General features: G+C 63.8%; 61 protein-coding genes and 1 pseudogene (2 of these 62 cut by a window edge). 27 read left to right on the top strand and 35 right to left on the bottom strand.

Annotated elements, in window-relative coordinates; genetic code table 11:
- The 4 genes from leuS to ACP691_RS00615 form a co-directional block, all read left to right on the top strand.
- Positions 1-1546, top strand: partial view of a leucine--tRNA ligase gene (gene leuS / locus ACP691_RS00630; RefSeq protein WP_426152466.1) — the 3' portion only. The gene continues 1061 nt to the left of window position 1, outside the view; 1546 of the gene's 2607 nt are visible here — the last part of the coding sequence; its start codon lies beyond the left edge, outside the window; its stop codon occupies positions 1544-1546.
- Between the two features lie 65 nt (positions 1547-1611).
- Positions 1612-2217 (top strand): LPS assembly lipoprotein LptE, encoded by a 606-nt coding sequence (gene lptE, locus ACP691_RS00625; protein ID WP_426152464.1) that lies wholly within the window; start codon positions 1612-1614, stop codon positions 2215-2217.
- Between the two features lie 31 nt (positions 2218-2248).
- Entirely contained in the window at positions 2249-3286 is a 1038-nt protein-coding gene (gene holA, locus ACP691_RS00620) for a DNA polymerase III subunit delta (protein WP_426152462.1), read from the top strand.
- A 67-nt stretch (positions 3287-3353) separates the two neighbouring features.
- Entirely contained in the window at positions 3354-4652 is a 1299-nt protein-coding gene (locus ACP691_RS00615) for a lytic murein transglycosylase (RefSeq protein WP_426152460.1), read from the top strand.
- Between the two features lie 78 nt (positions 4653-4730).
- Here the strand turns inward: ACP691_RS00615 and ACP691_RS00610 are convergent, their stop codons facing one another.
- The 13 genes from ACP691_RS00610 to ACP691_RS00550 all read right to left on the bottom strand — a co-directional run bounded on the left by ACP691_RS00610 (position 4731) and on the right by ACP691_RS00550 (position 16910).
- Positions 4731-5657, bottom strand: coding sequence for a S66 peptidase family protein (locus ACP691_RS00610; protein ID WP_426152458.1), 927 nt, complete (start codon positions 5655-5657; stop codon positions 4731-4733).
- On the bottom strand, positions 5654-6664 hold the full coding sequence (gene lipA / locus ACP691_RS00605) for a lipoyl synthase (RefSeq protein WP_426152456.1): 1011 nt from the start codon (positions 6662-6664) through the stop codon (positions 5654-5656). Before lipA ends, ACP691_RS00610 begins: the two co-directional genes overlap by 4 nt.
- Position 6665: 1 nt before the next feature.
- Entirely contained in the window at positions 6666-7316 is a 651-nt protein-coding gene (gene lipB, locus ACP691_RS00600; protein ID WP_426152454.1) for a lipoyl(octanoyl) transferase LipB, read from the bottom strand.
- Positions 7316-7591 carry a DUF493 domain-containing protein gene (locus tag ACP691_RS00595; protein WP_040261588.1) on the bottom strand — a complete coding sequence of 92 codons (276 nt, stop codon included), beginning with the start codon at positions 7589-7591 and terminating at the stop codon, positions 7316-7318. Before ACP691_RS00595 ends, lipB begins: the two co-directional genes overlap by 1 nt.
- 81 nt (positions 7592-7672) lie before the next feature.
- The gene (locus ACP691_RS00590; protein ID WP_426152452.1) at positions 7673-8833 is read right to left on the bottom strand and encodes a D-alanyl-D-alanine carboxypeptidase family protein; all 1161 of its coding nucleotides are present in this window, start codon (positions 8831-8833) and stop codon (positions 7673-7675) included.
- A gap of 129 nt (positions 8834-8962) precedes the next feature.
- Positions 8963-9970 (bottom strand): septal ring lytic transglycosylase RlpA family protein, encoded by a 1008-nt coding sequence (locus ACP691_RS00585; protein ID WP_426152655.1) that lies wholly within the window; start codon positions 9968-9970, stop codon positions 8963-8965.
- The gene (mltB, locus tag ACP691_RS00580) at positions 9970-10992 is read right to left on the bottom strand and encodes a lytic murein transglycosylase B (RefSeq protein WP_426152450.1); all 1023 of its coding nucleotides are present in this window, start codon (positions 10990-10992) and stop codon (positions 9970-9972) included. The genes ACP691_RS00585 and mltB overlap by 1 nt, the downstream gene beginning before the upstream one ends.
- A gap of 5 nt (positions 10993-10997) precedes the next feature.
- The gene (rodA, locus tag ACP691_RS00575) at positions 10998-12101 is read right to left on the bottom strand and encodes a rod shape-determining protein RodA (protein WP_052469438.1); all 1104 of its coding nucleotides are present in this window, start codon (positions 12099-12101) and stop codon (positions 10998-11000) included.
- 31 nt (positions 12102-12132) lie between these two features.
- Complete coding sequence (gene mrdA / locus ACP691_RS00570; RefSeq protein WP_426152448.1) at positions 12133-14028, bottom strand: penicillin-binding protein 2; 1896 nt, start codon at positions 14026-14028, stop codon at positions 12133-12135.
- Positions 14029-14046: 18 nt separating this feature from the next.
- Positions 14047-14514, bottom strand: coding sequence for a 23S rRNA (pseudouridine(1915)-N(3))-methyltransferase RlmH (gene rlmH, locus ACP691_RS00565; protein ID WP_426152446.1), 468 nt, complete (start codon positions 14512-14514; stop codon positions 14047-14049).
- Between the two features lie 8 nt (positions 14515-14522).
- Positions 14523-14912, bottom strand: coding sequence for a ribosome silencing factor (gene rsfS, locus ACP691_RS00560; protein WP_426152444.1), 390 nt, complete (start codon positions 14910-14912; stop codon positions 14523-14525).
- A 52-nt stretch (positions 14913-14964) separates the two neighbouring features.
- Entirely contained in the window at positions 14965-15633 is a 669-nt protein-coding gene (gene nadD, locus ACP691_RS00555) for a nicotinate-nucleotide adenylyltransferase (RefSeq protein ID WP_426152653.1), read from the bottom strand.
- A 2-nt stretch (positions 15634-15635) separates the two neighbouring features.
- The gene (locus ACP691_RS00550; RefSeq protein ID WP_426152442.1) at positions 15636-16910 is read right to left on the bottom strand and encodes a glutamate-5-semialdehyde dehydrogenase; all 1275 of its coding nucleotides are present in this window, start codon (positions 16908-16910) and stop codon (positions 15636-15638) included.
- A gap of 162 nt (positions 16911-17072) precedes the next feature.
- Here ACP691_RS00550 and ACP691_RS00545 point away from each other — a divergent pair, with 162 nt between their 5' ends.
- Positions 17073-17756 (top strand): DNA-3-methyladenine glycosylase, encoded by a 684-nt coding sequence (locus ACP691_RS00545; RefSeq protein WP_426152440.1) that lies wholly within the window; start codon positions 17073-17075, stop codon positions 17754-17756.
- Positions 17753-19072: a bifunctional DedA family/phosphatase PAP2 family protein gene (locus ACP691_RS00540; protein WP_426152438.1), complete on the top strand. Its 1320-nt coding sequence runs from the start codon at positions 17753-17755 to the stop codon at positions 19070-19072. The genes ACP691_RS00545 and ACP691_RS00540 overlap by 4 nt, the downstream gene beginning before the upstream one ends.
- Positions 19073-19090: 18 nt before the next feature.
- Here the strand turns inward: ACP691_RS00540 and ACP691_RS00535 are convergent, their stop codons facing one another.
- The 3 genes from ACP691_RS00535 to ACP691_RS00525 are packed head-to-tail and all read right to left on the bottom strand — an operon-like array spanning position 19091 to position 20776.
- Positions 19091-19681: an LON peptidase substrate-binding domain-containing protein gene (locus ACP691_RS00535; RefSeq protein ID WP_426152436.1), complete on the bottom strand. Its 591-nt coding sequence runs from the start codon at positions 19679-19681 to the stop codon at positions 19091-19093.
- Between the two features lie 10 nt (positions 19682-19691).
- Entirely contained in the window at positions 19692-20408 is a 717-nt protein-coding gene (locus tag ACP691_RS00530) for an LrgB family protein (RefSeq protein WP_426152434.1), read from the bottom strand.
- A complete protein-coding gene (locus tag ACP691_RS00525; protein WP_426152432.1) occupies positions 20405-20776 on the bottom strand; it encodes a CidA/LrgA family protein in 372 nt (123 codons plus the stop codon). The genes ACP691_RS00530 and ACP691_RS00525 overlap by 4 nt, the downstream gene beginning before the upstream one ends.
- Before the next feature lie 146 nt (positions 20777-20922).
- Between ACP691_RS00525 and ACP691_RS00520 the strand changes: the two genes are divergently transcribed.
- The 3 genes from ACP691_RS00520 to ACP691_RS00510 all read left to right on the top strand — a co-directional run bounded on the left by ACP691_RS00520 (position 20923) and on the right by ACP691_RS00510 (position 23846).
- The gene (locus tag ACP691_RS00520) at positions 20923-21378 is read left to right on the top strand and encodes a MaoC family dehydratase (RefSeq protein WP_426152430.1); all 456 of its coding nucleotides are present in this window, start codon (positions 20923-20925) and stop codon (positions 21376-21378) included.
- Positions 21379-21462: 84 nt separating this feature from the next.
- Entirely contained in the window at positions 21463-23187 is a 1725-nt protein-coding gene (locus tag ACP691_RS00515) for a C13 family peptidase (RefSeq protein WP_426152428.1), read from the top strand.
- Between the two features lie 17 nt (positions 23188-23204).
- Entirely contained in the window at positions 23205-23846 is a 642-nt protein-coding gene (locus ACP691_RS00510; RefSeq protein WP_426152426.1) for an oxidoreductase, read from the top strand.
- A 185-nt stretch (positions 23847-24031) separates the two neighbouring features.
- Here ACP691_RS00510 and ACP691_RS00505 read toward each other — a convergent pair whose 3' ends face one another.
- The 3 genes from ACP691_RS00505 to mpl are packed head-to-tail and all read right to left on the bottom strand — an operon-like array spanning position 24032 to position 26287.
- Positions 24032-24319, bottom strand: a complete 288-nt coding sequence (locus tag ACP691_RS00505; protein WP_426152424.1) for a YceK/YidQ family lipoprotein — start codon at positions 24317-24319, stop codon at positions 24032-24034.
- Positions 24312-24941, bottom strand: a complete 630-nt coding sequence (gene ubiX, locus ACP691_RS00500) for a flavin prenyltransferase UbiX (RefSeq protein WP_426152422.1) — start codon at positions 24939-24941, stop codon at positions 24312-24314. Before ubiX ends, ACP691_RS00505 begins: the two co-directional genes overlap by 8 nt.
- Positions 24938-26287: a UDP-N-acetylmuramate:L-alanyl-gamma-D-glutamyl-meso-diaminopimelate ligase gene (mpl, locus tag ACP691_RS00495; RefSeq protein WP_426152420.1), complete on the bottom strand. Its 1350-nt coding sequence runs from the start codon at positions 26285-26287 to the stop codon at positions 24938-24940. Before mpl ends, ubiX begins: the two co-directional genes overlap by 4 nt.
- Positions 26288-26491: 204 nt before the next feature.
- On the opposite strand from mpl, the gene exaC reads away from it, so the two are divergent.
- The 4 genes from exaC (at position 26492) to ppa (ending at position 30279) form a co-directional block, all read left to right on the top strand.
- A complete protein-coding gene (gene exaC, locus ACP691_RS00490; RefSeq protein ID WP_426152418.1) occupies positions 26492-28012 on the top strand; it encodes an acetaldehyde dehydrogenase ExaC in 1521 nt (506 codons plus the stop codon).
- A 123-nt stretch (positions 28013-28135) separates the two neighbouring features.
- A complete protein-coding gene (locus ACP691_RS00485) occupies positions 28136-28792 on the top strand; it encodes a DedA family protein (RefSeq protein WP_426152416.1) in 657 nt (218 codons plus the stop codon).
- Entirely contained in the window at positions 28792-29619 is an 828-nt protein-coding gene (locus tag ACP691_RS00480; RefSeq protein ID WP_426152414.1) for a zinc-dependent peptidase, read from the top strand. Before ACP691_RS00485 ends, ACP691_RS00480 begins: the two co-directional genes overlap by 1 nt.
- Positions 29620-29751: 132 nt before the next feature.
- Positions 29752-30279 (top strand): inorganic diphosphatase, encoded by a 528-nt coding sequence (gene ppa, locus ACP691_RS00475; protein ID WP_040261564.1) that lies wholly within the window; start codon positions 29752-29754, stop codon positions 30277-30279.
- A gap of 313 nt (positions 30280-30592) precedes the next feature.
- Here ppa and ACP691_RS00470 read toward each other — a convergent pair whose 3' ends face one another.
- Positions 30593-31234, bottom strand: a complete 642-nt coding sequence (locus ACP691_RS00470) for an HD domain-containing protein (RefSeq protein ID WP_426152412.1) — start codon at positions 31232-31234, stop codon at positions 30593-30595.
- Between the two features lie 136 nt (positions 31235-31370).
- Here ACP691_RS00470 and ACP691_RS00465 point away from each other — a divergent pair, with 136 nt between their 5' ends.
- Together ACP691_RS00465 and ACP691_RS00460 are read left to right on the top strand one after the other, a co-directional pair.
- A complete protein-coding gene (locus ACP691_RS00465; RefSeq protein ID WP_426152410.1) occupies positions 31371-32342 on the top strand; it encodes a GlxA family transcriptional regulator in 972 nt (323 codons plus the stop codon).
- A gap of 144 nt (positions 32343-32486) precedes the next feature.
- Positions 32487-33161 (top strand): HAD family hydrolase, encoded by a 675-nt coding sequence (locus tag ACP691_RS00460; protein WP_426152408.1) that lies wholly within the window; start codon positions 32487-32489, stop codon positions 33159-33161.
- Between the two features lie 108 nt (positions 33162-33269).
- Here the strand turns inward: ACP691_RS00460 and ACP691_RS00455 are convergent, their stop codons facing one another.
- The 3 genes from ACP691_RS00455 to ACP691_RS00445 form a co-directional block, all read right to left on the bottom strand.
- Positions 33270-33482, bottom strand: coding sequence for a hypothetical protein (locus ACP691_RS00455; protein WP_040261562.1), 213 nt, complete (start codon positions 33480-33482; stop codon positions 33270-33272).
- 336 nt (positions 33483-33818) lie between these two features.
- Positions 33819-34637, bottom strand: coding sequence for an alpha/beta fold hydrolase (locus tag ACP691_RS00450; protein ID WP_426152405.1), 819 nt, complete (start codon positions 34635-34637; stop codon positions 33819-33821).
- A gap of 29 nt (positions 34638-34666) precedes the next feature.
- Positions 34667-35068 (bottom strand): OsmC family protein, encoded by a 402-nt coding sequence (locus ACP691_RS00445; RefSeq protein ID WP_426152403.1) that lies wholly within the window; start codon positions 35066-35068, stop codon positions 34667-34669.
- Between the two features lie 276 nt (positions 35069-35344).
- Here ACP691_RS00445 and ACP691_RS00440 point away from each other — a divergent pair, with 276 nt between their 5' ends.
- From ACP691_RS00440 to ACP691_RS00420, 5 genes are all read left to right on the top strand, one after another.
- Positions 35345-35707, top strand: coding sequence for a response regulator transcription factor (locus tag ACP691_RS00440; RefSeq protein ID WP_426152401.1), 363 nt, complete (start codon positions 35345-35347; stop codon positions 35705-35707).
- Between the two features lie 94 nt (positions 35708-35801).
- Positions 35802-36338 carry a helix-turn-helix transcriptional regulator gene (locus ACP691_RS00435; protein ID WP_426152399.1) on the top strand — a complete coding sequence of 179 codons (537 nt, stop codon included), beginning with the start codon at positions 35802-35804 and terminating at the stop codon, positions 36336-36338.
- A gap of 164 nt (positions 36339-36502) precedes the next feature.
- A complete protein-coding gene (locus ACP691_RS00430; protein WP_426152397.1) occupies positions 36503-38338 on the top strand; it encodes an amidohydrolase in 1836 nt (611 codons plus the stop codon).
- A 26-nt stretch (positions 38339-38364) separates the two neighbouring features.
- Entirely contained in the window at positions 38365-38988 is a 624-nt protein-coding gene (ycaC, locus tag ACP691_RS00425; protein ID WP_426152395.1) for an isochorismate family cysteine hydrolase YcaC, read from the top strand.
- Between the two features lie 111 nt (positions 38989-39099).
- Entirely contained in the window at positions 39100-40302 is a 1203-nt protein-coding gene (locus ACP691_RS00420; RefSeq protein WP_426152393.1) for a YbfB/YjiJ family MFS transporter, read from the top strand.
- A gap of 23 nt (positions 40303-40325) precedes the next feature.
- On the opposite strand, the pseudogene ACP691_RS00415 reads toward ACP691_RS00420, so the two are convergent.
- A pseudogene (locus tag ACP691_RS00415) lies at positions 40326-40469 on the bottom strand (MBL fold metallo-hydrolase); the annotation flags it as partial.
- Between the two features lie 375 nt (positions 40470-40844).
- Here ACP691_RS00415 and ACP691_RS00410 point away from each other — a divergent pair.
- A complete protein-coding gene (locus tag ACP691_RS00410) occupies positions 40845-41738 on the top strand; it encodes a LysR family transcriptional regulator (RefSeq protein ID WP_426152391.1) in 894 nt (297 codons plus the stop codon).
- Here the strand turns inward: ACP691_RS00410 and ACP691_RS00405 are convergent.
- The gene (locus tag ACP691_RS00405; protein WP_040261556.1) at positions 41723-41941 is read right to left on the bottom strand and encodes a PLD nuclease N-terminal domain-containing protein; all 219 of its coding nucleotides are present in this window, start codon (positions 41939-41941) and stop codon (positions 41723-41725) included. The genes ACP691_RS00410 and ACP691_RS00405 overlap by 16 nt on opposite strands.
- A 187-nt stretch (positions 41942-42128) precedes the next feature.
- Here ACP691_RS00405 and ACP691_RS00400 point away from each other — a divergent pair, with 187 nt between their 5' ends.
- The 5 genes from ACP691_RS00400 to dxs all read left to right on the top strand — a co-directional run bounded on the left by ACP691_RS00400 (position 42129) and on the right by dxs (position 46270).
- The gene (locus ACP691_RS00400; RefSeq protein WP_426152388.1) at positions 42129-42635 is read left to right on the top strand and encodes a hypothetical protein; all 507 of its coding nucleotides are present in this window, start codon (positions 42129-42131) and stop codon (positions 42633-42635) included.
- A gap of 12 nt (positions 42636-42647) precedes the next feature.
- On the top strand, positions 42648-43088 hold the full coding sequence (locus ACP691_RS00395; RefSeq protein WP_426152386.1) for a DUF421 domain-containing protein: 441 nt from the start codon (positions 42648-42650) through the stop codon (positions 43086-43088).
- 83 nt (positions 43089-43171) lie between these two features.
- Positions 43172-43414 carry an exodeoxyribonuclease VII small subunit gene (locus tag ACP691_RS00390; RefSeq protein ID WP_040261553.1) on the top strand — a complete coding sequence of 81 codons (243 nt, stop codon included), beginning with the start codon at positions 43172-43174 and terminating at the stop codon, positions 43412-43414.
- Positions 43411-44298, top strand: coding sequence for a (2E,6E)-farnesyl diphosphate synthase (gene ispA, locus ACP691_RS00385; RefSeq protein WP_426152384.1), 888 nt, complete (start codon positions 43411-43413; stop codon positions 44296-44298). The genes ACP691_RS00390 and ispA overlap by 4 nt, the downstream gene beginning before the upstream one ends.
- Positions 44299-44383: 85 nt before the next feature.
- Complete coding sequence (dxs, locus tag ACP691_RS00380; protein ID WP_426152382.1) at positions 44384-46270, top strand: 1-deoxy-D-xylulose-5-phosphate synthase; 1887 nt, start codon at positions 44384-44386, stop codon at positions 46268-46270.
- A gap of 102 nt (positions 46271-46372) precedes the next feature.
- Here dxs and ribA read toward each other — a convergent pair whose 3' ends face one another.
- From ribA to nrdR, 10 genes are all read right to left on the bottom strand, one after another.
- A complete protein-coding gene (ribA, locus tag ACP691_RS00375; protein ID WP_426152380.1) occupies positions 46373-46969 on the bottom strand; it encodes a GTP cyclohydrolase II in 597 nt (198 codons plus the stop codon).
- A gap of 127 nt (positions 46970-47096) precedes the next feature.
- Positions 47097-47897, bottom strand: coding sequence for a substrate-binding periplasmic protein (locus tag ACP691_RS00370; RefSeq protein ID WP_426152378.1), 801 nt, complete (start codon positions 47895-47897; stop codon positions 47097-47099).
- 14 nt (positions 47898-47911) lie between these two features.
- Positions 47912-48415, bottom strand: coding sequence for a phosphatidylglycerophosphatase A family protein (locus tag ACP691_RS00365; RefSeq protein WP_426152376.1), 504 nt, complete (start codon positions 48413-48415; stop codon positions 47912-47914).
- A complete protein-coding gene (thiL, locus tag ACP691_RS00360; RefSeq protein ID WP_426152374.1) occupies positions 48412-49383 on the bottom strand; it encodes a thiamine-phosphate kinase in 972 nt (323 codons plus the stop codon). The genes ACP691_RS00365 and thiL overlap by 4 nt, the downstream gene beginning before the upstream one ends.
- A gap of 5 nt (positions 49384-49388) precedes the next feature.
- Positions 49389-49886 (bottom strand): transcription antitermination factor NusB, encoded by a 498-nt coding sequence (gene nusB / locus ACP691_RS00355; protein WP_040261546.1) that lies wholly within the window; start codon positions 49884-49886, stop codon positions 49389-49391.
- Complete coding sequence (gene ribH / locus ACP691_RS00350) at positions 49883-50359, bottom strand: 6,7-dimethyl-8-ribityllumazine synthase (RefSeq protein ID WP_426152372.1); 477 nt, start codon at positions 50357-50359, stop codon at positions 49883-49885. The genes nusB and ribH overlap by 4 nt, the downstream gene beginning before the upstream one ends.
- A gap of 80 nt (positions 50360-50439) precedes the next feature.
- Positions 50440-51531, bottom strand: a complete 1092-nt coding sequence (ribBA, locus tag ACP691_RS00345; protein ID WP_426152370.1) for a bifunctional 3,4-dihydroxy-2-butanone-4-phosphate synthase/GTP cyclohydrolase II — start codon at positions 51529-51531, stop codon at positions 50440-50442.
- 16 nt (positions 51532-51547) lie between these two features.
- Entirely contained in the window at positions 51548-52207 is a 660-nt protein-coding gene (locus ACP691_RS00340; protein ID WP_426152368.1) for a riboflavin synthase, read from the bottom strand.
- 22 nt (positions 52208-52229) lie between these two features.
- Positions 52230-53369 carry a bifunctional diaminohydroxyphosphoribosylaminopyrimidine deaminase/5-amino-6-(5-phosphoribosylamino)uracil reductase RibD gene (gene ribD, locus ACP691_RS00335; protein ID WP_426152366.1) on the bottom strand — a complete coding sequence of 380 codons (1140 nt, stop codon included), beginning with the start codon at positions 53367-53369 and terminating at the stop codon, positions 52230-52232.
- The gene (gene nrdR, locus ACP691_RS00330; RefSeq protein ID WP_040261541.1) at positions 53366-53830 is read right to left on the bottom strand and encodes a transcriptional regulator NrdR; all 465 of its coding nucleotides are present in this window, start codon (positions 53828-53830) and stop codon (positions 53366-53368) included. Before nrdR ends, ribD begins: the two co-directional genes overlap by 4 nt.
- A gap of 142 nt (positions 53831-53972) precedes the next feature.
- Between nrdR and ACP691_RS00325 the strand changes: the two genes are divergently transcribed.
- Positions 53973-54008 carry the start of a YbaY family lipoprotein gene (locus ACP691_RS00325; protein WP_426152363.1) on the top strand. It continues 426 nt past the right edge of the window, so the window shows 36 of its 462 coding nt (coding positions 1-36); the start codon lies at positions 53973-53975; its stop codon lies beyond the right edge, outside the window.

The raw sequence follows: 54008 nt of genomic DNA, 5'->3' as shown, positions 1-54008 counted from the left end.
CAAGTACGGCCTGCCGATCAAGCCGGTAGTGCGTACCAGCGCGGGCGACAGCACCCCGGCGCCCTGGCAGTCTGCCTACGGCGAGCATGGCCGGCTGATCAACTCCGGTGAATTCGACGGCCTGGATTTCGAAGGTGCGTTCGACGCCATCGAAGTGGCGCTGCTGAAGAAGAACCTGGGCCAGTCCCGGGTGCAATACCGCCTGCGCGACTGGGGTATCAGCCGTCAGCGCTACTGGGGCTGCCCCATCCCGATCATCCATTGCGAGGCCTGCGGTGATGTGCCGGTACCGGAGGACCAGCTGCCGGTCGTGCTGCCCGAAGACGTGGTGCCCGATGGGGCCGGCTCGCCCCTGGCACGCATGCCGGAATTCTACGAATGCACCTGCCCCCGCTGCGGTCAGGCTGCCCGTCGCGAAACCGACACCATGGACACTTTCGTCGAGTCGTCCTGGTACTTCGCCCGCTACGCTTCCCCTCACTTCGAAGGGGGCATGGTCGACCCTGCCGCCGCCAACCACTGGTTGCCGGTGGACCAGTACATCGGCGGTATCGAGCACGCCATCCTGCACCTGCTCTACGCGCGCTTCTTCCACAAGCTGATGCGGGACGAAGGGCTGGTCACTTCCGACGAGCCCTTCCAGAACCTGCTCACCCAAGGCATGGTGATCGCCGAAACCTACTACCGGACCGAAGCCAACGGCGGCAAGACCTGGTTCAACCCGGCCGACGTGGAACTGGAGCGTGATGCCAAGGCCAAGGTCATCAGCGCACGGCTGCGCAGCGACGGCCTGCCGGTGGAGATCGGCGGAACCGAGAAGATGTCCAAGTCCAAGAACAACGGCGTGGACCCTCAGTCCATGATCGACCAGTTCGGTGCCGACACCTGCCGCCTGTTCATGATGTTCGCCTCCCCGCCTGACATGAGCGCCGAGTGGTCCGACGCCGGTGTCGAGGGCGCCAACCGCTTCCTGCGTCGGGTCTGGCGCCTGGCACAGGCTCACGTCCAGCAAGGCCTGCCAGCGGCGCTGGATGCCCGCGGCCTCAACGACGGCCAGAAAGTCGTGCGCCGGGCCATCCACCTGGCCATCCGGCAGGCCAGCCAGGATGTGGGCCAGCACCACAAGTTCAACACGGCCATCGCCCAGGTGATGACCCTGATGAACGTGCTGGAAAAAGCGCCCCAGGCCGACGCGCAGGACCGCGCCCTGCTGCAGGAAGGCCTGGAAGCCGTCACCCTGCTGCTCGCCCCTATCACCCCGCACCTTTGCCATGAACTGTGGCAGCGGCTGGGCCATGAACAGGCGGTGATCGACGCAGCCTGGCCAACCCACGACGAAGCCGCGCTGGTGCAGGACACCCTGACCCTGGTGATCCAGGTCAACGGCAAGCTGCGCGGGCAGATCGACATGCCGGCCGATGCGACGCGCGAAGCCATCGAAGCTGCCGCGCGAGCCAACGAGAACGTACTGCGATTCACGGAAGGGCAAACGATCCGCAAGGTCATCGTGGTACCCGGCAAGCTGGTCAACATCGTCGCCAACTGATACCGGCCCCGGGAGCCTTCGCTTTCGGGCATCGTCGGCTTTAAGGTTTGAAGGAGCAACACAGCATGATCAAACGTAACCTGCTCGTCCTGGGCCTTGCCGCCTTGCTGAGCGCCTGCGGATTCCACCTGCGGGGCACCGGCACCAACGAAATGGCGATCAAGGAACTGGACCTGAAGGCCCGTGACGCCTATGGGCAAACGGTCAATGACCTGCGCGCCAGCCTGGAGCGTAGCGGTGTGAAGGTAGTGTCAGGGGCGCCCTACGCCTTGAACCTGACCAGCGAAACACTGGATAACCGCAATGCCACCTATAGTGGCTCGGCGCGCTCGTCCGAGATCCAGCTGAACCTGCGCGTGGATTACACCATCACTGGCGACCAGCAGCGTGTGCTGGTGGACGACCATATGGACGTGCAGAAGGTGTATGTGCACGACAACAACAACCTCACCGGCTCGGACCAGGAAGCCAGCCGAGTGCAGACCGAGATGCGTCGCGAACTCGTCCAGCGCATGATGCTGCGCCTGGCGCAGCTGACACCGGCGGAACTGGAAAAGCGTCAGGCCCAGGCTGACGCCAAGGCTCAGGCCGAAGCAGCCGCCGAGGCAGAAGCACAGCGCATTCGCGACCAAACCCCGCAGCAGTCGCCACTGGAAGTCCCCGCCCAGTGAAGAGTCGGGCCAGCCGCCGGGGCGCTGCCACGTGAAACTGCCTCCGGCCCAGTTGGGCAGGCATCTGCAGGGCCCTCTGGCACCGATCTACCTGGTCAGCGGTGATGAACCGCTGCTCTGCCAGGAAGCCGCGGACGCCATTCGCGCCGCGGCCCGCCGCCAGGGCTTCGACGAGCGCCAGGTATTCAACGCCGACAACAACTTCGACTGGGGTACGTTGCTCCAGGCCGGCGCGAGCCTGTCGTTGTTCGCCGAAAAGCGTTTGCTCGAATTGCGTCTGCCGGGCGGCAAGCCTGGAGACAAAGGCGCTGCCGCGTTGCTGGAGTATTGCAACCGGCCGGCCGAGGACACGCTGCTACTGGTCAGCCTGCCCAAGCTCGACGGCAGCACCCAGAAGAGCAAGTGGGCATCGGCCCTGATCAACGCGCCTCATGCCCAGTTCATCCAGGTATGGCCGGTGGATTCTGCCCAGTTGCCCCAATGGATCGCCCAGCGCCTGGCCCAGGCAGGCCTGAATGCTCAGCCTGACGCGGTCGAGTTCATCGCCGCGCGCGTCGAAGGCAACCTGCTGGCCGCGGCCCAGGAAGTCGAAAAGCTCAAGCTGCTCGCCGAAGATGGCCAGGTAACCCTTGAGACTGTCCAGGGGGCCGTGGCCGACAGCGCGCGTTTCGACGTTTTTGGGCTGGTCGACGCGATTCTTCTTGGCGAAGCCAGCCATGGGTTGAGAATGCTCGAGGGCTTGCGTGGCGAGGGCGTTGAACCGCCGGTCATCCTCTGGGCGCTGGCCAGGGAACTGCGTACCCTGGCCAGCGCAGCCCAGGCGTTCAGTCAGGGCATGCCGCTGGACAGGGTTTTCAGCCAGATGAAGCCGCCGGTCTGGGACAAGCGTCGTCCGTTGGTCAGCAAGGCGATGCAACGTTGCTCCGCCGCACGCTGGAATCAAATGTTACAAGATGCTCAACACCTCGATGCACAGATCAAGGGCCAGGCGCCTGGCTCGGTATGGGCAGGGCTTTCCCGCCTGGTCCTGCTAATGGCCGGACAGCGATTCCCGCTTCCCGCGCAATAGCCCCTTGGCGGCCCCCAGCCTTGGCGTGGTAAGGTTTTCCACTACTTTCCAGTGCCTGGGCAATTGCATGTTTTTTCGCCGTATCAGCCGTCGCCGTTCCTGCCGAATCATCGCCGCTTCCAGCCTGCTCCTGCTTGCAGCCTGTTCGGAAACCCCGACTGCTGCCGATGCAGTGCCGGGCACGCCCGCGGCGGCCACGGCCATGAACACGCCAGCCGAACCGGCGCAAAGCTTCGAACAGTGGCAGGCTGGTTTCCGTACCCATGCATTGGCCGCTGGCGTGCGTAGCGATATCTTCGACCAGGCGTTCAGCGGCGTTACCCCCGATCCCGCTGTCATAGACGCGGACCGCAGCCAGCCTGAATTCACGCGCCCGATCTGGGAATACCTGGATGGCGCGATTTCTCCTGTACGAGTGAACAAGGGCCAGGCACTCATGGCTCAGTACCAGAGCGTGCTGCAGCAGATCGAGCAACGCTACGGTGTCGATCGGCAGACCCTCGTCGCGGTATGGGGCATGGAAAGCAGCTTTGGCCGCTACCAGGGCGACAAGTCCGTCATCCGCTCCCTGGCTACGCTGGGCTATGAGGGCCGTCGCCCCGACTTTGCCCGGGAGCAGCTGGTGGCTGCCCTGCAGATCCTGCAGAACGGAGACATCGAGCCCGCGCGCATGCTGGGGTCCTGGGCGGGCGCCATGGGGCAGACACAGTTCATACCCACCACCTACAACGCCCATGCCGTAGACTTCGACGGTGATGGCCGCCGCGATATCTGGAACAGCGCCAGCGATGCCCTGGCCTCCACAGCCCAATACCTGCAAGCGTCAGGCTGGCAGCCAGGGCAACCCTGGGGCGTGGAAGTGCAGTTGCCCGCCAGCTTCGACTATGCACAAGCCGACGGCAGCCTGCGCAAAGCGGCCGCCGAATGGCTGGCCCAAGGCGTAAGGCTGCCGGCGGGTGTAACCTTGCCCGCTGGCGCGGCCCAATTGCAGGCCAACCTTCTTTTGCCGGCCGGTTATCGCGGGCCGGCCTTCCTGGTGTTCGACAACTTCCGAGCCATCCTGAAATACAACAACTCCACCGCCTACGCGCTGGGGGTAAGCCTGTTGGCCCAGCGCTTCTCCGGAGGCGGATACATCCTTGGCACCTGGCCCAAGGATGATCTTCCCCTGAGCCGCTCCGAGCGGATCGAGCTGCAAACGCTGCTCAGCGCCGCCCATTACGACGCAGGCGCCGCCGATGGCATCATCGGCGCCAATACCCGCAAGGCGATCCGCGCGGCCCAGCAGGCCCGTGGCTGGCCAGCGGATGGCTACCCCACGCACAAGTTGTTGGAAAGCCTGCGGCAGGCTCAGCCTGCCTTGTAGGCCTCAGGGCAGCTTGCTGTTTGAGCCAGGAAGAACCTGGTGGGCTGGATAGCGCAGACGTGCCCGCTTCGCTGGCTTCTACGAGGTAATGTCTTGCGCGAGGGTCAGGGTCTGGCGGTCCGCGTCGAGCACTACCAACGCACCTAGGGGCAGGGTCAGGTTGGGGTCGCAATGGCCGCTGCGCCAACCGGCGAGCACTGGGATACCCAGGGGGTTGAAAGTCTCCTGCACGAGTGCGAAGAGAGGCTCGAGCTCCACCTGGGCAACATCCCCCAACAGCACCGCGCGCAGCCCATCGAACTTCCCCGCGAGCCGTAGCTGGTTGAGGGTACGGTCGATACGGAACAGGGGCTCGTTCACGTCTTCGATGAAAAGCACTGCATGCCGGGTATCGATGGCCCAGGGCGTACCCAGGGACGCGCCTATCATGGTGAGGTTGCCGCCAACCAACCTCCCTTCGGCCATACCGCCGCACAGGGTAGCCAAGGGCCAGTCGAGCGGGTGGGCGATAACCGAGCCTGCGCCAAGCTCCCCTCGCAGCATGCGCAGTAATAGGGTTTCCGTAGGCGCCAGCCTGGGCGTCAACAGGTCAGGCCGCAGCATGGGCCCATGAAAACCCACCAGCCCTGTTTCCAGCCAAAGGGCCTGATGCAGAGCGGTGAGGTCGCTGTAACCTACGAAGGACTTGGGATGACGGCGGATCAGGCCGTAGTCGATCTTGTCCAGCAACCGAGGGCTGCCATAACCTCCTCGAACGCAAAGGATCGCCGCCACTTCGGGGTCGAGGAATGCACCATGCAGGTCCGCCAGGCGCACTGCATCGTCGCCCGCGAGATAGCCCTGTTTCTGGGTAGCGCCAGCGAAGATCTTCAGGCGATAACCGTGGGCCCCCGCCCAGGCATGGGCTGCCGCCTGGTCGAATTCAGCGGGCCCCGCTGGCGCGACCAGCCCGAGGCAATCTCCGGGGCGAACCGCCCGCACCGGGCGCGCGGGGGCAAGGCTCAAAGCTTGATCTTCGCCTCGTGGGCCTGCTGATCGGCATGGTACGAGGAACGCACCAGGGGACCAGATGCCACGTTCTTGAAGCCCAGCCGGTAGCCTTCCTCGGCAAACCAGGCGAAGGTGTCCGGATGCACGAAGCGCTGTACCGGCAAGTGGCTGCGCGAAGGTTGCAGGTACTGGCCAAGGGTTAGCATGTCGATGTCATGCTCACGCATCTTGTGCATGACCTCGATCACCTCCTCGTCCGTTTCACCCAGGCCCAGCATCAGCCCGGACTTGGTCGGCACCGTGGGTACGCGCTGCTTGAACTTCTGCAGCAGGTCCAGGGACCACTCGTAGTCCGAGCCCGGGCGCGCGGCACGGTACAGACGCGGCACGGTTTCCAGGTTGTGGTTGAACACATCCGGCGGCTCGGCGGCGGTGATGTCGAGCGCGATGTCCATACGACCACGGTAGTCTGGCACCAGGGTTTCCAGCTGAATGCCCGGGGACAGCCTGCGGATCTCGCGCAGGCAGTCCGCGAAGTGCTGGGCACCGCCGTCACGCAGGTCGTCCCGGTCCACGGACGTGATCACTACGTACTTCAGCCGCAGATCGGCAATGGCCACCGCCAGGTTATGGGGCTCATCCACGTCCAGGGGCTTGGGACGGCCGTGGCCTACGTCGCAGAACGGGCAGCGGCGCGTGCAGATGTCGCCCATGATCATGAAGGTCGCGGTGCCACCAGAGAAGCACTCACCCAGGTTGGGGCAGGAGGCTTCTTCGCAAACGCTGTGCAGCTTGTGCTTGCGCAGCAGCTGCTTGATGCGATCCACCTCGGGCGAAACCGGAATGCGCACGCGAATCCAGTCAGGCTTCTTGGGAAGTTCTTCGGTGGGAATGATCTTTACCGGAATGCGGGCGACCTTCTCGGCACCCCGCAGCTTGACGCCCGCTTCGACCTTTTTCGGGGCCGGCGGCTTGATGATGGCCGCTTCAGGGCTTGAGACGGTGTCTTGCGCTGTAGTCATATCAGTCGATTCCGCCCGTAAGGGTCGTCTGCTCAGCATACTCGAGGTGTTCGACGAGCTGCGCGCGCAACCGGGCACAAACCTCATCAAATTCGACCCCCGGCGAATGACTGGCCAATTGCGTCATGACAAGGCCGGCATAGCCGCAGGGGTTGATTCTTTGGAATGGCTGCAAGTCCATGTCCACATTCAAGGCCAGGCCGTGAAAGGTTCGGCCATGGCGAATCCGCAAGCCCAGCGAGGCAATCTTGGCGCCTCCCACGTACACCCCGGGCGCATCCGGCCGGGCCGCTGCGCTTACCCCATAGCTGGCCAGAAGTGCGACCAGGGCGTTTTCGATCCGGGTGACGAGTTCACGCACGCCGAAACCCCGGGCTCGCAAGTCCAGCAGCAGGTAGGCCACCAGTTGCCCGGGGCCATGGTAAGTCACCTGACCGCCACGGTCGACCTGCACCACCGGGATGTCCCCCGGGATCAGCAGATGCTCGGCCTTGCCAGCTTGCCCCTGGGTAAATACCGAAGGATGCTGGACCAGCCAGGCTTCATCGCCATGGCCATGCTCGCTGGCTTGATCGGTAAAGCGACGCATGGCCTGCCAGACAGGCTCGTAGGGTCGCAAGCCAAGCTCGCGAAAGCCCAGGCAGCCTGGCATCACAGCACCATATGGACGAACCCGGTGGCACGCAACGCACTGTTGATGTCGCGCAACTGCTCCTGACCGGTGGCAATGATATGCAACTGTACAGTGGTGTACTTGCCGTTGCTGCTCTGCCGCTCGGCCAGGCTCTTGATATCGACCTTGGCGTATTTGGCAAGGATTTCGATGACGGCGTCCTTGAAGCCCACAACGGTGTCGCCGATCACCTTGATGGGGTAGTCGGGGCAAGGAAACTCAATGATATGAGACTTTACATCAGTGTCTGTCATGGCAGTAACGGCCTCATCAAGCCGTGGAAAAAAGCTACACCTCCCGCAGCCGAAGGCTGGGGAGGGGTAACCGACGGGTCGTCAGTTGAACAAGCCGTAGAAGAATAGGCGAATGCTATCCCACAACCGACGGAAAATGCCACCCTCCTCGACCGCTTCCAGGGCGATCAGGTCCTTGGTTTCCACGACCTTGTCACCGTTCTTGACCTCCACCTTGCCGATCACCTGGCCTTTCTCGATGGGCGCGGTGAGCTGCGGATTCATGGTGGTGCTGGCCTGCAGGTTCTTCAATTGGCCGCGAGGCAAGGTCAGGGTCAGGTCCTGGGCCAGGCCCGCTTTCACTTCATTGCTGGTGCCCTTCCACACAGGCGCCTTGTTCAATTCGGTGCCGGCCTTGTAGAAGGTTTGTGTTTCGAAGAAACGGAAGCCGTATGTCAACAGCTTCTGGGTCTCGGCGGCGCGCGCCTGTTCGCTGTTGGTACCGAATACCACGGCGATCATACGGGTACCGTCACGCACGGCGGAGGCGACCATGCAGTAGCCGGCTTCCTGCGTATGGCCGGTTTTCAGGCCGTCGACGGTCTTGTCGCGCCACAGCAGCAGATTGCGGTTCGGCTGCTTGATGTTGTTCCAGAAGAACTCCTTCTGCGAGTAGATCGCATAGTGAGCCGGGTCTTCGTGGATGATCGCGCGGGCCAGGATGGCCATGTCATGGGCAGACGAGTAGTGGTCCGGGTTGGGCAAACCGGTCGGGTTCATGAAGTGGCTGTTCTCCATGCCCAGTTTCTTCGCCGTCGCGTTCATCATGTCGGCGAAGGCGTCTTCGCTGCCGGCGATATGCTCGGCCAGGGCCACGGTGGCGTCGTTGCCCGACTGGATGATGATGCCATGCAGCAGGTCGCTGACCGACACCTGGGAGCCGACCTTGATGAACATCCGCGAGCCGCCCGTGCGCCAGGCATTTTCACTGACCGTGACCAGGTCGTTCTCGCCGATCTGGCCCCGGCGGATTTCCAGGGTGGCGATATAGGCGGACATCAGCTTGGTGAGGCTGGCCGGTGGCAGGCGTTCGTCACCATTGCTGTTGATCAGCACGTTGCCGCTGGAAGCCTCCATCAGCACATAGGCGCTGGCGGCCAGCTGGGGCGCGGCCGGCACCATCTGGTCGGCGGACCAGGCAGCAGGCGAAAGAAGCAAGGGAACTAGCAGGCACAGGCGTTTGGCAAAGTTGGTGATGTTCATCCGTCTCTCGAGATTACTGATGGCACAGGCCCTGTGGGCAAATCTTCGTGAAAGCCGTGTCAGGGCTTACGTGGGTTACCGTCCTTGGTGCTCCGCTCGGGCGAACACGAGGCGGAGCGGGGCCGCAGGTCAGTCAGCGGTGACCACGCTCGGCGAGCCGAGCCTGGCCAGGCGAATGCTGTTCTGCACCTGCTGGGCTTCATCCTGGGTTCCGATCGGCCCCAGGCGCACGCGATAGAGCGTTTGCTGGTTGCGAATCGTCGGGCTGGTAAAGGCCGGAGCCTTCACCATGGTACTGAGTTTCGACCGCAGCAGTTCGGCAGCGTCCGGGTTGGCGAAGGCTCCCACCTGGAGATAGAGGCCAGTTGCCTGCGCAGAAGCGTTTTTTTTTGGGTCGATGCTGACCGGGGCGGTGGCGACCGCATGCTGCTGAGGCGGCGGCGTGTATTGCTCCACGGTTCCGGTCGATGGGCTGAGTATCGGGCGCGCCTGGGCCACCTGAACAGACGGCTGCTGCAACACCATGGGCGCGGGCCGACCGCGCTGGGCCCACCATTGCTGCGGATCGATGCCTTCTACCCGAACCCGCGCGGTGCCGGTTTCGGCATAGCCGAGCTTCTTGGCTGCCGCGTAGGACAGGTCGATGATGCGATCCGAATAAAAGGGACCGCGGTCATTGACCCGCAGGATCACGCTACGGTTGTTGTCCAGGTTGGTGACCTTCACGTAGCTGGGCAGTGGCAGTGTCTTGTGTGCCGCGCTCATGCCGTAGAGGTCGTACACCTCGCCATTGGCGGTATTCTGCCCGTGGAACTTGGTGCCATACCAGGACGCGGTGCCGACGGCCTTGTAATTGGTGCCGTCGGGGATGGGAAAGTAGGTTTTGCCCAGCACCGTGTAGGGGTTGGCCTTGTACGGCCCGGTATGCAAGGTGGGAATGGCGTCCGGAATACGCGAAACGTCCACGTCCCACCAGGGCGCGCCGTCCTTGTGGGCATGGTTGATGTCCAGCACGGGGCGAGGACTCGCGCTGTAGCTGGGCTCGGGCGACCGGCTGCTAGAGCAGCTGGCCACCAGCAACGCCGCCGCTCCATAGAACGCCAGTTTCAGTGGTATACGAAACGGCATCGCCCGCATCACTTGTAGCCCCGTGCTTGAACCAACATTTGCGACAACTGGTGAACCGCCATGGCGTACATCGCGCTGCGGTTATATCGCGTGATCACGTAGAAATTCTTCAGGCCCATCCAGTACTCCGGCCCGGTTTCCCCGTCCAGCCTGAAGGCCACGACGGGTGCATCATCGCGCAGCGCATCATGACTCGACCAGCCTAGGGCTCGCAACTCCCCGACGGTTTTCGACGGGTCGAGACCTGGGCTCAGGCCTTCGTCGGCCCGGCTGCCGCGCACTTCGGCCCGGCTGACCACGGCCTGGCCACTGGCCCAGCCATGGCGCGAGAAATAACTGGCGACACTGCCGATGGCGTCGGTAGGGTCGCTCCAGATGTTGATATGGCCGTCGCCGTCGAAGTCTACCGCGTAAGCTCGGAAGCTGCTGGGCATGAATTGCGGAAGGCCCATGGCCCCCGCATAGGAGCCTTTCAGGGAAAGCGGGTCCACCTGCTCGTCGCGGGCCAGGAGTAGGAATTCCCGCAGTTCCTTGCGGAAGAAATCAGCCCGGGGCGGGTAGTCGAATCCCAGCGTGGACAAGGCGTCGATGACACGATAATTCCCGGTATTGCGCCCGAAGAAGGTTTCCACGCCGATGATGGCCACGATCACTTCGGCGGGCACCCCGTACTCCTGCTGGGCGCGGGCCAGGGCGGCCTCATGCTGGCGCCAGAAATCCACGCCCCGGGCGATACGGGCGTCGGTGATGAAAATGGGGCGATATTCTTTCCAGGGTTTCACCCGCTCGGCCGGCCGCGAGATGGCATCGAGGATCGCCTGCTTGCGCTCGACTTCCTTGAAAACGCCCATCAGTTGCTCGCCGGCGAAGCCATAATCGCGGGTCATTTCACCCACGAATTCCGCCACCTGGGGTGAACCTTCATAATCTCCGGCGCAGGCCGCTCCCGGAGTGCCAAGGATGCCCGCCAGGCCGACCCAAGGAATGTATCGAGCGACCCAGCCACGCATTGCTTGCATTGAATTCATCACCTTAATCAAACCTGAGCGATCCACTTGCGATGGGTATGGACCGACATCAAAACCCCAAACGCTGACAGTAGCGTCACAAGCGAAGTTCCGCCGTAACTAATGAAGGGCAAGGGTACGCCAACCACGGGCAAAAGCCCGCTTACCATGCCGATGTTCACGAACACATAAACGAAGAATGTCATGGTCAGGCTACCAGCCAGCAGCTTGCCATAGAGGGTTTGCGCCTGGGCGGTGATCACCAGGCCGCGACCGATCAGCAGCAGGTAGATCAGCAGCAATGCGCAGATGCCCACCAGGCCGAACTCTTCGCCGAGGACGGCGATGATAAAGTCAGTGTGGCTTTCGGGCAAAAAATCCAGGTGGGACTGTGTACCCAAGAGCCAGCCTTTCCCGAAGACACCTCCGGAACCGATGGCCGCCTTGGACTGGATGATGTTCCAGCCGGTGCCCAGCGGGTCGCTTTCAGGATCGAGGAAGGTAAGGATCCGCTGTTTCTGGTAGTCATGCATGATGAAGAACCACATCGCTACCGCCACTGGCACCGCGGCGGCGATCACGCTGAGGATCCAGCGCCAGCGCAGGCCTGCCATGAAGAGCACGAAGGCGCCCGATGCCAGGATCAGCAATGACGTGCCCAGGTCTGGCTGACGGACGATCAGCACGAACGGCACCCCGATAAGGGCCAGGCTGATGGCCACATGTTTGAGATGGGGCGGCAGCGTGCGCTTGGACAGGTACCAGGCGATGGTAGCCGGCATGATGATCTTCATGAATTCCGAAGGCTGGAAGCGTATGACTCCAGGGATGTTGATCCAGCGGGTAGCTCCCATGGCGTTGTGGCCCATGACATCGACCACCACCAGCAAGACCACGCCGATGACATAGGCCAGGGGCACCCAGCGCGCCATGAAGCGGGGCTCCAGCTGGGCGATGACGAACATCGAGACCAGGCCGATGCCGAACGACGTGGCTTGCTTGATGAGCAGGTCCCAACTTTTGCCGCTGGCCGAATAGAGGACGAACAGGCTGCCGGTGGCCAGCGTAAGAAGCAGCACCAGCAGGGGGCCGTCCACATGGATGCGCTGCAGGAAGGTGGCGCGGCGACGCATCACGTCTTCACTGGACAGGATGCGATCGAAATTATTCTTCACGCGCCGTAACCTCCGGAGCCGTTGCGCCTGCATATTCAGGCTTGAGCTGGCCATCCGGGCCCAACAACCAGGCGTCCATCACCTGGCGCACTACCGGCGCGGCCACCCCGGACCCGGATTCACCGTTTTCTACCATCACCGCGACTACGATCCGGGGATTTTCCGCTGGGGCGAAGCCAACGAACAAGGCATGGTCCCGGTGACGTTCTTGCAATTTATTGCGGTCATAGCGCTCCCCCTGCCGGATCGCCACCACCTGCGCCGTACCGCTCTTGCCAGCGATGCGATACACCGAACCCAGTGCCGCCTTGCGGGCAGTACCACGAGCGCCTTGCATCACCTGCTCCATACCGTGGGTGACTCGAGCCCAATCGGTCGGGTCTCGCAGAACGATATCAGGCATGGGAGCGGGGTCCACCGGTGGCTGCCCTTCGATGGTTCGAGCCAGGTGCGGGCGGTGCCAGCGGCCTTTGTTGGCGATCAGCGCGGTAGCCTGGGCAAGCTGCAGGGGCGTGGCTTGCATGTAGCCCTGGCCGATGCCCAGGATCAGGGTTTCCCCCGGGAACCAGGCTTGCCGTCGAGTGACGCGCTTCCACTCACGCGAGGGCATCAGCCCGGGAGACTCTTCGAACATGTCCAGAGAGACCTTCTGGCCGATACCGAAGCGCGATAGATAATCTCCCAGGCGGTCAATGCCCAGCTTGTGGGCCAGGTCATAGAAATAGGTGTCGTTGGACCGCATGATGGCGGTGTCCAGGTCGACGAAGCCGTCGCCACTGCGGTTCCAGTTACGGTACTTGTGATCGTAGTTGGGCAGCATGTAGTAGCCCGGATCGAACACCCGGGTGGAGGGGGTGACGACCCCGCTGTCGAGCCCGGCGATGGCTACCGCAGGCTTGATGGTGGACCCCGGCGGGTACAGCCCGCGCAACACCCGGTTGAAGAGCGGCCTGTCGATGGAATCGCGCAGCTCGGCATAGGTTTTGAAAGGAATGCCGGTGACGAACAGGTTGGGATCGAAGCTCGGTTGGCTGACCATGGCGAGCACTTCGCCGTTCCTCGGGTCCAGCGCGACTATGGCGCCACGCCGACCGCCCAGCGCGGCCTCGGCGGCCTCCTGCAGCTGGATGTCCAGGCTAAGGACGATGTCCTTGCCTGGAACCGGGTCGGTGCGCTTGAGCACCCGGAGCACCCGCCCGCGGGCATTGGTTTCGACCTCCTCGTAGCCGACCTGGCCATGCAGCTCGGCTTCATAGAAGCGCTCCACCCCGGTCTTGCCGATCTGGTGGGTGCCGCTGTAATTGACCGGGTCGAGGGTCTTGAGCTCCTTTTCGTTGATACGCCCCATGTAACCCACCGAGTGGGCGAAATGCGGCCCCTGGGGATAATGGCGGGTCAGCTGCGCCACTACTTCCACGCCGGGCAAGCGGAACTGGTTCACGGCGATACGGGCGATCTGTTCTTCGCTCAGCTCCTGCATCACCGGCACCGGCTCGAAGGGCCGACGCCCCTGGCGCATACGCTTTTCGAACAGGGCACGGTCTTCGGGGGCAAGCTCCAGGACCTCCACGATACGGTCGAGAATGGCTTCCCAATCCCCTGCCCGCTCGCGCGTCACACTCAGGTTGAAGCTTGGCCGGTTGTTGGCGATGATCACGCCATTGCGGTCATAGATCAGCCCGCGGCTCGGCGGAATCGGCTGCACATGGACCCGGTTGTTTTCCGACAGCGTTGAGTGGTACTCGTACTGCACTACCTGCAGGTAATACAACCTGGCCACAAGCACGGCGATGAGCACGATCACCGCCACCGCGCCCACGACCACGCGCTTGCGCACCAGGCGGGCGTCTTTTTCGTGGTCCTTGAGGCGGATCGGCTGGGACATCGTGACGACTGTGTTGATCTATTTGTGGTAGGGATGGCCGGACAACACCGTCCATGCCCGGTAGAGCTGCTCGCCGATGAGGATGCGCACCAACGGATGAGGCAGGGTAAGCGCCGAGAGCGACCAGCGCTGATCGGCCCGGGCGCACACTTCAGGCGCGAGCCCCTCGGGGCCTCCCACCATGAAATTCACATTGCGGGCATCCAGCCGCCAGCGGTCGAGTTCGCAGGCCAGCTGCTCGGTGCTCCAGGGCTTGCCGTGCACTTCCAGGGTGACCACCCGCTCACCCGGCTGGACCTTGGCAAGCATTGCCTCCCCTTCCTGGCGGATCAGCCGCGCCACGTCGGCATTCTTGCCGCGTGTGTTAAGCGGTATCTCCACCAGTTCCAGGGGCAGCTCCGCGGGAAGCCGACGGGCGTATTCCGTCCAGCCATCGTCCACCCAGCGGGGCATGCGCGACCCTACCGCGATCAGACGCAAACGCACGGTGGCGCTTACTCCTGGTCGAGGCCGGGGTGGCCTGGCGCGTGCTGGGCGCGGCTCTGCTCGGCGCCTTGCCACAGGCGCTCGAGGTCGTAGAACTGGCGCGCGGCGGAGGTCATCACATGCACCACCACGTCACCCAGGTCCAGCAATACCCAGTCGCTGTCGCCCTTGCCTTCTTCGCTCAGGGGCTGGATACCCTGCGCCTTGACCTTCTCGCGCACGTGCTCGACCATGGAATTGACGTGACGGTTGGAGGTGCCGGTGGCGATCAGCATGTAGTCGGTGATGCTGGTCTTTTCCTTCACATCGATGCTGAGAATGTCCTGGGCCTTGATGTCTTCAAGGGCCGCGGTGGCCAGTTGAACCAGTTCTTCGCTCTTCATTGCAGAGTTTTTCATATAACACTCGTTGATTCGTAAGTCGGGGCGCGGGATTACCGGCGCTGCCCGGTCAATTGGGCGCATGGTACAGACCATGCGCCTCGATGTAGGCCAATACTGCGTCTGGCACGAGATAACGAACCGACTTGCCGTTGGCCAGCAGCTGGCGGATCTGGGTGGCGGACACCGCCAGGGGTGTCTGCCAGACGTAAGCAATCTGCCCGGCCGGCCCTTGCAGGGCCGCCGGAGCACTGACCGCGCGGGCGGCCAGCAGGTTACGCAAGGCATCGGGCGGCTCGCTGTCGGCATCCGGACGCTGCAGGACGACGATGTGGCAATGCCACAACAATTCGGACCACCGGTGCCAGCCTGGTAGCCCACAGAAGGCGTCCCAGCCGAGCAAAAGGAACAGTTGATCGTCAGTGGCCAACTCGGCGCGTATCGCCTCGAGGGTTTCGATGCTGTACGAGGGCCGCGACCGCAGCAGTTCCCGCCCGTCAACATGCAGCGGAAAGACGCCCCGGACCGCCTGTTCGACCATGGCCAGACGCTGCTCGGGCGTGGCCTGGGGCTGTTCCCGATGCGGTGGTCGGGCATTCGGAACCAGCCGCAATTCGTCCAGGGCAAGCACATCGGCCACTTCCAGCGCGCCGCGCAGATGGCCGATGTGCACCGGGTCGAAGGTACCTCCGAGCACGCCGATGCGCCTGGGTAGGGGCGAGCGCGCCTGCTGGCCCAGGCTCAATGGGCGCTCGACTCGCCACGCAGCTGGCCGTCACCGATCACCACGTATTTCTCGCAGGTCAGGCCCTCCAACCCCACAGGCCCGCGGGCATGCAGCTTGTCGGTGGAAATGCCGATTTCCGCGCCCAGGCCGTATTCGAAGCCGTCGGCGAAGCAGGTGGGCGCGTTCAGCATCACCGAAGCCGAATCGACTTCGGCCAGGAAGCGACGGCCCTCCCCCTGGTGCTCGCTGACGATGGCATCGGTATGGTGCGAGCCGTAGTGGTTGATGTGCTCGATGGCCTGGTCAAGACCACTGACCACCCGGATCGACAACACCGGGGCCAAATATTCGGTACGCCAATCGTCTTCGCTTGCCGGGGCGGCCTCGATGATTGCCCGCGTACGCTCGCAGCCACGCAGCTCCACGCCTTTTTCCCGCAGCTGGCCAGCCATGGCCGGCAGGAACTCAGCGGCCACGGCCGCATCCACCAGCAGCGTTTCCATGGCGCCGCAGATGCCGTAACGGTAGGTCTTGGCGTTGAAGGCGATGCGCCGGGCCTTGGCCAGGTCGGCATGGGCGGACACGTACACGTGGCATATGCCATCCAGGTGCTTGATGACCGGCACCCGGGCATCCTGGGCGATACGCTCGATCAGCCCACGCCCGCCCCTGGGCACGATGATGTCCACATGCTCGGGCATGGTGATCAGCGCGCCGACCGCGGCGCGATCCGTCGTTTCCACCACCTGGACCACGGCGGCCGGCAGGCCGGCCGCTTCCAGCCCCTGGGCGATGCAGCCCGCGATGGCCCGGTTGGACTGGAGGGCCTCGGAGCCACCGCGAAGGATGGTGGCGTTGCCGGACTTCAGGCACAGGGAGGCGGCGTCGATGGTCACGTTGGGCCGTGACTCGTAGATGATGCCGACCACGCCAAGCGGCACGCGCATCCTGCCCACCTGGATGCCGGAAGGGCGGTAGCTCATGTCGCGGATGGCGCCGACCGGGTCTGGCAGGGCGGCGACCTGGCGCAGGCCGGCGATCATGCCGTCGATACGCGCGGGCGTCAGCGCCAGGCGGTCGAGCAAGGCCGACTCCAGGCCATTGGCGCGGGCCTGGGCAAGATCCCGCTCGTTGGCGGCGACCAGGGCCTCACGGGCATCATCCAGCGCCTGGGCGGTGGCCAGCAGGGCCTGGTTCTTCTGGCCGGTGCTGGCCCGCGCGATGACCCGGGCGGCGTCGCGGGCGGCGCGTCCGAGGCGGTGCATGTAGTCGAGGACAGGCTCAGTCATGATTCCACGGCTTGGAAAAGAGGAAAGCCGCTGATTATAGCCGTGACGGGAAGGGACTAACAGCAGCGACGGGCAGATGGTTACAAACTGAAGACACCGCCGCGCTGAAACCTTCCCTGGAGCCTTGCTATCATCTGCTTCATATCGTCCACGGTCGTTCACATGCCTGATTCCCACGCCCTCCCTGACACCTTCTTCGATCGCGATGCGCTTCTCCTGGCCAAGGACCTGCTCGGCAAGGTGATACGACATCGCCAGGGTCCTTACTGGCTGGCCGCGCGCATCATCGAGACCGAAGCCTATCGCCTGGAGGACAAAGGCAGTCACGCCTCCCTCGGCTACACGGAAAAGCGCAAGGCCCTGTTCCTCGACGGCGGCCATATCTACATGTACTACGCCCGTGGCGGAGATTCGCTCAACTTCAGCGCTCATGGCCCGGGCAATGCCGTGCTGATCAAGTCGGCCTACCCCTGGGTGGACGAACTCAGCGATGAAAACGCCCTGGCGCGGATGACCCTCAACAATCCGGACGCCACTGGCCAGCCTCGCCCACCCGAGCGCCTCTGCGCCGGCCAGACCCTGCTCTGCCGGGCCCTGGGCCTGAAGGTGCCGGAATGGGACGGCCGCCGCTTCGACCCGGCCAGGTTCTATGTGGAAGATGCAGGCGTGCGGGTATCCCAGATTATCCAGACTACCCGCCTTGGCATACCGGCGGGGCGCGACGAGCACCTTCCGTACCGCTTCGTCGACGCAGAATACGCCCGCTTCTGTACCCGAAACCCTTTGCGTCGAGGCCAGATCCAAGGACGCGACTATGAGCTGTTGAGCCAAGGAAACCGAGCATGAATGCGTGGCTGGGCGAAATGAACCAATGGCTGAGCGCCAACCCCGAGTGGCTGGGCGCCACGATTTTCCTGGTGGCCTGCGTGGAATGCCTGGCGATCGCCGGGCTGATCGTCCCCGGCACGGTGGCCCTGTTCGCCGTGGCCGCCCTCGCAGGCGGCGGCGCCCTGAGCCTGGGCGATACCCTCCTGCTCGGCTATGCCGGTGGGCTGGTGGGGGATGCGCTTTCCTACGCCATCGGTCGGGGCATGAACCAGAACATTCGCCGCCTGCCGGGGCTGCGCAGCCACCCGCAATGGCTGACCAGCGCCGAAGGGTTCATCCAGCGTTACGGCGTGGCCAGCCTGCTGGTGGGCCGCTTCATCGGGCCGCTGCGGCCCATGCTGCCCATGGTCGCCGGCATGCTGAAAATGCCGCTGCCACGTTTCACCCTGGTCAGCCTTCTCGCCGCCGCGGGCTGGTCGGTAGCCTACCTGCTGCCCGGCTGGATGACCGGCGCCGCGGTGCGCCTGCCCTTGCCCGCGGGCTTCTGGCCCCAGGCCGCGGCGGTAGCCATTGGCCTGGCGGCCTTGATCGGCCTGGCGATCAATAGCAGCCTGCGGCGCCAACCAAGCGCCACTGTAGTGACCAGCGCCGCCAGTTTCGGCTTGATGCTCGCGGTATTCCTTGGCTGGCCCTATCTCACCCACTTCGATGAAGGGCTGGTCGCGCTGGTGCAGGAGCATCGCAGCCCGGGCCTGGATCGCATCGTGGTCGCGGTCACCCGGCTCGGGGACTTCCGCACCCAGGCCTGGGTGGGCGTCCTGCTCACCCTGTTGTTGCTGGCGGCCCGGCACTGGCGCCACGCCCTCTTCGCGGGCGGCGTACTCCTGTGCACCGCCCTCGGCAACGGCACCCTGAAATGGCTGTTCGCGCGCACACGCCCGGAAGTCCTGAGCACGCCCCTGAGCACCTATAGCATGCCCAGCGGCCATAGCTCGGCCTCCTTCGCATTCTTCCTCGTGCTGGCGGTACTGGCCAGCCGCGGCCAGCCGCCGCGGATGCGCCTGACCTGGATGCTGGTGGCCTGCATACCCGCGCTCTCCATCGCCTTGTCGCGGGTTTACCTGGGCGCCCACTGGCCCACGGACGTCCTGGCCGGCGCGCTGCTGGCGGTGTTCGCCTGCGCTGCCGGCCTGGCCATTACCTTGCGCGTGCATCGGCTGGAGCCCTTGGGGTTGCGCACCTGGTGCCTGGTGCTGGTGCCCTGCCTGCTCTCGTTCGCATGGTTCACCTGGCACGACCTGGCCGCGGCCCTCAGCCGATATGCCTATCAATAAGCTCCAGCCCCGGACGAATCAGCCCTGCAACTCCCCTTGCATGCGGTCGACCAGGGCCTGGACCATTTCCAGCCGGGTGCTGGGGTCCGTCGTTTCGAGCAGGCTCAGCTTGTCGTGGTCTTCGAACGGCAGTAAATAGGCCAGGCGGTTCGCCAAGGCTTGCCGGCCCGTGGCCTCGCTACCCATTTCCAGGGTCGCCACCAGAGGGTGCTGCGCCAGGGCCGCAAGCAGGGCCAGCAGGTCCTGGTCGTCTTCGCCCAATGGTACGTCAGGCGCTTCCTCCAGCCATTGCACCTCGGCGACGATCAACTGATCGCGCTGCACTTCGACGCTTTCCACCCGGAAACGACGGCCGCCTTCCACTCGTATACCCAGCAAGCCATTGTCTTGCTGCTGGAAATCCTGGACTCGCGCTTCACACCCCAGGGAGGCATAGGCCGTGGGCGCATCGCCCACTTCGCTGCCTTCGAGTATGCAGACCACACCGAAGCCCTCGCCCTGCTTCATGCAGCGCCCGATCATGTCCAGGTATCGCGCTTCGAACAACTGCAAGTCCAGGGTACAGCCCGGGAACAGCACGGTATTGAGCGGGAATAACGGCAACTTCATCAAGCGTTCCTCATACGAAAAGACTGACGGCCAACGGCAGGAATACTGCGGTGCTTACCCCCATCAGGCTCATGCCCAGAGCGGCGAAGCCCCCACAGGCCTCGCCCTCCTGCAAGGCAACCGAGGTACCCACCGCATGGGAGGTCAGCCCCAGGGCCATGCCGCGTGCCTCAGGCGCGCTTACATTGAGCAGCCTCAGGATTCCCGGACCAAGGATGCCGCCCAGTACTCCGGTAGTGAGCACGAACACCGCCGCCAGCGCTGGAACCCCGCCAAGCTGACCTGCCACCAACATGGCGATCGGCGAGGTGGCCGACTTCGGTGCCATGGTCACCAGGGTCTGGGTATCTATGCCGAAGCACCAGCCCAGCCAGACTCCGGAAGCGGTTGCCACCACGCCGCCCAGCAGCAGCGTAGCAAGGGTCGGCCACAGCAGTTGGCGGATGCGACGCAGGTTCAGGTACAGCGGCACCGCCAGCGCAACGGTGGCCGGGCCCAAGAGCGTGGCGAAGATTTCCGTGCCCTGGCGATATTCGGCGTAGGACAAGCCGCAGGCCAGCAGGGCACCCACCACCAGCAGCATGGACAAGAGCACAGGCTGAAGGAAGACCAGCCGGGTACGCTCGTACAATGCCATGGCAAGCTGATAGGCCGCCAGGGTCAGCCCTATGCCGAACAAAGGATGATGAATGACCGCCCCCGCCGCGGCGTGCCAGGCCAGGTTCATGGCTGCCGCCCTGGCTCGGACGGCTTCACCCTGCAACCAATGAGCCGCTGCATCAGCCAGCCTGCCAGCCCCAGCGAGCCCATTACCGACAGGCCCAGCGCGCCCACGAGCGCCCAGAAATGCTCGGCGAGCAGCGAGGCATAGACCATTACGCCCACGGCAGGCGGCACCAGCAGCAACGGCAGGTAACGCAGCAGGCTGGACGCGGCCAGTTCCACATGATCAGGGACTTCGCCCTGATACATCAGCCAGCCCAGCAGACACAACAGCCCTAGAATGGGCCCCGGCAGCAGCGGCAAGAACAGCTCATGCAAGGCCGTGCCCAGCAGTTGGAATACGATCAGCCAGGTCAGCCCTCTCAATAGCATTGCGTTCCTCTCTACCCCGCTGGTGGACGGCGAGCATTATAGCGACCCAGGGGGACATTCATGGAATGGATGGGGGTCGGCCTGCCTTGACCTGCGCTCACTGGCATGGTCAGGTGCCGATGATCGCCATTCTGTCAGGAGACGTCATGCGTTACATACCGGCTGACCATCTTGTGGATTATCTTGACCAGGACCTGGGCTGCTCCGATTGGCTAATGATCGATCAGGCACGCGTCGACCAGTTCGCCAACGCCACCGAGGATCATCAATTCATCCATGTGGACGCCGAACGCGCCGCCGCTACTCCCTTTGGCGGGACCATCGCTCATGGGTTCCTGACCCTGGCGCTGATTCCGCGCCTGATCGAAGGCTTGATGCTGGCGCCAGAAGGAACGCACATGACGGTCAATTACGGACTGGAGGGGGTGCGTTTCATCCAACCAGTGCGGGTAGGCGCCCGGGTGCGCCTGCACCTGACGCTGCTCGAGGCCACGCAGAAGCGTCCAGGGCAATGGCTGCTGCGAGCCAGGGCTACCCTGGAAATCGAGGGCCAGGCACAGCCCGGCTTCGTCGCCGAACCGCTGCTGCTCTGTTTCCTGTGAGCCAGGACGCACCCTGACGCCTGAGGCTGTATCCGACAGCGATATCTACGGCATACTCGGCGCCTCGATTGCCCGGACCCTGCCATGCGCCCACTCGCTCCATTGGCCCTGTGCCTGCTGCTCGCCGCCTGCGGCGAAGGTAAACCCCTGCTGCCCGCTGATGCCCGTCTTCCTGATGGCGGCAAGTACCACGGGCAAGTGGTCGATGGCTTGCTGCAGGGCGAGGGCCGCGTGGACTACCCCAACGGCAGCTGGTACGCCGGCGCGTTCAAGGATGGTCAATGGCAAGGCACCGGCGAATGGCACGGCCCCAATGGAGAAGTCTACAAAGGAGAATTCAAGCAAGGCCTGTTCGACGGACAAGGCACGCTCACCGCTGGCAACCTGACCTATACCGGCGGTTTCAAGCGGGGCAAGCGTGAAGGCGAAGGTTTTCTGAAGGAGCCGGGCCATAGCTACCGGGGCGGCTTCGTCAATGATCAATACACCGGCGCCGGCCACCTGGAACTCGAAGACGGCAGTACTTACCAGGGCGACTTCGAGCACGGCCAACCCAACGGCGAGGGCGTGCGTACCGACGCCGAGGGCAACCAGTACAGCGGGCACTTCGTCGACGGCCAGCTGGAAGGGCATGGCACCTTCAGCAATGGCGACGGCGATCATTACACCGGTGAGTTCCATCTTGGCCGCCTGGAAGGGCACGGGCGCTACGAGACCCAGGCAGGCGATGTGTGGATCGGCGCTTTCAAGGGTGGCGCGCCCAACGGCCATGGCGACCTGTTCGCCAACGACGGCAGCCATTACCAAGGGGCCTTCGTCGACTGGCATTTCCACGGTGAAGGGCAACTGGCCTCGGCCGATGGCAGCCTTTATACCGGTGGTTTCGTTGAGGACGCCTACCAGGGCAAAGGCACCCTGGTTCTTCCCGATGGGAGCCGCCAGGCCGGCTTCTGGGTACAGGGGCGCCTGGTGCGTGACGAGCAAGGCCACCTGTTGCCCGACCCCCTGGAGCGCGGCCTGCTGGCCCAGGGCCTCTTGCTGGAGCGCGCGCTGGCGCGCCTGCCGAACTCTACCCCGGCCGTGGAACTCTATAGCCTGACGGTAGGAGGCGACGGCGAGCAGAGTGTGTTCATGCGTGAAGCGGACTATGTTCATGACTTGCTGGCAAGCCGCTTCGGCGCCAAGGGCGGGCTGACTCTGGTCAATCATCGGGACCATTTCACCGACCGCGTGATGGCGACTCGGGAAACCCTGGCTCGCTCGGTACAAGCCATCGCCCAGCGCAGCGGCCCCGAAGACCTGGTATTCATCTACCTTACCAGCCATGGCACGGCCGAACATGAGTTGGTGCTGGAACAGCCCCGACTGGAGCTGGGCGACCTTTCCGCAGAGGACTTCGCCAGCCTGCTGGCCCCCTTGAAGGACCGCGACAAGATCATCGTGGTTTCGGCGTGCTATTCCGGTGGTTTCATTGAGCCTCTGAAAAACGAAAAGACCCTGGTCATCACCGCCTCGCGCGCGGATCGGGTGTCCTTTGGCTGCTCCGAGGAAGCCGACTTCACCTATTTCGGCGATGCTCTGTTCGGCCAGGCACTGACTACCACGGACGACCTGCAAAGTGCTTTCCAGCAAGCCTCGGCGATTGTCGCGCAACGAGAACAGGCGGAGAATTTCGAAGCTTCGGAGCCTCAGATGTGGGCGCCCAAGGGCGTGCTTACCCACTGGCACCGGCTACGCCAGCAACAGGCGACCGCCGCCTTGCATGGCGACGAGCATGGCATGGACCCTGAACCGGCGGCCCGGCATTGATGGCCGAAGGAGACAGCATGTACCTCACTCCGCAGAACATTCTTCTTGCCGGCGCCACCGGCCTTACGGGCGAGCATTTGCTCGATCGGCTGCTCAACGAGCCTACGGTGACCCGCGTGCTGGCACCTACCCGACGGGCGCTGGTGGAGCACCCACGCCTGGAAAATCCCGTCGGCGAACTCGATGCCTTGTTGCCTGGGCTCCAGGGACCTGTCGACATCGCCTTTTGCTGCCTGGGCACGACCATCAAGCAGGCCGGCTCCCAGGAAGCGTTTCGCGCCATCGACCACGACCTGGTGCTGGCCTATGCGGCCCGCGCCCGCGCCTTGGGCGCACGGCATTTCCTGGCCATCAGTGCGGTGGACGCGGACCCTTCCTCTTCCATGTTCTATAGTCGGGTCAAGGGCGAGCTGGAACTGGGCTTGCGGGAGCAAGGTTGGCCCCAACTGACCCTGGCTCGGCCGTCGATTCTGATCGGCAACCGAAGCGAGCCGCGCCTGGCCGAACAGATCGCGGGCCCCCTGTCCCGCCTGATTCCTGGCAAATACCATGGTATCGAAGCCTGCCATCTGGCCCGAGCGCTATGGCGCCTGGCCCTGGAAGACGGCCAGGGCGTTCGGGTGGTCGAATCCGATGAACTGCGCAAGCTGGGCCGCTGAGGCTTCCAGAGAACGTCGGGAGGCTAAGCCCGCCAAGCGCAGGTCACCCGGTGGGAGGTAGCGCAGCTGCCGAATGGTCCTTGATCAGAGATTGTATACATTCGCCAGCTTCGCTGGCTCCCACCGCCAATCGCCGCCTGGGCAGGAAGGGCTTGCCTGCCCTGATGCGCCAGCTTCGCGGGTGCCTACAAGCCGCCTTGGGCCTGGTAGCCCACGCCCAGTGTGGCCAATAGCGAGAAGGGCAACAGTAGCGTGTCCAGCAAGGTACTGGCGGGAAGATCCACGGCGGGCCAGGCGGGGGGCTCGGTGCCGAAGCGGTCTATGGCGCAGCAACCACCGCCCAGGGCATAGAGGTCCAGCCGGGTGCCCGCGTAGACGAGCGGCGCTCCCGGCTTGGCGGCATCCAGGGTTTTCACCGTGGCGCAGCCTGTGCACAAGGCCAGGGATAGCGCAGCGGCCAGGGCCCTATTCATCGTTGCCAATGTGGTATTCGCCCCAGCGCGGCAGCATGTCCTGGGGAATGTCCAATAGGTTGAGGATGCGCGCCACCACGAAGTCCACCAGGTCGTCGATGGTCTGCGGTTGATGGTAGAAGCCCGGAGAGGCTGGAACGATGACCGCGCCTATTCGCGACAGCTTGAGCATGTTCTCCAGGTGCAAGGTGGAATATGGCGCTTCCCGGGGTACCAGGATCAGTTGGCGACGCTCCTTGAGCGTCACGTCCGCGGCCCGCTCGATCAGGTTGTTGCAAGCGCCGGTGGCGATGGCCGACAGCGTGCCGGTGGAACAGGGCACCACCACCATCGCGCTCGGCGCGCCCGAGCCGGAGGCTACCGGAGCCATCCAGTCTTCCTTGCCGTAGACTCGCACCTGGCCCGCGCTCGCCCCGGTGTACTCAGTGAGGAAGGCTTGCATGGCCTGCGGCTTGGCCGGGAGGCTGACGTCCGTTTCGGTGGCCATCACCAGTTGCGCTGCCTTGGAGATAAGGAAGTGCACCTCGCGGTCCTCCCTTACCAGGCAATCCAGCAGCCGCAAGCCATATTGCGCCCCCGAAGCCCCGGTCATTGCCAGGGTGATGCGTTCCGGGCCGCTCATTGCAGAGCCTCGGCCAATTTGCTGTGCAGGCCGCCGAAGCCGCCATTGCTCATGATCACCACATGGGTGCCAGGCACGGCCCGGGCCTTGACCTGGGCGATGATCGCTTCCAGGCTGTCAGCCACCTGCGTAGGGACCTGACTGCTGGCCACGGTCGCGGCCAAATCCCACCCCAGATTCGGCGGCGCATACCAGATCACCTGGTCAGCCTGGATCACGCTGGCGGGCAAGCCGTCGCGATGGGCGCCGAGCTTCATGGAATTGGACCTGGGCTCGACCACGGCGATGATGGGCGCTGCGCCCACGCGCTTGCGCAGGCCGTCCAGCGTGGTGGCGATGGCCGTGGGATGGTGGGCGAAGTCGTCATAGAGCGTCACACCCTTGACCTGGGCCACCACTTCCATGCGCCGTTTGACATTGCGGAACTCACTCAGGCCAGCGATGCCCATGGCCGGCACTACGCCCACATGGCGCGCGGCGGCCAGGCAGGCCAGGGCATTGGCGACGTTATGGCGCCCTGTAAGCGACCACTGCACCACGCCTTCGACCTGCCCCTGGAACGATACCTCGAAGCGCGAACCGTCTTCGGCCAACAGGCGCGCCTGCCATTGCCCGTCTTCGCCAGTGGTTTGCACAGGCGTCCAGCAGCCCATGGCGATCACTCGCCCCAGAGCCGCTTCGTCCGTGGGATGAATGATCAAGCCCTGGCCGGGAATGGTCCGCACCAGATGGTGGAACTGGCGCTCGATGGCGGGCAGGTCGGGGAAGATGTCTGCGTGGTCGAATTCCAGGTTGTTCAGGATGGCCGTGCGCGGGCGGTAGTGAACGAACTTCGAACGCTTGTCGAAGAAGGCACTGTCGTACTCATCGGCCTCGACCACGAAGAACGGGGTGTCGCCAAGGCGCGCGGAGACGCCGAAATTCTGCGGGATGCCGCCGATCAAAAAACCTGGCGCCATGCCGGCGTGCTCGAGCACCCAGGCCAGCATGCTGCTGGTAGTCGTCTTGCCATGAGTGCCCGCCACCGCCAATACCCAGCGGCCTTGCAGCACATGGTCCGCCAGCCATTGGGGGCCGGACACGTAAGGCAGCCCTTGGTCGAGCACATATTCCACGGCCGGGTTGCCCCGGGACAAAGCGTTGCCGATCACGACCAGATCGGGCGCTGGCGACAGCTGGGCCGGATCGTAACCCTGGGTAAGCTCGATGCCCTGGGCCTGTAACTGGGTGCTCATGGGCGGGTAGACATTGGCGTCCGAGCCGGTGACGCGGTGGCCGAGGGCTTTGGCCAGTACCGCCAGCGAGCCCATGAAAGTACCGCAGATGCCGAGAATGTGGATATGCATGGTGGACCTCGAAAAACGTCGAGGCAGGGTAGCCCAGGCCAGCGAGAATTTCACCCGCGGCCGGCGCTCGCTTGCTGGGCCGGCCCAAGGAGGCAAAAGACGCGGCTGCCAACTCCGCGGTGCTTTGGCCAGCAGTCGTTCAGGCTTTGTTCTACGCTTGAACTGCCCTATGCCCACAAACAATAAGAGCCCAGGAGAAACCCCATGCGATACGCTCATCCAGGTACCGAAGGCGCCATTGTCAGCTACAAGGAACGCTACGGTAACTACATCGGCGGCCGCTTCGTCGAGCCGGTGAAGGGCCAGTATTTCACCAACACCTCGCCCGTGAATGGGCAGCCCATTGCCGAATTCCCAAGGTCCACGGCCGAAGACATCGACAAGGCTCTGGACGCGGCCCATGCCGCCGCCGATGAGTGGGGCCGGACTTCGGTCCAGGCGCGCTCGTTGATCCTGCTCAAGATCGCCGACCGTATTGAACAGAATCTTGAACTGCTCGCCCTTACCGAAACCTGGGACAACGGCAAGGCCATTCGCGAAACGCTCAATGCGGACATCCCCCTTGCAGCGGATCACTTCCGCTATTTCGCCGGCGCCCTGCGCGCCCAGGAAGGCAGCGCCGCGGAGATCGATGGCAATACCGTCGCCTATCACATCCATGAGCCATTGGGCGTGGTCGGGCAGATCATTCCCTGGAACTTCCCTATCCTGATGGCGGCCTGGAAGCTGGCGCCGGCCCTGGCCGCAGGCAACTGCGTGGTGCTCAAGCCCGCCGAGCAGACCCCCTTGGGCATTTGCGTGCTCCTGGAAGTGATCGGCGACCTGCTTCCCCCTGGCGTGCTCAACGTTGTGCAGGGCTATGGCAAGGAAGCCGGCGAGGCCCTGGCTACCAGCAAACGCATCGCCAAGATCGCCTTCACCGGCTCCACGCCGGTGGGCTCGCATATCATGAAGTGCGCCGCCGAGAACATCATCCCCAGCACCGTGGAGCTGGGCGGCAAATCACCGAACATCTTCTTCGAGGACGTCATGCAGGCCGAGCCGGCGTTCATTGAAAAGGCGGCGGAAGGCGTGGTGCTGGCGTTCTTCAATCAGGGCGAAGTCTGCACTTGTCCGTCTCGGGTGCTGGTGCAGGAGTCCATCTACGGCGCCTTCATGGCTGAAGTGATGAAGAAGGTGGAGCAGATCAAGCGCGGGGATCCGCTGGATACCGACACCATGATCGGCGCCCAGGCGTCCCAACAACAGTTCGACAAGATCCTGTCCTACCTGCAGATCGCCAAGGACGAAGGCGCGGAGTTGCTGACAGGTGGGCAGGTGGAGAAGCTGGAGGGCGACCTTGCCAGCGGCTATTACATCCAGCCGACCCTGCTCAAGGGCAACAATCGTATGCGGGTATTCCAGGAGGAGATCTTCGGGCCGGTGGTGAGCGTGACTACCTTCAAGGACGAAGCCGAAGCCCTGGCTATCGCCAATGACACCGAGTTCGGCCTGGGGGCCGGGGTATGGACCCGGGACATCAACCGCGCCTACCGCATGGGCCGGGGCATCAAGGCCGGCCGCGTGTGGACCAACTGCTACCACCTCTACCCGGCGCATGCGGCATTCGGCGGCTACAAGAAATCCGGCGTTGGCCGGGAAACCCACAAGATGATGCTCGACCACTACCAGCAGACGAAGAACCTGCTGGTGAGCTATGACATCAATCCGCTAGGGTTCTTCTGAGGACAGACGCCCTGGGCTGGCGCTCGCAGCCGCCCGGGGCCTTTGACGAACCGAGCCCGCCCGCCACTTTCGCCGTATACTGACGCCCTTTTTCGTCGTAAACCGGCCTTACAGGTGGTGCATATGGATTTCAACCCGCTGGATCTCATCCTGCATCTGGATGTGTATCTGAACCAGTTGGTCACTCAGTATGGAAGCTGGATCTACCTGATCCTGTTCGCGGTGATTTTCTGTGAAACCGGCCTGGTAGTCATGCCCTTCCTGCCCGGCGACTCCCTGCTGTTCATCGCCGGGGCCGTGGCCGCCGGTGGCGCCATGGACCCCCTGATGCTTGCGGGGCTATTGATCGCGGCAGCCATCCTGGGCGACAGCACCAACTATGTCGTGGGACGCACCCTGGGTGAACGCCTGTTCGCCAATCCCCATTCCAGGATCTTCCGCCGGGATTACCTGCTGCGTACCCAGGCTTTCTATGATCACCACGGTGGCAAAACCGTTACCCTGGCCCGCTTCCTGCCGATCATCCGTACCTTCGCGCCCTTCGTGGCGGGCGTGGCGCGCATGCCCTACCCTCGCTTCATTGGCTTCAGCGCAGCCGGCAGCGTGGCTTGGGTCGGCAGCCTGACCACTCTGGGCTTCTTCTTTGGCAACGTGCCTTTCATCAAGCACAACCTGACGCTGCTGGTGCTGGTGATCGTTGCCCTGTCCTTCCTGCCCATGGTCATCGGCCTGATCCGCGGCCGTCGTAGCCGTGGCCCGGCCGAAACGGCCGGTCGCTGATGTGGAGCTGGCGTGCCTGGAAACGTCAGCGCACCCTGCGGCGTCATCAGGTCAGCGACCAACAATGGGCGCAGGTGCTCCAGGCCCTGCCCTTGCTCGATGGTCTGAGCCCCGATGAAGATCAACGGTTGCGCGAGCGCAGCCTGTTGTTCCTGGCCCAGAAAACCCTGACGCCTCTCCCTGGGCTCGAGTTGTCCGACCATGACTGTCTGCTACTGGCCGCCCAGGCTCAACTGCCACTTTTGGGCCTGGAGGAATTGGGCTGGTACCAGGGCTTCCATGAACTGGTGCTCTACCCGGACGACTTCGTCAGCCCCCAGAAGTATCGGGACCCCAGCGGCGTGGAGCACAGCTGGGACGCCGAGCACAGCGGCGAAGCCTGGGAGCAGGGTCCGGTGATCCTGGCCTGGCCCGGTGTGGAGGCCAGCGGCGGCTGGGATGGCTACAACCTGGTCATCCATGAGCTGGCCCATAAGCTGGACATGCTCAACGGGACGGCCAACGGTTTGCCGCCTCTGCATCGCGGCATGTCAGTGGAGCACTGGGCCCAGGCCATGCAGCAGGCTTTCGATGACCTTAACCGACAACTGGACGCTGACGAACAGGCCGACACCCTCATCGACCCTTACGCAGCGGAAAACCCGGCCGAGTTCTTCGCCGTCACCAGCGAATATTTCTTCAGCGCACCGGATGTGCTGCTCCAGGCTTACCCACAGGTTTACCAGCAGCTGCAGGCCTTCTATCGCCAGGATCCGCTGGAGCGCCTGCGGCTGTCCGAGAGTACCGGCAGTGCGCGGCAACGCCCTGAGCCAGGCTTGCAACCCTGAACGCCAATGACTGTCCTAGCGTGGCGCCATATACGGGTTATGCCTATAATCCCGCCACCTTCTACCCGGGCCTTGGCGCTGACACCGCGCCAGGCCTTGGCCCTACGATCTCATTGTTAACGGGAGCACCCCATGAGCTACAGCAAGATCCCAGCCGGCAAGGACCTGCCGAACGACATCCACGTCGTTATCGAGATCCCGGCCAACCACGCGCCGATCAAATATGAAGTGGACAAGGACAGCGACGCGCTCTTCGTTGACCGCTTCGTGGCCACCCCCATGTTCTACCCGGCCAACTATGGCTACATCCCCAACACCCTGGCCGACGACGGTGATCCGCTGGACGTGCTGGTGGTCACCCCCTACCCGGTGGTACCCGGCTCGGTCATCCGCGCCCGCCCGGTAGGCGTGCTGATGATGGACGACGAAGGCGGTGGCGATGCCAAGGTCCTGGCCGTGCCTCACGACAAGCTGACCCAGCTGTACAAGGACATCAAGGAATACACCGACCTGCCGCCACTGTTGCTGCAGCAGATCCAGCACTTCTTCGAGAACTACAAGGCCCTGGAGCCAGGCAAGTGGGTCAAGCTCAAGGAGTGGGGCAACGCTGACGCTGCCCGCGCCGAGATCACCAAGGCCGTCGCCGCCTACAAGGACTAAGCCTGACCGCTTGGTACGAAGCCCCGGCCCGCCCGGGGCTTTTTGCTTCTTGAGACAGGCAAACGGCACCATTGGCCAATCAGCCCTACCCAAGCCCGGCAGATGGCTTTATCCTGTGCGCCACTTCGGCAACGGCTCAGGCCCGCGCCCGGCGAGTCGGCTACCCGCCAACCCGCCCATTACCGCCTTGCGCGGTAGCCTCCTACCTTTTGCAGGTGGGTACGGCCTGTCAAAAACACGCCAGACCCATCCACGAGAAGCCGGCCACAAGCCGGCTTTTTAATGTCCGGTGCAAAACGCCCGATCGCTTAGCTCAACTGGCCCAGCAGGACGCGCGAATGATTTCGCAGAAGTTGCTTGGCCTGAAGCCTGGCTCCTTGTCGGCGATCACGTCTGCCTTCACGTTGCCGAAGGTGGTCTGGGGCTTGTGCCGTATACCCTCGTAGAACGCCTGGATGATCGCCTCCTTGAAGCCCTCCCCTCGAGGATGAGCCTCGACCACGGCGTTTCGGTCCTTCGCACACAGCTGTTGATGATGCAAGCCGAGCACATCCGTTTCCACGCCCATGGTCACTAGGGCGATCAGCGGATGCATGTGCTCCGGGATACCTGGCGTGGTGTGCAACGCGATTGCTGTCCATACGCGCTCGACGTCTCGCTCGTCTATACCCCGGGCCTGAAGAAAATCCCGAGCCGCGTTGGCGCCATCCACTTCGAAACGGCAGCAATCGCTGCTGTGGGCAGGGGTCAGCCCCATGTCGTGGAACATGCAGCCGGCGTAAAGCAGTTCTTGGTCGAAGGTCAGCCCCAATCGTTTCCCTGCCAGCGCGGCAAAATAGAACACCCGGCTGGAATGATGAAACAGCAAGGGTGATGCCGTATCGCGGACCAGTTCAGTAATCTCGTGGGTCAGGCGACTGTCAGGCAAGGTGATACCAGCCAGAGTACTTGGCATGGGAGACTCCTCTATAGGTGGAGACTCAGTGTGCGCAGCGGAGCGGGCGTCCTCAATTGACGTATCACGTCAATTTCTGCCATTGTGCCCGCGTTACGGACACCCGCCCCGCTCCGTCTTTTTGTAGGATGCTGACATGTCATCGCCGCAGCTTTCCTTGGCTATCCTGGCGTTACCCGGGGTGCAATTGCTCGACGCCTGCGGCCCCCTGGACGTATTCGCTGAAGCCAACCGCCAGTTGGGTCGCGAGGGCTACCGCCTTCGCCTGCTCGCCTGCGAACCCGGCCCAGTAGTGAGCTCATCCGGCGCGCGCCTGATGGCGGACGCCTGGGTCGGCGAGCCTTTGGAGACCTTCGATACCCTGCTGGTCGCGGGCACGCCCAATGCCGCGGATCAACATCTGCGCTCAGGCATTCTCGATTGGCTCCGCCGACAAGCCGCCGGCTCACGCCGCTACGGTTCCATCTGTACGGGGGCCTTCGCCCTGGCCGCTGCGGGCTTGCTCGAGGGTCGTCGCGTCACTACCCACTGGGCCGTGGCGGAGCGACTGGCGGCACGCTATCCACAGGTCCGGGTCGAGGCCGATGCCATTCAGGTCCACGATGGCAAGGTGCGCACGGCCGCCGGGGTAACAGCGGGCTTGGACTTGGCGCTGGCGTTGGTCGAGGAAGACTTCGGCGCCCCGCTCGCCAAGCAGGTAGCCGCGCACCTGGTGATGTACTTCAAGCGGCCTGGAGGCCAGGCCCAGTTCAGCCGCCAGGGTAGCGCCTTGCCGGTGGGGCGGTCGGCCCTGCAGGCATTGCAGCGCTACGTTGCCGCGTATCCGGCCGAGGACCATGGGGTAGCCCAGCTAGCCGCCCGGATCGGCCTCAGCCCCCGCCACTTCGCTCGGCTCTTCCAGAAAGACCTGGGCATGACCCCAGCCGCCTGGGTGGAACTGGCCCGCGTAAACGCCGCCAGGGCCCGCCTGGAAAGCGGACACGAAGCCCCCAAGCAGGTAGCCGCCGCTTGCGGTTTCGCCAACGCCGACACCCTGAGGCGCGCCTTCGTTCGACATGTCGGGGTCACACCGGCGGAGTATCGACGGCGACACGGCGGATCGATGTGACAGCGCCGCCGCCTGGCATGCCAAGCCTTGCCCGCTATGCCGTGACTGAGGCCAACCAGATAGCCTCCCTTCTTCGCTCGCCACCGGAACCAAGCCCATGCCTATTCCTCGAAGGTTAACCCCCTGCCTTCGACGGATCAGTTCATGCGTGAGAAAACCTCTTTCATCTTCGACCTGGATGGCACCCTGACCGACAGTGTTTACCAGAACGTGGCCGCCTGGAAGGAAGCCCTGGATGCTGAGGACATTCCCCTGGCGATGTGGCGTATTCATCGCAAGATCGGCATGAGTGGTGGCCTGATGTTGAAAAACCTGTCGCGGGAAACCGGACTGGAACTGAGCGACGCCCAGGCCAAGCGACTCAGCGAGCGCCATGCCAAGGCCTATGAGCGGCTGCAGGACCAGATCATTGCCCTGCCGGGAGCCAATGAACTGCTCGCTACCCTCACCCGTGAAAAGCTCAAATGGTGCATCGCCACCAGTGGCGAAACCGCCACCGCCCAGATCAATCTCAATGCCCTGGGACTCGATGCCAGCGAGATCACCCTGGTTACCCGTGACGACGTCAAGCAGGGCAAGCCGGACCCGGCCCTCTTCATTGCGGGCGCGGACAAGATGGGGGTACCCATCGAGGAATGCCTGGTCATAGGCGACGCCATCTGGGACATGCTCGCGGCAAGGCGCGCCAAGGCCCTGGGAATAGGTTTGCTGTCTGGCGGCTACGACCGTAGCGAACTGGAGCGGGCTGGCGCCTTGCGCGTCTATGCCGACGCGCTCGACTTGCTCGCCCATCTGGATGAGGTGGCGTCGTTCGAGTAACCCTTTATTTCACGTCAGCTGTGGCGTTTCGGAATATGCCTGGCCCTGACAATCCCCGGCCATAGCAAAAGGCCGGCGATCTGCCGGCCCGGTGTAGGTGGGTAGACTTCAGTGCCACAGCCCAGCCAGGTACTCATGACCGGCGGGCGTCAACGTTAGCTTGAACACGATAGCCCGGTCCGGGCTGTACACGCGTTCACTGCGAAGAAAGCCCGCGAGCACCAAGGCTTGCAAGGTTTGCGTCAACTGCCCACGGTGAGCGCATTGACCAGAGGCTACGTCGGCAAGAAGGCAGCGATGGGTTTTCTTATAGTCAAGCATGGCAAACATCCTTCTACTGTTTTCTTATTGTTAGGTAGACAGTAGACCATGCGTGATCGCTCTACCATGGGGGTCAGAGCATTGGTCCGGATCTGCCGGGACGGACCGATCCGGTAAGTATGAGCGCACCCCTTGATTTCCGGGGCCTGCAGGAAATGTGACAGCCTTCACAAGGGCTGAATGAGGCTGAATCGCATCAACCTGAAAGAAAAAAGCCGACGGGCGGTCGGCTAAAGCGAGCTAATAGTGATGAACATAACCCGCGAACATGTACGGAGAATGACAGTTTCCTGATTGGAAGCGAGAGCGGAGCTCCCGCTTCCAGAAGGCTTGCGTTCAACGGTTCAGGAAGGCCAGCAGGTCTTCGTTGAGCTGCTCCTGATGAGTTACCGCGAAGCCATGGGGTGCGCCTGGGTAAACCTTCAATTCGGCACCTTCGATGGCCTGGGCCGCGAGCTTGCCAGTGGTTTCGAACGGCACGATCTGGTCCGCGTCGCCATGGATGACCAGGGTTGGCACATCGACCTTGGCAACGTCGCCGCGGAAGTCGGTGCTGGCGAACGCGGTAACGCAGTCAATGGTGCCCTTGAGCGACGCCAGCAGCGCGATGTTGAGCGTTTGGGTCAAGACGCCCGCGGAAACGGTCTGGCCTTGGTTGGTGCCATAGAAGGGCGCGGCGAAGTCGCTGATGAACTGTGCCCGGTCCTTGAGCAGGCCAGCCTTGATGTCCTCGAATACCTTGCCTGGAACCCCTTCGGGAAAGCTTGCCGACTGGCCGAACGCTGGCGTTACCGCGCCCAGCAGTACCAGGCCCGCCACTTTGGCCGTGCCGTGACGGCCGATATAGCGGCTGACGTCGCCACCGCCCATGGAGAAGCCGACCAGGGTCACGTCCTCCAGCCCCAGGTGCTCGATCAGCTGATGGATATCCTCAGCGAAGGTATCGTAATCGTAACCGGTCCAAGGCTGGCTGGAGCGGCCGAAGCCGCGACGGTCGAAGGCAATGGCGCGATAACCGCGGGATGCCAGGTAATGAAGCTGCGAATCCCACATGTCGGCATCCAGCGGCCAGCCATGACTGAAGAGCACAGGCTTGCCCTGCCCCCAGTCCTTGAAATAGATCTCAGTGCCGTCGGTCGTCGTAAAGGTGCTCATGGGGCATGCCTCCAGTCATGGGGTGGTTACTACAGGGGTGTCAAAGCGGAGTGGACCTCCACCGAGCCCGTCAGCAGGCGGTGGATCGGGCAAGCGTTGGCGACCTGCAACAAACGCTCCCGCTGGGCCTGGTCCAGCTCACCTTCCAGGGTGATCTGGCGCTCGATGCGGGTCAGGCCAGCGGCCGCGTCTTCCAGGCTGATGCCCAGGCTGACTTCGATACGTTGCAAGTAAAGCTGCTTGCGCTGCGCATACAAGCCCAGGGTGATCGCCGTGCAGGCGCCCAGGGCGGACAGCAGCAGCTCGTGGGGGCCTGGCCCGATGCTGGCGGTGCCTTCCTGAGCAAGGTCTGCCAGCCATTGGTGAAGGCCATCGGACAGCTTTACCTGGTAAGGCACGGCAGCGAGCTCAGCGATAACTTGCGCGCTCATGAAGGGCTCCAACGCTAGCGGGTTTCACTGCGCCGACTATCAGCGCCTGGCCAGCCCCCTTATTGCACCACTGTGCTTATTTGCCTCTGCCAGGCCTGATGATCATGACTTGGGCGCGATATGCCCTGAAGTAGAGGCTGGTTGAGGTAACAGCACGTATTGGCCAAAACGCGCGCGGGTTCATTGGCCATGCAGACCCGCCTATGCACAATGCCCAAGGGTCGCCAACGCCATCGGGCGATACCGCTGCCTCCTTAGCCACCAAGAGTCCAGCTCATGCAAGTGGTGTGCGTCGTCGACGACGATTCTTCCGTCCGAAAAAGCCTCGCCAACTTGCTGAAGTCAGCCGGTTACGCGCCTCAATGCTTCGCCAGCGGCGAAGACTTCCTGGCGTCTGCGGCCATGCAGATCGCCGCTTGCGTGGTTCTGGATCTGTGCATGCCAGGGCTATCCGGCCATGAAGTGCAGCAGTGCCTGCGCCTCATGGCGCCGGAGTTGCCAGTGGTGTGTATCTCGGCCAATGGCGAAGCCGCCCGCTTGCGTTGCCTGGCCGAGGGCGCGGCCTGCTTTCTGTCCAAGCCCTTCACCGGCGAAGCTCTGTTAGGGGCCATCGAGCGTCTTGTTCATCGGCCTGGCTGAGGGGCTGAACATTCAGTCTTTTTCAGGTTTTCTAAAGTACTTGCCGTTCGGCAACGGTGACACTGGCTCCGTCAACCAGCCAGGAGCCACGGCCATGAATGCGTTTGCCCAGCTGTCTACCGCCACGCTAGACCCTGTGTCCTACCGCCTGATCGAATCACTGCGCGAAGCCCTCGCTGCTCCGGAAGGCGCCGCCCATCTGGTACAACGCAGCGGCCTGGAGCTTTGTACTCATCTGCTCAACCGCTACGCCGCTCCCTCCCCGCGGCTGCCGGCCAAAGTGGCCCTGGCGCCCTGGCAAGAGCGTCGGGCCAAGGAAATGATGGCCGCCGGCATGGCGGGACGGCTGTCCATCGCCCAGGTGGCCAAGGCCTGTGCCCTGTCCCGCAGTCATTTTTCCCGGGCCTTCAAGAAGAACACAGGAGTGTCCCCTCGGGACTGGCTGCTCGGGGCGCGGGTAGAGCGCGCCAAGGAGCTGCTCGCCACCAGCCCCTTGCCTATCGCGCAGATCGGCGAGGAATGCGGGTTCGCCGATCAATCCCACTTCACGCGCACCTTCAGCCGCCTGGCTGGCAGCACCCCGCTGAACTGGCGCCACGCCCAGATCAGCGCCACCCGGGCTTATCCCTAGGGATAAGGCTCAAGGGATAGGGATTTCTTAAACCCGCGGGCAAAACAAGCATGTCCATGCAAGCAGCCGTATCGGATCAAGACCAACTGCTTGCACCGACGGTGGCCGACCGCCCGCTTCTAGTACCGCACCCACCGCCCGCACTTAAGCGTCAAGGGACTCATATGTCAGCAGAACTGATTCTGATCAACGGCCGTTTCCACACCGTGGATCGCCACAAGCCCACCGCCAGTGCCGTGGCGATCAGCGCTGGTGCCTTCACGACGGTCGGTGAAGAAGCTGAGGTCATGGCCCATCGCGGCGCCACGACCCAGGTCATCGACCTCAAGGGGCGCACGGTGATCCCGGGGCTGAACGACTCCCACCTGCATCTGATTCGCGGTGGGCTGAACTACAACCTGGAGCTACGCTGGGAAGGCGTGCCGTCAGTGGCCGATGCGCTGCGCATGCTCAAGGTACAGGCCGATCGCACGCCTTCGCCGCAGTGGGTTCGGGTGGTCGGTGGCTGGAACGAATTCCAGTTCGCCGAGCGGCGCATGCCTACCCTTGAAGAACTCAACCAGGTGGCGCCTGACACGCCGGTGTTCGTGCTGCACCTGTACGATCGCGCCCTGCTCAACCGCGCCGCCCTGCGGGTTGTCGGCTATACCCGTGACACCCCCAACCCGCCGGGCGGAGAAATCGTGCGTGACAGCCGTGGCGAACCCACCGGCATGCTGATCGCGCGGCCCAACGCGATGATCCTCTATGCGACCCTGGCCAAAGGGCCCAAGCTGCCGCTGGATCACCAGGTCAATTCCACCCGCCAGTTCATGCGCGAGCTCAACCGCCTGGGCCTGACCAGTTGCATCGATGCCGGCGGCGGTTTCCAGAATTATCCCGACGACTATGAAGTGATCCAGACCCTGGCGAGGAACCAGCAGCTAACGGTTCGCATTGCCTACAACCTGTTTACCCAGAAGCCCAAGGAAGAGCTGGAAGACTTCAAGCATTGGACCAGCAGCGTCACCCTGCACCAGGGCGACGACTTCCTCCGTCATAACGGCGCTGGCGAGATGCTGGTGTTTTCCGCCGCCGATTTCGAAGACTTCCTCGAACCCCGACCCGACCTGCCGCAAACCATGGAGCAGGAACTGGAGCCAGTGGTGCGTCATCTGGTGGAGCACCGCTGGCCGTTCCGCCTGCATGCCACCTACAACGAGTCGATCTCACGCATGCTGGATGTGTTCGAGAAAGTGAACCGGGACATTCCCTTCAATGGCCTGCCCTGGTTCTTCGACCATGCCGAGACCATCACCCCCGCCAACATCGAGCGGGTCAAGGCCCTTGGCGGCGGGATCGCCATTCAGGACCGCATGGCCTTCCAAGGCGAGTATTTCGTGGAACGCTACGGCGCGGCGGCCGCTGAAGCCACACCGCCGATCCAGCGCATGCTGGCCGAGGGCGTGCCCGTCGGCGCCGGTACCGACGCTACCCGGGTGTCGAGCTACAACCCATGGACCTCGCTGTACTGGATGGTCAGCGGACGCACGGTGGGCGGGCTGGAGCTGTACCCCGAAGGCCTGCCCCGCGAAACGGCGCTTGAGCTGTTCACTCATGGCAGCGCCTGGTTCTCCTCCGAGCAAGGCAAGAAAGGCCAGATCAAGGTGGGCCAGCTGGCCGACCTGGCCGTGCTCTCGGCGGACTTCTTCAGCGTGGATGTAGAGGCTATCAAGGCCATCGAGTCTGTCCTGACCGTGGTTGGCGGCAAGGTGGTGTACGCCGATGGCGACTTCCGCGAGCTGTCTCCGCCGGCCGTTGCGGTACTGCCGGACTGGTCGCCCGTGGCTCTGGTGCCCGGCCACTTCCGGCCCTCGGCGCCCATGAGCGCCGTTCATCAATGCCAGGGCGCTTGCGCTGTGCATGCCCACCAGCATGATCGCGCTCGCCGCTCGAATGTGCCGGTCAACCGTTTCCAGGAATTCTGGGGCGCCTTCGGCTGCTCCTGCTTCGCCTTCTAACCCAGCCTAGTGAAAGGAGTGACGCCGTGACGCAGCCCTATAACCGCCTGAACAAAGACGATGCCGTCGTACTGCTGGTAGACCACCAGACCGGCCTGATCTCATTGGTGCAGGATTTTTCGCCCAACGAGTTCAAGAACAATGTGCTGGCCCTGGCGGACCTGGCCAAGTTCTTCAACCTGCCGACCATCCTGACCACCAGCTTCGAACAGGGCCCCAACGGGCCCCTGGTCCCTGAGCTCAAGGAAGCCTTCCCTGATGCGCCCTACATTCCGCGTCCTGGGCAGATCAATGCCTGGGACAACGAAGACTTCGTCAAGGCCATCAAGGCTACCGGCCGCAGGCAGCTGATCATCGCGGGTGTGGTGACCGACGTGTGCGTCGCCTTCCCTACCTTGTCTGCGATCGCTGAAGGCTTCGATGTGTTCGTGGTTACCGATGCCTCCGGCACCTTCAACGAAACCGTGCAGCAAGCGGCCTGGGCGCGCATGACCGCGGCCGGCGCTCAGCTGATGAACTGGTTCTCGGTGGCCTGCGAGCTCCATCGCGACTGGCGCAACGACATCGAAGGCCTTGGTCACCTGCTGTCTGAGCGCCTGCCCAACTACCGCAACCTGATGAACAGCTACAGCGTACTGACGTCTCGCTAAGGCTGAGCCCGTGCGCTGCATTTTTGCACCGCACGGGTGAGCAAACACTGCGCGAATACCTGCGCGTGGGCGCCTAGCATAGGCCTATCGCCCCTCGCGCAGGACTCACGCATGCACCTTTCTTCCGCTCCAAAAGCGCCGCCCCCCTGGCTGGCGATCATGGCTGGCCTCTGCGCCAGCCTGGTGAGTATCGGCCTGGCTCGCTTCGCCTACACCCCCCTGATTCCGCCCCTGATCGAAGCCCATTGGTTTCCCCAGGCCCAGGTAGTGTATCTCGGGGTCGCCAACCTGGCTGGCTACCTGATCGGCGCATTGCTTGGCCACCCCCTGGCGCGCCGCTACTCCAACACGACGGTGTTACGGCTGATGCTGGTCGCTGTTACCCTCTCGTTCTTCGCCTGCGCCTGGCCGGTATCCACAGTCTGGTTTTTCGCATGGCGCCTGCTTTCGGGCATCGCGGGCGGGGCGGTGATGGTGCTGGTGGCCGCTACTGTGCTGCCGCATGTTCCCCCGACGCGGCGGGGCCTGGCGAGCGGGGCCATCTTCGCTGGCGTCGGGCTGGGCATCGCCGCGTCAGGCACCCTGGTTCCCGGGTTACTGCATTTCGGTTTGCGGGCGACCTGGCTGGGCCTGGGCACACTTGCACTGGCCCTGACCCTGGTCAGTAGCTTCGGCTGGCCGGCGCCCCACCGGGAGGCCGCCCAGCGGCCCAGCCGCCTGCGGACCAGTCCGGCCCTGGCCCTGCTGTTCGGGCAATACGCGCTGATGGCGGCAGGCCTGGTACCGGCGATGGTATTCCTGGTGGACTACATCGCCCGGGGCCTGGGTGCCGGCACCGGGGCGGCGGCCCAGGCCTGGGTGTGCTACGGCATCGGCGCCATCCTTGGGCCCATGCTGTATGGCCTGTTGGCTGACCAAGTGGGCGCGCGTCCGGCGATTCGCCTGGTGTTAGTGGCCCAGGCCATGGTGGTAGGGGCGCTGCCCTTTACCTCGAGCCTGGCAGGGCTTGCCATGCTTTCCTTGCTGTTGGGTACTTTCCCGCCTGGAATCGTTCCTCTGGCCCTGGCCCGGGTGCATGAGCTTTGCCCTGCCCCGGCGGCCCAGCAGGTGGCCTGGAGCCGAGCCACGGTCAGCTTCGCTAGCTTCCAGGCGCTGTCGGGTATCGGCTACTCGATGCTGTTCACCGCCACTGCTGGCCACTACGGGATGCTCTTCGGTATCGCCAGCGCGGCGCTGGTGGTTGCCTGGCTGGCCCAGGAGATCGCCGGGAAGGTGGGCCGCCCCGCCCAGGCAGACGGGCCGTCGCTGGCGTGAACACAGAGCACCGCGACCCGGGGCTACTTCAGCAGCGGCACCTTGGCTGCCGGATGATACGGCCCGTATAGCGCAGGCGCCCAGTTGAAGCTGCCCCCCACCTGGGTGATATGACCCAGGCCTGGGAAGGGCAAGTGAGCCGCCACCACCCAGCTATGGTCGGCTGCCAGGCTGGGCGATGGCGAAGTACTCCCGGGCCGCCGGCGCGGCCCTGGCCTTGTTCGCCGGGCTTAGCCAATAGTCAGCCTCGTCCTGCTCTACATGCACGGTAGCGTTGGGAAAGACAGCCGCACAAGGGCAAGCAGGCCCAGTGGGCGGGAAACTTGCCGGGAAATGAAGACCACGATCTGTACCTGAAAAGCCGAAGACGCTTCTAGGATCACCGCGCCCCTGGCTGGCGGCTTGCACTTCGGTGCGCGGGTGGCCACGCTGTGCCGCTTTGTTGCGCTCGAACTTGGCGACAGATCGCCCCCCGCTTAGGCTTTGCTGGCCAGGCTCTGCTTTGCCCGGCTCAGCGAGGGGGATCGAGCAGGATGGGCCGAATGAATTGGGATGATAATCGCGTACTGCTTGCAGTCAGCCGTAACGGTACCTTGCGTGGCGCGGCGCGGGCGTTGAACGTCGATCAGGCCACCGTGGGCCGGCGACTGGCCGCGCTGGAGCAAGCGCTTGGCACTACTTTGTTCCTACGCAGTTCCCAAGGCTATACCCTCACCATAGCCGGCGGAATCGCCCTGGAAGCCGCTCGCCAGATGGAGCAGGCCGCATTGACACTCGAGCGGCAGGTCCAGGGCACGGATAACCGCTTGCAAGGCCAGGTACGGGTCGCCTGCACCGAAACCCTGGCGATGGATGTGGTGATCCCAGCCATGGCCAGGCTGTCATTGCGACATCCTGAGCTTGAGGTACATCTGGAGGGGTCAACTCGGCTACTGAGTTTGAGCAAGCGGGAAACCGATATCGCCATTCGCAACGTGAAACCGGAAAACCCGGATTTGATCGGCCGTCGACTCACCCGCTGGCCTGTCGGCCTGTTCGCCTCCAGCGCCTACCTGGCGCGACGCGGCGAACCTGAGCCCGGCTCTGGCTTCGCCGGTCATCAATTGGTGATCTACGCGCCCTACCTGCAGCGTCCCGGCGGGCCAACCCTGGCGGGGGAAGCCATTCACAATGGGGAACTGGTCGCTGCCTTGAGCTCCAGCCTCTTCGTGCGCCGCTGCGTGGAACTAGGCATGGGGTTGGGTGAATTGCCGGTCGTCTTGGCCGAGCGGGCCGGCCTGGTGCGCCTGTGGCCCGACCGCACGGCCAGCCAGGGCTATGACCTCTGGCTGGTCACCCATGCGGACCTGCGCCACAGCGCCCGTGTCCGCGCGGTCATCGACGCCATCACTGAAGCGTTCGAACAGCCTGAGCCAGCGGATCAGCCTTTGCTGTGAGTCGGCGACGAGGGCGCGGGGTGCATGCCGCGTGGCCCCATGATGCCCCAGATCACCAGCCCGACCACAGGGAGGATGAAGATCAGCACCGTCCAGCCGATCTTGGTGCCGGAAGACTTGTCGCTGCGCCAGACGCTGACGATTGCCCAGATATCGGCAAGCAGGACAACGATGCCAATCAGCCCGGAAAGTAACGAGTCCATGGTAGTACTCCTCATAGCCTGAAAGCCCGGGCGACCCCTGTCACCCGATATTACTGTCGGCGTTTATCGCAGCCGATGGTTCAGCGCAGCGGCTCAGCATCGGACGAGCGGTCGGCCGTCAAGGCAGAGCGGAACGCTTGAGCAGGCATTTGATCCAACGGCAAAACCAGCCAAGCACGAGGCGGTGATGGAGCAGGACGAATTTGCCAACCGCAGCTACCCGATTGTCGAAGACATGGCACGCCAGCGTCGGGCCTGGCGCATAGAGCGGGTGGGCTGGTATGCCTTGTTGGCGTTGATCGCGCTGACCTTGCTCGGTCTGTTTTCCAAGGGGCCGCTCTCGACCGCGAAGGCTGTCAGCCCCGATGGCAGCCTGACCGTGGACTATGAACGCTTCAGCCGTAACGGCGCCGAAGAACGGATGATCATTACGGCTCGCGGAAGGCCAGGCCAACACCTGAACGTAACGCTGCCCGGCGAGCTGCTCGAGGGAATGGCGCTAGAAGCGTTACAACCGCAAGCCGGGCCAGCTTCCAGTCGCGGCCGCGACCTGCTTATCCCCTTGCAAGCCGACGCCCAGGGTGATGCGGTGCTCTACCTCACACTGCGCAGTGATGGCGCCTGGTTGTTCAAGGGCGACGTCGGGTTATCCACTGGCGCGCGTGTCGCTGTCTCCAAATTCATCTACCCCTGAACGGAGCCCTACATGGATGCTGCCTTGCGCGCCGCCGCGATGTATGTCGCGCTTATCATTCTGTTCAAGGTCGCCGGCAGGCGATCGCTGGTAGACCTCACCACTTTCGATTTCGTGCTTTTGCTGATCATTGGCGAAGCCACTCAGCAGGCCTTGCTGGGTGATGACTTTTCCTTTACCAACGCGGTCTTGGTCATCGCCACCCTGATCGCCATGGACATTGGCTTCACCCTGGCCAAGCAGCGCTTGCGAAGCCTGACCCGACTTCTGGACAACGGCGCCATGATCCTGGTGGAAAACGGCAGGCCGCTCAGCGCCCGCCTGGCCAGGGCACGCTTGACCGAAGCGGACATCCTGGAGACCGCTCGCTGCAGCCAGGGCGTGGAACGCATGGAAGATATTCGCTTCGCCATTCTGGAGCGCAACGGCAGCATTTCGATCATCCGCAATTGAAGAACCCAAGACCGTGCCAGTTTGCCCACCCCTTCCGGCTCTGCTAACGTCGCTCGGTTGATTAGCTTGCTGAGAGGGCCGCCATGGCCAGAAAGAAAAGCGCTGTGGATTTCGAGCAATCCCTCACCGACCTGCAGACGCTGGTAGAGCGCCTGGAAAACGGCCAACTGTCCCTGGAGGATTCGCTCACGGCGTTCGAGCAGGGCATCCGCCTGACCCGGGACTGCCAGGATGCCCTGGCGGCCGCGGAGGTAAAGGTACAGCAGTTGCTCGAACGTGACGGCCAACTGGTTGAAACGCCATTGGACGTGGATGAAACCGAATGATCGCCAGCTATCAGGCCCGCTGCCAGGCGCGGGTGGACAGCGCCCTCGAGCGCCTCTTCCAACCCGGCCTGACGGAATTGGCCAGGCTGTACCAGGCCATGCGCTACAGCGTGATGAACGGCGGCAAGCGAGTCCGCCCCTTGCTGGTCTACGGGGCCTGCGAAGCCTTGGGTGGGGATCCCGCGAACGCTGACGGCGCGGCGTGCGCCGTGGAACTCATCCACGCCTATTCCCTGGTTCACGATGACCTGCCGGCCATGGACGATGATGACCTGCGTCGCGGCCAGCCGACCACCCACAAGGCCTTCGACGAAGCCTGCGCCATCCTCGCCGGCGACGGTCTGCAAGCCATGGCGTTCGGTGCCTTGGCCGACCCCGCCCTTGGCTGCCTAAGCGATGCTACCCGGCTGCGCATGGTCAGCGCCCTGGCTGTGGGAGCCGGGCCGGCTGGCATGGTCGGTGGCCAGGCGATCGACCTGGGTTCCGTGGGCCTCAAGCTGGACCAGGCCGCCCTTGAGCAAATGCATCGGCACAAGACCGGCGCCCTGATCGAGGCCAGCGTGGTATTGGGCGCCCTGGCCAGCGAGCGCGCCGTTGAGGCGGACCTGGTGGCGCTGCGTACCTATGCCCGTGCCATTGGCCTGGCATTCCAGGTACAGGACGACATTCTGGACGTAGAAAGCGATACGGCTACCCTGGGCAAGCGTCAAGGGGCGGATATCGCCCGCGACAAGCCGACTTATCCCGCCCTGCTGGGAATCGATCGGGCCAGGGGCTATGCCCATGAGCTGCGCGACCAGGCCTTGCAATCCTTGAGTACCTACGCAGAGGCCGCCGAGCCCTTGCGAGCGCTGGCCTGCTATATCGTGGACCGGCGCAATTGAAGCCCCTCGGGCAAGCTCAGGCTGCTATAGGTCTACGCCATAGGGTAAACTCTTGCCCTTTATGGCTTACAAAACGATCCGCCTGATGCCTACGACGTTCCAAGAGATCCCCCGTGAGCGCCCGCTGACTCCGCTGCTCGACCGCGCCGACACCCCGGACGGGCTGCGTCGCCTGGGTGAAGCCGAGCTGGAAAGCCTGGCTGACGAGTTGCGCCTGGAATTGCTCTACAGCGTGGGGCAGACCGGGGGCCATTTCGGCGCCGGGCTCGGGGTCATCGAACTGACCATCGCGCTCCATTACGTGTTCGATACCCCGCAAGACCGGCTCGTGTGGGACGTAGGCCACCAGGCCTACCCGCACAAGATCCTCACCGGCCGTCGGGAGCGGATGCACAGCCTGCGTCAGAAGGACGGCCTCGCCGCCTTCCCGCGACGCAGCGAGAGCCCGTACGACACCTTCGGCGTTGGGCATTCGAGCACCTCCATCAGCGCGGCCCTGGGCATGGCCATCGCCGCGCGCCTGCAAGGTAGCCCGCGCAAGGCGATCGCGGTGATCGGCGATGGCGCGCTCACCGCAGGCATGGCCTTCGAGGCGCTGAACCATGCGCCGGAGGTCAACGCCGATATGCTGGTGGTGCTCAACGACAACGACATGTCCATTTCCCGCAATGTGGGCGGCCTGTCGAATTACCTGGCGAAGATCCTTTCCAGCCGAACCTATGCAAGCATGCGCGAAGGGAGCAAGAAGGTGCTTTCGCGGCTTCCGGGCGCCTGGGAAATTGCTCGGCGCACGGAAGAGTACGCCAAGGGCATGCTGGTACCCGGCACGCTCTTCGAAGAGCTGGGCTGGAACTACATCGGCCCCATCGATGGCCACGACCTTCCGACCTTGATTGCTACCTTGCGCAACATGCGCGACCTCAAGGGGCCGCAGTTCCTGCATGTCGTGACCAAGAAGGGCAAGGGCTTCGCCCCCGCCGAAGTAGACCCCATCGGCTACCACGCCATCACCAAGCTCGAACCCGTCCCGGCGGCGCCCAGGAAAGCGTCCGGCCCCAAGTACTCCAGCGTCTTCGGCCAGTGGCTGTGCGACATGGCGGTCGCGGACGAGCGTCTGGTGGGCATTACCCCCGCCATGAAGGAAGGCTCGGACCTGGTTGCCTTCAGTGAGCGCTTCCCTGAACGCTACTTCGATGTCGCCATCGCCGAACAGCATGCGGTTACCCTGGCGGCGGGCCTGGCCTGCGACGGCATCAAGCCCGTGGTAGCGATCTACTCCACGTTTCTGCAGCGCGGCTATGACCAACTGATCCACGACGTGGCGGTGCAAGGGCTGGACGTGCTATTCGCCATCGACCGCGCCGGCCTGGTGGGAGAGGATGGCCCGACCCACGCGGGCAGCTTCGATCTTTCCTATCTGCGCTGCGTACCGGGCCTGGTGATCATGGCGCCGAGCGACGAGAACGAACTGCGCCTGATGCTCAGCACCGGCTTCCAGCATCCTGGGCCGGCCGCGGTTCGCTATCCGCGTGGCACCGGCCCGAACGCAAGCATCGAACCTGGCCTGGGCACGGTCGAGATCGGCAAGGGCGTGATTCGTCGTAGAGGCAAGGACGTGGCCATCCTGGTCTTTGGGGTGCAGCTTGCCGAAGCCCTGGCCGTGGCCCAGCGGCTGGACGCCAGCGTGGTGGACATGCGCTTCGTGAAGCCTCTGGATGAAGCCCTGGTCCGGGAGATGGCAAGCCAGCACGGACTACTGGTGACCTTGGAGGAAAATGCAATCATGGGCGGCGCGGGTTCGGCCGTGGGCGAGTTCCTGGCAGCCGAAGGCACTGCCGTTCCATTGCTGCACCTTGGTCTGCCAGATGTTTATGTGGAACATGCCAAGCCGGCGCAGATGCTCGCCGAATGCGGCCTGGATGAAGCCGGCATCGAAGCGGCCATCCGTGCCCGGCTCGCCAAGGTTCCATGACCCTGTGCGAGCCAGCGAAGCTGGCCAATTTGCACAAGCTTTCGGGGCCTTTCGCTGGCTGGCGCTAGTTCCCGCAGGCTCATCCTTGGCCAACTGCCGTGGCTACGAGGGCCGGTCCATCATGTGGCCAAGCTTGCCCGCCTTGGTGGCCAGGTAATACTTGTTGTGGGGGTTGTGCCCGGTATGCAGCGGTACCCGCTCGGCCACGGTGATCCCCATGTCTGTCAATGCCTTGACCTTGCGGGGGTTGTTGGTCATCAAGCGCAGGGCCTTGATGCCCAGGTGCTCCAGCATCGGCAGGCAGATGGAATAATCCCGCTGGTCGGCCGCGAAACCCAGGCGCTCATTGGCTTCGACAGTGTCGGCGCCGTTGTCCTGTAGCTCGTAGGCGCGGATCTTGTTCAACAAGCCGATGCCCCGCCCTTCCTGTCGAAGATAGAGCAATGCGCCACGCCCCTCCTTGGCAATGGCCTGAAGCGCGGCTTCAAGCTGAGCACCGCAATCACAACGCTGGCTGAACAGCGCATCGCCAGTCAGGCATTCGGAATGGACCCGCCCCAGTACCGGTTGACCATCGGCTACATCGCCCAGGGTCAGGACAACGTGCTCGCGACCTGTAGCCTCTTCGAAGAAGCCATGCATGGTAAAGGTGGCGAAGGGGGTGGGCAGTTTGGAAGCTGCAACGAAAGCGACGGGCACCGGGTGCTCCTATCTGTCATCAAATGAAAACAGCCGCGGGATGGCCACCGCTCGACACGCTGGCCCTGGGCAAAGATGTCACATTGTAACATCGGCCCGATGGCGCGCTCAGTTCAAATTTTCGACCTTACCGATCACAAGCTTCTATGGATGTCTTGCGTGGCATCGGCTCGTGGCCAAAGGGGTAAGCCATCTTCCAGCGGCGGTAGAGGGGCTTCAAGGCCCCACTGGCGACCAGCTCGGCCATGCGCTTGTCATACACCTTGCACAGCTCGCGCCCGCGCGGATTATTGGCGAAGCCCAGGTACAGCGGCAGGTCGATCAGGTGAGTGAGGCGATAATGTGAGGGGTCCGCCTCTTGCTGCTGGATGAAGTCCATCTCCTGCTCAGCATCGATGTAGAAGTCCGCATGACCGCGCTTGAGCATTTCCAGGATGCCGTTGCGCCGCTCGATATGCTCGTAGTGCTTGATGCCCGGCAGGTAGCGCTGGAACTCGTAACCCCGCACCCAGGCCAGGCGAGCATCGCCGAGCGTGGCCAGGGTCGGTGCCGGGTGGCTGGCCAGGCTCAAGGCGTAGATGTGATCGGTATCGTAATGCCAGCTGGGGTACAGGGCATCACGCTCGTTTTCATAAGAGCCCACCCAGGCGTCCGCCTCGCCCCGCTGAACCAGGCCTACCGAACGCAGGTAGGGTTCGATATGCCACACTACCTTGTAGCCGGCAGGCTCGAAGATGATACGTATCAGGTCCCAACCCAGGCCAGTGCCGTCTGCGGAGGTGTAGTCGTTCCACGCCTCGCTGACGACTTCCACGGTTCCTGGCTTGGGCTCGGCCGTCGCGATGGGCGTGAGGCAGGCGGCCACGCCCGCCCAGCACAGCGCGCGCAAGCACTTGAACAGGGGCCAGGCCCCTTGGCGCCAATCCATGCGGCCACCCTCATTCAGGTAAATAGCAGAACCAGCCCTTGCATCGCCAGCCAGGCGAAGACGCCGGCGATCAGGTCGTCGAGCATGATGCCTATGCCGCCATGCACGTGGCGATCCACCCAGCGGATCGGCCAGGGCTTGAGGATATCGAAGAAGCGAAACACCAGGAAACCGGCAACCAGCCAATACCAGCCCTCGGGCACGAGCCACAGGGTGATCCACATGCCGACCATTTCATCCCAGACGATGCCTTCGTGGTCATGCACGCGCAGGTCGTCGGCCACCTTCCCGCAGAGCCAGAAGCCGAACAGCATGGTCACGCCCAGCATGAGCCAATAGCCCCAATCTGGCAGCATCTGCCACAACGGAATGAAAGGTACCGCAACCAGCGAGCCCCAGGTGCCGGGCGCCTTGGGCAAGGTACCCGAGCCGAAGCCAAAGGCGAGGAAGTGCCAGGGGTTGCGCCATACCGAAGGCGGCACGAACTCCGCGGGCACCTGGTTCGGATGATCTGTCACGGTCGCTCCCGAAAATGTTGATAACCCCGCTGGCCTGGCGTTACATCCAGGCCTTGCTCATCGACCAGGCAAACCCCTTCGCCAGCCAGCACCTGACCGATGACTCGCACGCCAGGTTCCAGGCTGACCACAGCAGCCAGATGCTCAGCAGGCAGGGTGAAGGCCAGCCGGTAATCGTCGCCGCCACCGAGCGCCGCTTCCAGTGCGGCGGCGGGGGGAAGAAAGGCACGTAGAGTATCAGACAGCGGCAACCGCGATTGTTCGATGCGCATCGCCACCCCCGAGGCCGTGGCCATGTGGCCGCAGTCGGCGAGCAAGCCATCGGAGATGTCCAGGGCGGCGGTGGCTTTGCCGCGAAGCGCCAGGCCGAGGGTGAACTGGGGCGGCGGTGCCCAATAATGGGCCAGCAGCGGGCCAGCCACTGCCTCGCTGGCCGAGCGCTCGCCCAGTACCAGCGGCAAGGCTCCCGCAGCGTCGCCCAGGGTACCCCCCACGCACACCAGGTCACCCGGCCGGGCACCGGCGCGGGTCAAGGCCTGCCCAACGGGCACGCCGCCAAATACGGTGAGGGTCAGGCTCAAGGGCCCTCGGGTGGTATCGCCACCCGCCAGGCGCAGGCCGCAGGACTGAGCCATGGTGTCCAGCCCCTGGGCAAAGTCCTGGAGCCAGCTGGCGTTCACCTCCGGCAAGGTCAGCGCCAGGGTGAAGCCCAAAGGCGCGGCCCCCATCGCGGCCAGGTCGCTGGCGGCGACCGCCAGGGCCCGCTGGCCGAGCCTGGCGGGCGGCGCATTCCGGGGAAAATGAACACCTTCCACCAGGGTGTCGGTGGAAACTGCCAACTGCTCACCCGCGGGCGGCGCCAGCAAGGCGCAGTCATCGCCAATGCCCAGCGCAACGCCGCCGCCTGGCCGCGCGCATGCCGCCGCCGCGAAGAAACGGCGGATCAGCTCGAATTCACCGAGCGCCACGACCCTTAGCGCTTGTGTGCGTTGACTTCGGGTGCCCGCAACTTGGGCGCCAGCTTGTCCAGTACGCCGTTGACGAATTTATGGCCGTCAGTGGCGCCGTAGATCTTCGCCAGTTCGATGCCTTCGTTGATGACCACACGGTAGGGCACGTCCACCCGCTTGAGCAGTTCGAAGGTCGACAGGCGCAGCACCGCCAGTTCTACCGGGTCCAGCTCTTCGAGGGCCAGTTCCATGCAGGGCTTGAGGCTGGCATCGATTTCACCCTTGTTGGTGGCCACGCCATGCAGCAGTTCGCGGAAATAGGCGCCATCGACATCGCTGAAGTCGTTGTCCACACGGAACTGGGCTTCGATTTCATTGAGCGAGTGCCCGGCCAGTTGCCACTGGTACAGGGCCTGGGTCGCCATTTTCCGCGCCTCACGCCGCTTGGCGCTCTTGCTCTTGGCCGTAGCCGGGTCTTTGGGTTCGCGCGGGTTGAAACCGTTGTTTTCGTCGCTGATCACTTGGCCTCCAACTGCGCCAGCAGGCTGACCATTTCCAGGGCGGAGAGCGCGGCTTCGGCGCCCTTGTTACCGGCCTTGGTGCCGGAGCGCTCGATGGCCTGCTCGATGCTATCGACCGTCAGCACGCCAAAGGCTACGGGCACGCCGAACTCCATGGACACCTGGGACAGGCCCTTGGTGCATTCGCCAGCCACGTATTCGAAATGCGGGGTACCGCCACGGATGACCGCGCCCAGGGCGATGATCGCGTCGAATTCGCTGCGCTGGGCGACCTTCTGGGCTACCAGTGGAATCTCGAACGCGCCGGGGGCGCGGATGATGGTGATGTCGCTTTCATCGATGCCATGGCGCACCAGGGCGTCGACCGCGCCGCTGACCAGGCTTTCCACGACGAAGCTGTTGAAGCGGCCCACCACTAGCGCATAGCGCCCCTGGGGGGCAATGAAGGTACCTTCGATGGTCTTCAGGGTCATTCGGCATTCTCGTATTAAAGAGCCAGGCCGCGCGATGCGGCCTGTGATAAGTAAAGTCGAAAAGCAGGCGCGCGGCCTGTTTATTCGGAGGGCACGTATTCTACAACTTCCAGGTCGAATCCGGATATCGCGTTGAACTTCATGGGCGAGCTCATCAGGCGCATCTTGCGCACGCCCAGATCACGCAGGATCTGCGAGCCCGCCCCCACCGTGCTGTAGGTATTGGGTTTCTTCACCGGTACATGCTCGGTGGCTTCGCGAATATGGGCCAGCAACTGATCACCATCGAGCGGATGGCCTAGAAGCAGCACCACCCCGGCGCCGGCTTCGGCTACCTGGGTCATGGCCGCCCTGAGGCTCCAGCGGCCAGGCTGGCGAACCATCAGGAGGTCGCGCAGCGGGTCCATGTTATGGACGCGAACCAGCGTGGGTTCGTCCGCTTTCACCTTGCCCAGGGTCAACGCCATGTGCACGTCGCCTTCCACCGAGTCACGATAGGTCACCAGGTTGAACTGACCCAGCTCGGTATCCAAGGGTTGCTCGGATACTCGCAGCACGGTGCGCTCGTGGATCATGCGGTAGTGAATCAGATCGGCGATGGTGCCGATCCTGATCCCGTGCTCGGCGGCGAAAGCCTCGAGTTCAGCCCGACGGGACATGGTGCCATCGTCGTTCATCACCTCGCAGATGACCCCGGCGGGCTCGAACCCGGCCATGCGCGCCAGGTCGCAGGCAGCCTCGGTATGCCCGGCGCGGGCGAGCGTTCCACCGGGTTGCGCCATCAGCGGAAAGATATGACCGGGGCTGACGATGTCTTCGGCCACGGCGTCCCTGGCGGCGGCCGCCTGCACGGTGCGGGCCCGATCGGCGGCGGAAATCCCGGTGGTCACGCCTTCGGCGGCTTCGATGGAAACGGTGAACTTGGTGCCGAAACCGGAGCCATTGCGCGGCGCCATCAGCGGCAACCGCAGCGTTTCACAGCGCTCACGGGTCATGGGCATGCAGATCAGCCCACGGGCAAAGCGCGCCATGAAGTTGATGTGCTCGGCCTGGCAGCATTCGGCGGCCATGATCAGGTCGCCTTCATTCTCTCGATCTTCGTCATCCATGAGGATGACCATCTTGCCCTGACGGATGTCTTCGACCAGCTCTTCGACGGTATTGAGCGCCACGAGGCACCCCCTTGTGTTATTTGAGGTAGCCGTTGGCGGCCAGGAAGCTTTCAGTGATGCCGCCCTGGCCTGGCTCGGCGGCTTTGTCGCCCAGCAGCAGCCGCTCGAGGTAGCGGGCCAGGAGGTCCACCTCCAGGTTCACGCGGCGGCCAGGGCGGTAGTCGGCCATGATGGTTTCGGCCAAGGTATGCGGGACGATGGTCAGCTCGAAATCGGCGCCGTTGACTGCGTTGACGGTGAGGCTGGTGCCGTCGACCGTGATCGACCCCTTGTGGGCGATATAGCGGGCCAGAGCCTTGGGCGCGCGAACGGTGAACTGCACCGCCCTGGCATTATCGCTACGAGCGATGATCTCGCCCACGCCATCCACGTGACCGCTCACCAGGTGGCCGCCCAGGCGACTGCTGGGGGTCAGCGCCTTTTCAAGGTTGACCGGGCTGCCGACTTTCAGGTCATTGAAGGCGGTGCAGTCGAGAGTTTCCCGGCTGACGTCAGCCCAGAAGCCATCGCCGGGCAACTCCACGGCGGTCAGGCAAACGCCATTGACCGCGATGCTGTCGCCGAGCTTGACGTCGGCCAGGTCCAGCTTGCCGGTGTGCACGTACACCCGCACATCGCCGCCCTTGGGCGTGAGGGCACGAATGCTGCCAATGGATTCGATGATACCGGTAAACATGAGGACCTCCGGAAAACGGGAATTATACGGGGCGAGCGAGCGCGGGCACGGCGATGACCTGCCAGTCGTCGCCCACCGCGCGCAGCCGAGTGATCTTCAAGCGGGGCGCCTCGGCCATGCGCGCCAATGGCCAATCCAGCAAGGGCCGCGCGCTGGAGCCGAGGAAGGTGCCGGCCATGAACAAGCGGTACTCATCCACCAGCCCCGCTTGAGCGAAGGCGCCGGCCAGGCTTGGACCGGCTTCGACCAACACCTCGTTGACACCGCGCTGCGCCAGCGAGCGCAATAGCTCGACCAGGTCGCAGCGACCGTTGTGGCCCGGCGCACACAGGATTTCGGCGCCCATGGCGGTATAAGCCTGCGGGTCCACGGGTGGCGTCGCGCAGACCACCAGCGTGGGGCCGGCCTTGAAGAAAGGCGCGTCCAGGGGTACCCGCAGCCGACCATCGACCAGAACCCGCAGTGGCTGGCGACTGGCCGCGAGCGCGGCTTCGGCTTCGCCAAGGCCCAGCTCCTCCGGGCGTACGGTCAACCGGGCGTCATCGGCAAGCAGGGTATCCGCGCCACTGAGCACTACGCTGGAGCGGGCACGCAGGCGCTGCACTTCACGGCGTGCCTGGGGCCCGGTTATCCACTGGCTTTCGCCGCTGGCCATGGCCGTGCGCCCGTCCAGGCTCATGGCCAGCTTGACCCGCACGAAAGGCAGGCCGCACTCCATGCGCTTGATAAACCCGGGGTTCAAGGCCCGGGCTTCGCCCTCCAGCACGCCACTGCGTACGACAACCCCTGCCGCGGCCAGCCTTGCCAGCCCCTGGCCCGACACTTGCGGGTTCGGGTCCTGCATGGCTGCAACGACGCGGCTTACCCCGGCAGCGAGCAAGGCGTCGGCGCAAGGCGGCGTTCGTCCGTGATGGCTGCAGGGTTCCAGGGTCACGTAGGCCGTGGCGCCAAGCGCGGCTTCGCCGGCCTGGCGCAGCGCATGTACCTCGGCGTGAGGCTCCCCGGCGCGTACATGCCAGCCCTCTCCCACCACCTGTTCGCCCTGGGTGATCACACAGCCGACTCTGGGGTTTGGGTGGGTGGAATACAGCCCGTGCCGCGCCAGCTCCAGGGCGCGTGCCATGAATCGGTGGTCGAGGCTGTCCTGCAGGGGGGTAATCATTTGCTGGCCGGCTCCCGGGCCAGGCGGTCGAGCTCTTCGCGGAACTCATCCAGTGCCTGGAAGCGACGGTACACCGAGGCGAAACGAATATAGGCCACTTCGTCGAGCTTGCGCAGTTCCGCCATTACCAGCTCGCCAACGACGAGGGATTTGACTTCCCGTTCGCCCGTGGCACGCAATTGCCCCTTGATATGACCCAAGGCGGCTTCCAGCCGCTCGATGCTCACCGGGCGTTTTTCCAAGGCTCGCTGCATGCCGGCGCGCAGCTTTTCTTCGTCGAAGGGCTGGCGGCTGCCGTCTTGCTTGATCAAGCGAGGCAAGACGAGCTCGGCGGTTTCGAAGGTGGTGAAACGTTCGCCACAGGCGACGCACTCACGGCGGCGGCGGACCTGTTCGCCTTCGGCGACCAACCGCGAATCGATGACCTTGGTGTCGTTGGCAGCGCAGAAGGGACAGTGCATGGCAGCCAGTCAGCTTGAAAATGGACGCCAATGTTAGCGCATCGCCCGGCCGAGACACAGCCTTGGCAAAGACACGAGCCGGGCTTTGCGGTATACAGGCCCCTGCGATGACGCCATCAGACATGCCTACAGGAACAGGCCCATGACAGTACGTTCACTTGCCTTGCTCTGCTGCCTC

It is taken from the genome of Pseudomonas sp. DC3200b2 (assembly GCF_049895785.1).
GTDB classification, from domain to species: Bacteria; Pseudomonadota; Gammaproteobacteria; order Pseudomonadales; family Pseudomonadaceae; genus Aquipseudomonas; species Aquipseudomonas massiliensis.
The sequence above is the reverse complement of the archived record's forward strand: the minus strand, read 5'-3'. Positions and strand labels throughout refer to the sequence as shown.

What these genes read in the sequence shown, in the direction of transcription:
- ubiX (WP_426152422.1), bottom strand. Translation starts at nt 24,941, where the DNA reads ATGAGCGGCCCGGAACGCATCACCCTGGCAATGACCGGGGCTTCGGGG.
- ACP691_RS00530 (WP_426152434.1), bottom strand. Translation starts at nt 20,408, where the DNA reads ATGAACCTGGCCTGGCACGCCGCGGCGGGGGCGGTCATTCATCATCCT.
- ACP691_RS00435 (WP_426152399.1), top strand. Translation starts at nt 35,802, where the DNA reads ATGAATGCGTTTGCCCAGCTGTCTACCGCCACGCTAGACCCTGTGTCC.
- ACP691_RS00545 (WP_426152440.1), top strand. Translation starts at nt 17,073, where the DNA reads ATGCCTGATTCCCACGCCCTCCCTGACACCTTCTTCGATCGCGATGCG.
- lipA (WP_426152456.1), bottom strand. Translation starts at nt 6,664, where the DNA reads ATGACTACAGCGCAAGACACCGTCTCAAGCCCTGAAGCGGCCATCATC.
- ACP691_RS00550 (WP_426152442.1), bottom strand. Translation starts at nt 16,910, where the DNA reads ATGACTGAGCCTGTCCTCGACTACATGCACCGCCTCGGACGCGCCGCC.
- ACP691_RS00485 (WP_426152416.1), top strand. Translation starts at nt 28,136, where the DNA reads ATGGATTTCAACCCGCTGGATCTCATCCTGCATCTGGATGTGTATCTG.
- lipB (WP_426152454.1), bottom strand. Translation starts at nt 7,316, where the DNA reads ATGCCAGGCTGCCTGGGCTTTCGCGAGCTTGGCTTGCGACCCTACGAG.
- mpl (WP_426152420.1), bottom strand. Translation starts at nt 26,287, where the DNA reads ATGCATATCCACATTCTCGGCATCTGCGGTACTTTCATGGGCTCGCTG.
- ACP691_RS00395 (WP_426152386.1), top strand. Translation starts at nt 42,648, where the DNA reads ATGGATGCTGCCTTGCGCGCCGCCGCGATGTATGTCGCGCTTATCATT.
- ACP691_RS00460 (WP_426152408.1), top strand. Translation starts at nt 32,487, where the DNA reads ATGCGTGAGAAAACCTCTTTCATCTTCGACCTGGATGGCACCCTGACC.
- ACP691_RS00340 (WP_426152368.1), bottom strand. Translation starts at nt 52,207, where the DNA reads ATGTTTACCGGTATCATCGAATCCATTGGCAGCATTCGTGCCCTCACG.
- ACP691_RS00515 (WP_426152428.1), top strand. Translation starts at nt 21,463, where the DNA reads ATGCGCCCACTCGCTCCATTGGCCCTGTGCCTGCTGCTCGCCGCCTGC.
- ACP691_RS00585 (WP_426152655.1), bottom strand. Translation starts at nt 9,970, where the DNA reads ATGCGGGCGATGCCGTTTCGTATACCACTGAAACTGGCGTTCTATGGA.
- ACP691_RS00430 (WP_426152397.1), top strand. Translation starts at nt 36,503, where the DNA reads ATGTCAGCAGAACTGATTCTGATCAACGGCCGTTTCCACACCGTGGAT.
- ACP691_RS00540 (WP_426152438.1), top strand. Translation starts at nt 17,753, where the DNA reads ATGAATGCGTGGCTGGGCGAAATGAACCAATGGCTGAGCGCCAACCCC.
- rodA (WP_052469438.1), bottom strand. Translation starts at nt 12,101, where the DNA reads ATGCGTCGCCGCGCCACCTTCCTGCAGCGCATCCATGTGGACGGCCCC.
- ACP691_RS00445 (WP_426152403.1), bottom strand. Translation starts at nt 35,068, where the DNA reads ATGAGCGCGCAAGTTATCGCTGAGCTCGCTGCCGTGCCTTACCAGGTA.
- ACP691_RS00405 (WP_040261556.1), bottom strand. Translation starts at nt 41,941, where the DNA reads ATGGACTCGTTACTTTCCGGGCTGATTGGCATCGTTGTCCTGCTTGCC.
- ACP691_RS00520 (WP_426152430.1), top strand. Translation starts at nt 20,923, where the DNA reads ATGCGTTACATACCGGCTGACCATCTTGTGGATTATCTTGACCAGGAC.
- ACP691_RS00595 (WP_040261588.1), bottom strand. Translation starts at nt 7,591, where the DNA reads ATGACAGACACTGATGTAAAGTCTCATATCATTGAGTTTCCTTGCCCC.
- mrdA (WP_426152448.1), bottom strand. Translation starts at nt 14,028, where the DNA reads ATGTCCCAGCCGATCCGCCTCAAGGACCACGAAAAAGACGCCCGCCTG.
- ACP691_RS00470 (WP_426152412.1), bottom strand. Translation starts at nt 31,234, where the DNA reads ATGCCAAGTACTCTGGCTGGTATCACCTTGCCTGACAGTCGCCTGACC.
- ACP691_RS00590 (WP_426152452.1), bottom strand. Translation starts at nt 8,833, where the DNA reads ATGAACATCACCAACTTTGCCAAACGCCTGTGCCTGCTAGTTCCCTTG.
- nrdR (WP_040261541.1), bottom strand. Translation starts at nt 53,830, where the DNA reads ATGCACTGTCCCTTCTGCGCTGCCAACGACACCAAGGTCATCGATTCG.
- ACP691_RS00440 (WP_426152401.1), top strand. Translation starts at nt 35,345, where the DNA reads ATGCAAGTGGTGTGCGTCGTCGACGACGATTCTTCCGTCCGAAAAAGC.
- ribH (WP_426152372.1), bottom strand. Translation starts at nt 50,359, where the DNA reads ATGACCCTGAAGACCATCGAAGGTACCTTCATTGCCCCCCAGGGGCGC.
- ACP691_RS00465 (WP_426152410.1), top strand. Translation starts at nt 31,371, where the DNA reads ATGTCATCGCCGCAGCTTTCCTTGGCTATCCTGGCGTTACCCGGGGTG.
- ACP691_RS00390 (WP_040261553.1), top strand. Translation starts at nt 43,172, where the DNA reads ATGGCCAGAAAGAAAAGCGCTGTGGATTTCGAGCAATCCCTCACCGAC.
- ACP691_RS00535 (WP_426152436.1), bottom strand. Translation starts at nt 19,681, where the DNA reads ATGAAGTTGCCGTTATTCCCGCTCAATACCGTGCTGTTCCCGGGCTGT.
- ACP691_RS00510 (WP_426152426.1), top strand. Translation starts at nt 23,205, where the DNA reads ATGTACCTCACTCCGCAGAACATTCTTCTTGCCGGCGCCACCGGCCTT.
- lptE (WP_426152464.1), top strand. Translation starts at nt 1,612, where the DNA reads ATGATCAAACGTAACCTGCTCGTCCTGGGCCTTGCCGCCTTGCTGAGC.
- ACP691_RS00450 (WP_426152405.1), bottom strand. Translation starts at nt 34,637, where the DNA reads ATGAGCACCTTTACGACGACCGACGGCACTGAGATCTATTTCAAGGAC.
- ACP691_RS00525 (WP_426152432.1), bottom strand. Translation starts at nt 20,776, where the DNA reads ATGCTATTGAGAGGGCTGACCTGGCTGATCGTATTCCAACTGCTGGGC.
- ACP691_RS00615 (WP_426152460.1), top strand. Translation starts at nt 3,354, where the DNA reads ATGTTTTTTCGCCGTATCAGCCGTCGCCGTTCCTGCCGAATCATCGCC.
- ACP691_RS00480 (WP_426152414.1), top strand. Translation starts at nt 28,792, where the DNA reads ATGTGGAGCTGGCGTGCCTGGAAACGTCAGCGCACCCTGCGGCGTCAT.
- ACP691_RS00400 (WP_426152388.1), top strand. Translation starts at nt 42,129, where the DNA reads ATGGAGCAGGACGAATTTGCCAACCGCAGCTACCCGATTGTCGAAGAC.
- ACP691_RS00455 (WP_040261562.1), bottom strand. Translation starts at nt 33,482, where the DNA reads ATGCTTGACTATAAGAAAACCCATCGCTGCCTTCTTGCCGACGTAGCC.
- ACP691_RS00420 (WP_426152393.1), top strand. Translation starts at nt 39,100, where the DNA reads ATGCACCTTTCTTCCGCTCCAAAAGCGCCGCCCCCCTGGCTGGCGATC.
- ribD (WP_426152366.1), bottom strand. Translation starts at nt 53,369, where the DNA reads ATGATTACCCCCCTGCAGGACAGCCTCGACCACCGATTCATGGCACGC.
- ispA (WP_426152384.1), top strand. Translation starts at nt 43,411, where the DNA reads ATGATCGCCAGCTATCAGGCCCGCTGCCAGGCGCGGGTGGACAGCGCC.
- ACP691_RS00505 (WP_426152424.1), bottom strand. Translation starts at nt 24,319, where the DNA reads ATGAATAGGGCCCTGGCCGCTGCGCTATCCCTGGCCTTGTGCACAGGC.
- ACP691_RS00410 (WP_426152391.1), top strand. Translation starts at nt 40,845, where the DNA reads ATGAATTGGGATGATAATCGCGTACTGCTTGCAGTCAGCCGTAACGGT.
- rsfS (WP_426152444.1), bottom strand. Translation starts at nt 14,912, where the DNA reads ATGAAAAACTCTGCAATGAAGAGCGAAGAACTGGTTCAACTGGCCACC.
- dxs (WP_426152382.1), top strand. Translation starts at nt 44,384, where the DNA reads ATGCCTACGACGTTCCAAGAGATCCCCCGTGAGCGCCCGCTGACTCCG.
- exaC (WP_426152418.1), top strand. Translation starts at nt 26,492, where the DNA reads ATGCGATACGCTCATCCAGGTACCGAAGGCGCCATTGTCAGCTACAAG.
- ACP691_RS00370 (WP_426152378.1), bottom strand. Translation starts at nt 47,897, where the DNA reads ATGGATTGGCGCCAAGGGGCCTGGCCCCTGTTCAAGTGCTTGCGCGCG.
- ppa (WP_040261564.1), top strand. Translation starts at nt 29,752, where the DNA reads ATGAGCTACAGCAAGATCCCAGCCGGCAAGGACCTGCCGAACGACATC.